We start from the raw sequence: 57,671 nt of genomic DNA, 5'->3' as shown, positions 1-57,671 counted from the left end.
ATCCAAAAGTTACTGGCAAATGGCAGTTTGGAGATGTTGTGGAAAGGTTCGGAGTTTGAATCATTCAGCTATGGTGAAGAACCTCCGACAGTGAGTAAAGCAGGCGAACGTTGGCTTTGGAACTTTGCTAGCAGTTCGCAAACCCGTGAGTATCGCGACACCTGCGCCCGCCCAGCGCTGGTCGCACAAACGACGACACAATTTAACTGTTTGTCAGTACCAAAACTTGAGGCAAAGTTGCTGGAGAGTGATTATTACACTGTCTACTTAACCAGTTGGCAGCGCCAGTTATTTTGGAGGGAAAGTGGTTTGTGGACAGATACTTATGACAGCAATATATCATCGTCCGTGATAAAACGCTTACAACCAGATAACTCTCGCGTTGATTTAGTACAAAAAGTTGAATTCAACGATGGACTTTTTGGAAAGCGACCACCATTTGGCGGTAATCTTGATAATTTTATTCAGACAAAATCGAATTTGTGGTTGAATATGTTTTCACGGATAACTACTCAGTATCCATTTTTGTTTAGATTTGATAAAGAAAAACAACTTTTCGAACGGGATAAAGATAAGTCTAGCTTTTACCTTTCCCACCGTTACGAAGATAATATGTATAGTTTGAGCCGTTTTCATGACATGTCTTATGATTTCCGACTTGAAAAGTTAGATTTAAATACCGGAAAACTCGCCCACATTACTGATATTGTAAACCAAGACATGATTGGATTCGTCGGTACTAAACTGGCCTTAAGAGATGCTACTGTCCCTAATTGGGTTGACGTGCCGCGTCTATTTGATTTAGAAACTGGCGAAAAGTCCGCTGCCTTAACCACCTTAAAGATAACCTCCCGCGAATTTGAAGGTGAGACACTAGAAGTTATACCTGTTGGCTTTATGCAACAGGGTGATGAGACTTGGTTGCTCAAGTTCACTGGGGGTTCCATGAACAGAAAACACATCGATGAATTGCAGGCTCAAAAAATTGATTTGCAGACCGACACTTTTTTATCAGAGCCTTTTGTTATAAATCGACGCGTGGAAGAAGGTCCTCTGCAATCGCCGACTCTCAAAAAAAATATCTTGTTGTTTGACGATGTTTTTTTAAATGGTACTACAGCAGTCTCAACATCAGGCGTTACCCTGCCAGAAGTGCACACGCCACTTTATCGTTCTGCTGCAATCTATGGTGATCAGCTGATTGCATTTAATCCACAGTTAACGGTGTATAAAAAACAAAATCAGCAATTTAAAATTCAAAGTCAGATCAAAGATTTATTGACCTATCCGGTCTATAGCATGATTGGTGACAAACTTTATTTCCTGGCGTTTGATGCCAAAGAAGGGCTGGGGATTTACCAGACGACTGTTGACAATCCTTCGCCAACAGCGCTACCTGATGCTTTCGCAACAGACGATCGCACTGCGATCACTATTGATGTCCTGAAAAATGATTCGGATGCAGGTGGGGATATTATCCGGTTGGATTCCGCATCAACTGTCGTCGGAACGGTGGTTATGGATGCTGACCAAAAACTGCGCTTCACCCCGACGCGTGGCTTTAACGGCCCTGCGGAAATAACCTATACCATCAGCGACACAGATGGTGCAAAAGTCACAACCAAAGCAACAGTGATGGTCACTGCAAAACCAAATCAGTTGCCGGTTGCAGTTGCGGATCAAGCGGCCACCGACCACTTAAGCGCGATTGTGATCGACGTGTTAGCAAATGACACGGACGCGGATCAAGACAAACTTGAATTATTTTCAGCGGCCGTCAATACCGGTACTGTCAGTATTACCACCGATCAAAAATTAAGCTTTGTACCCGCAAAAGGCTTTAATGGCGTCGCCACTATCCAATATCAAATCCGCGATCCTTATCTTGGAACTGCCAGTGGCGTTGCAGAGGTCCGCATCACCGGCCCGGTAGTTGAACCGATTAAAGAAACGCCAGCTGCAAGTAAGGGTGGGGCATTCCCACTTGGTTTCCTTGGATTATTTTTCATCGTGGCATGGCGACAAAGGTATAACGTTCACGGGAAAAACTGACCGTAAGTGAAAGAGGTTTTACTTTGTTTATGCTTGGACGCTAGCTTTTAACACAGAGTAAAACCTGAATGCAGTTTGTCGCTAAAGCCAACAAGACCAGATTCGTCTGGTCTTTTTTATGTCTGCAAAGTGAGTCCTTCAGACGATGACAATAGCGCTATGTTATCCATGGTTGTGGCTGTCAAAATAGCAGTTACCGACAATGTTGAAGTGATCAATAAAAATGGCTTATTTAATGACGACACAAAGCCTTATTCGCTACTGGTCAGCGCTGGTGTTGCTGTTATAATGCGGCCAATTGACGAAAAGTCTCATTCTACAAGGATCTAAATTTTATGGCGGACATCGAAACACGCCCAACCAATTTTATCCGGCAGATCATTGATGCCGATTTAGCTTCCGGTAAACACAGTGCCGTGCAAACCCGTTTTCCGCCAGAGCCGAACGGCTACCTGCATATCGGTCACGCCAAATCAATTTGTCTGAACTTCGGTATCGCCGTTGATTATCAAGGCAAATGTAACCTGCGTTTTGATGACACCAATCCAGAAAAAGAAAATATCGATTTTGTAAATTCTATCCAGAAAGATGTCAACTGGTTGGGTTTTGAATGGGACGGCGCTGTTCGTTATTCATCAGATTATTTTGACGCTTTATACGGTTATGCCGTTGAACTGATTAATAAAGGTCTGGCCTACGTTTGTTTCTTAAATGCCGAAGAAATGCGTCAATACCGCGGTAACTTAACCGAGCCAGGCAAAAACAGTCCATACCGTGATACCACACCAGCTGAAAACCTGGCGCTGTTTGAAAAAATGCGTGCCGGTGGTTTTAAAGAAGGTGAATGTTCACTGCGCGCCAAAATCGACATGACGTCGGCTTTTATTTGTATGCGTGATCCGGTGATTTACCGGGTGAAATTCGCGCATCACCATCAGACTGGCGATAAATGGTGCATCTACCCGATGTACGATTTCACGCATTGTATTTCTGATGCGCTGGAAGGGATTACCCATTCTTTGTGTACCCTGGAATTCCAGGATAACCGCCGGTTATATGACTGGATTTTGGATAACATCACCATCGCATGTCACCCACAGCAAATTGAGTTCTCACGCTTAAACCTGGAATACCAGGTGATGAGTAAACGCAAACTGCATACGCTGGTTGAAGGTGGCCATGTTTCAGGTTGGGACGACCCACGGATGCCAACCATTGCCGGTTTACGCCGTCGTGGTTATACCCCGGCATCGCTACGCGAATTCGCGAAGCGGATTGGTATTACCAAACAAGACAACGTGATTGAAGCCAGCGCTTTAGATTCGTGCATTCGCGAAGATTTAGACGCCCATGCGCCACGTGCTATGGCGGTGATTGACCCGCTAAAAATCACTATCAGCAACTATACCGCCGATGCGGTGGAATGGCTGGATGTGCACAATCATCCAAAAGAAGAAAGCATGGGTAGCCGTAAGGTGCCATTCGGCAGAGTCATTTATATCGACCGTGCTGACTTCCGGGAAGAAGCCAACAAAAAGTACAAGCGGATGGTGACTGGCGGTGAAGTGCGGTTACGTGGTGCTTATGTGGTGCGTGCCGATGAAGTGATTAAAGATGACGCCGGCAATATTGTGGAGCTGATTTGTAGTTACGATCCGGAAACTCTCGGCGTCAATCCGGCCGATGGCCGTAAAGTGCGGGGTGTTATTCACTGGGTCGAAGCAACCCAAGCCAAAGCTGCGGAATTCCGGGTCTACGATAAATTGTTCACGGTGCCAAACCCGGCAGCGGAAGATGATTTTATTACCGTGATCAACCCAAATTCACTCAGCATCAAACATGGTTTTGTCGAGCCAAGCCTGGCACAAGCCAAGCCTGAGCAAGCCTATCAGTTTGAGCGTGAAGGTTATTATTGCGCCGACAATCAGGATTTCACTGCCGACAAACTGGTGTTTAACCGCACTGTTGCACTACGCGATACCTTCTTCGAAGATTGATTGTTAATTCCGGGGTCAGAGTCAATTGTTAACAGATTTCTATTAACAATTGACTCTGACCCCAAAGTTATGACCCCAAAGTTAGCAAATAAAAAACGGAGCTTATCGCTCCGTTTTTTTATTGGATGTAGCCTTTTGTTAATTCAAGGCCTGCGTCATTTCAATAATGACTTTATTGGCTTTAAATAACTGCAGTTTGTTCTGGTTAATTTCAATCCGATCGGCCAGTTGTAGCTGTTTGGTGAATTGCTGTTCATAGAAGTTGGCATCGCTGCAAAACTTGCGGGTACTGACCACTGGCGCAACATTCAGTTGGTTGTCTTTTTGCTGATAACCGGCATTAAAGTTGTTACAGCCAGAAAAGCCAAACAGTTTGTTTTGGTCGAACATCATCCGGATGTTTAGTTTTTGCGGCACACCAATTTGCGACACTGTACTTAAACGCCAGACGACACCCTGAATTTTGGCCGGTTGTGCCTGACTTGGGCAAGTGGCGCCTGGCCAGAACTGGTCAAATTTATCGACAAACAACGCATCGTTATTATCCGGGCTTTTACGTGCAGTTAAGGTAGCAACCACCGATTTGCCATTAATGCCAGGGTTCGTCTGATAGCTACGCATCATCGGCATATGGTGTTGGGTCATGGCAATCAAGTGACTCTCGCCGGTCAGGCAGTCGGTGAAACTGGCTTCGTTGTCTTTGAGCTCGTACATACCAAGCAGCGGCAAGCGGCTGTCAATTCTGCTGAAGTCGCGGCGACTCAGTGTTTTGTTATCCGCGGAAACCATTGGTTTACCGGCGATATCTAATAAGGTCAGATGTTGATTACTGGCAAATTGGAAGGACGGCATCGGCTGACGCTGACTGGTAAAGTGCAAAGTGCGGTTATCCAGCATCCAGCTGCCTTTGATCAGTTCGACCACGTTGCGATCGATAAACTCGCGGCGAGCTTCAAACTTACCGTCCTGATAGACATTGATATGATATTGCACGCCCGGACATTTATCACAAGGCAGGGTGCCGGTGAAAGTCATATCGCGGTCAATGAAAATCAGGCCAAAATCGGTAGCGATAGATTCTGCATTGTCGGATTTGACCACTTCGTCCGGTACTAAATCCGGTTCGACTACCACGGGGGCGACCGGCTGCACCGGCGCTGGAACTACAGTTTTTACCGGTACTGTAGTACAGGCGGACAACAACACTAAACTGAGGGCAGAGCTCTGCACAACTTTGCGCATTAAACTGTCTTTCAAACTACGTTTCATCAATGACAAGGCCACTTCCAGACACAAAATTGGCGCCATTATAATGGAACTGGGCCATAACCGGCATGCTTTCACCGATTTATTTTAATGCTGGCTGAAACCTGTGATGACTTACTCAGGACTCGGTAAATCCCAGTGCTGCAGGAGTTGGCAGGCCGTTTGTTCCGGATGTTGTTGCATAAAACAATGACCACCAGGCACCAGTTTTGCTGTGATTGCCGGGTTTATTCGTTGCCAGCGTTTTACTGCTTTAGGCACAAAAGGATAAGTTTTATCGCCATAAAGCAGCAACGTCGGGCTGCAGGGCTTCGCCAGTTCCGTCCATAACTTTGCCGGAAATGAACTGAAAATTTCGGCCTCGCGTGACGGCTGACATTTCAGACTGATCCCGTCCGGCCGATGGTGCAGAGCGTGGTCGATATAAGCATGTAAAGCCGAAGGCGCCCAGCCTTTAAACATACCGCGATCAGTCAGATAAGCTTCTACCTCACTGCGCTGCGGCCACTGGTGTCGCCGGTTTAATGCTTTTTTGGCGTATGGGTTTTTTCGATACAGGCCAACTTTATCCAGAATTCGCATGCTATTGAGTAAATAGGGCGGAAACAATACCGGGTCCAGCAATACTACTTGCGAAAATGGGCTGTCAGCGCGGCTATTGATCAGCGCCGTTAACACGCCGCCGAAACTGTGGCCCAATGCATAAACTTTGACAGCCTTGGTCGCATTGGAAGTAGTAGGGCTTATCCTGTGTTGTTGAAACAACGGCAAGTGCGCAATAAATGCTTCTAAAGCCAAATCAGCACATTGATGCCAGCCAATAAACTTGTCGCCATGATCGCTGTCGCCATGACCCTGAGCGTCAGACAGAAACAAATCAAAATGTGCGGTCAGCAAGCTGAGCATCGGTTGATACATCAGGCTGCAAAAACCATTGCCGTGCAAAACATGTAATACCGGTTTACCGGAAGGGGTGGAGTGTTGGCCGCGTAAAGTAAAACCGTAGCGGGTGGCGTAGCTCCAGGGTTGTAATTGCACAGCGTGTTCTCAAGTATTTACTCTAATAATCAACATGCCATGCTTTGACTGTTCGTGCAAGTTGCGGATAAAAAAAGCCACCCGCAGGTGGCTATTGTATGAATAACTAAGGTATCGGCTTAGAAGTTGTAGGTCATGCGGGCGTAGTAGAAACCGCCATTAAAACCCATAACAGCTGTGGTTGGGTATTGTGCACCCAGTACATCAGCCCAAACGTTTTCATCTGGTAACTCATCAAACAGATTGGTTGCACCCAGACTAATTTCATAGTTTTCGTCGAAGGCGTAGCTGATTTCAGCATCAACTGTCATTTCGGCGCCCAGATTTAACGGTAATCCACCGTCGGCAACATTTAAGGCGCCAGAGTCAGCATGGTCTTCGAAATAACTACCATATTGATTCAACCGAACATAACCGCGCCAGGCTCCCTGGGTATGGTTAATGGTGAAACTGCCCCGGACACTTGGTAAACCATCTTCAATTACTTTGATTTTGGCTTCGTTGATGTTGGTGGAGTGCTGGTCTACTGACGTATCAGTCCAGTTCGCCGCTAACGCGAATGTAGTCCGGCCACCTAATAAATCAGCACTGTAGTTGGCAACAAAATCAAGACCTTGTGTAGTAGTATCAAAATCATTGGTGAAATATTTCACCCCTGCGAAGCTGCTGGCATCGCGCACACCTAACGCCAATAACGCTTGCACGTCAGCGGCAGTCAGCTCTTGCGATGATGATTGGCTGATCCGATCTTCCACTTCGATCCGGAAATAATCCAATGTGGCGAAGAAGTCATCCACTTCGACCACGGTACCAAAGGACAAGTTTTTCGACTCTTCCGGTGTCAATGCTTTACCGCCTTTGAGCACAGAAATCGGGTGTGTTGGTGGCAGAGTCGCGTTATCAACCAGACCTTTACCAGCAGCAAATGAAGTGCTGACGTTACGAACCATTGATTGACCAATCGTTGGTGCGCGGAAGCCGGTGCTAATGGCACCGCGTAATGCCATTTCGTCAACTAACTGGTAACGAGCACTCAGCTTGGCGTTGGTGGTGGTACCGAAATCTTCATAGTTTTCATAACGAAGGGCAAAATCAGAGCGGAAGTTGTCGCTGAACTCAGCGCCAAATTCGGTGTATGCCGCATAGTTGTAACGGTTAAATGAACCAGCATCATCAGACTTGAAGCCTGGGAAACCATTCGAACCAATACCAAAACCTTGTGAAGCCAATGGGCCGACTTCAAAAGAGTTTTTATCACCAGCATAAATTTCAAATGTATCAATACGGTATTCCAGACCACCGGCTACAGCCAATGGATAAGGCAACGCTTCAACTTCAATCAGCTTATTCATATCGAAGTTAACAGCTTGTTCCTGCTGGACGTATTTACCTGCGTTAAAATCACGTGGCGTCGATGGGCCAAGCGAGGCGTTGATGGTGTTTTTGATATAAAACTCAACTTCGCTGCGGCCATAAGTGGTACTTAAGTCGTAGTTCCAACCGTTGTCCATTTCACCTTTCACGCCACCTGCTAAAGCGGCATCAGTCACGATACCACCAAATTTTGGTGTGAAACCGCCTGGCAACATGGAGAAGAAGGTGAAGCAGTGGGCCGGTAAGGCGCTGACTTTAGTGTTGATTTGGCCGTAATTTAATCCTTTGATATCAATGTTGCTGCATGAGCCTTTGCTGGCGTCCAGATTGCCAACCAATAAGCTGTCACCACCATCATTCGAGTACACACCACCACGGTTGACTGGATTACGGAAATAGAAACCACCTTCCACATCACGCTGGGCAAAGTTACCAAAGGAATAGAATTCAGTATTTTTTGCTACTTCCAGGCCGATGTTGCCAAAAACTTTAAAGTCACGTTTGATTTCAGGCGAACCCCAGACTTGTGCTGGATCTGCAATCTGCGTGTTGCCTTGGGCAATTAAGCCAGCTGCATCACCCCGTTGTACACTGCGACTGGTTGGATCAGACTGCTTAAATTCAGTACTGAAGTTGGCGAAACCGTTATCGGTAAATGGCATACCGATGTTGGCTGAAATCTGACGTAAATCACCATCACCATCATAATGCTGACCAGAGCGGAGTTCGATAGTGCCGCCTTCGCTGGCATCTTTTAACCGGAAGTTAATCACACCGGCAATGGCATCTGAACCGTATTGTGCTGCTGCACCATCACGCAGAATTTCAACTTGCTTCAATGCAATCGACGGAATGTTAGAAATATCCGGGCCTTGCGAACCATCCGATAAGCCACCACCCAAGAAGGTGATAACGGCAGAGCGGTGACGGCGTTTGCCGTTGACTAATACCAGGGTACTATCTGGTGGCAGGCCACGTAAGTTAGCCGGACGAACCAGCGTTGACGCATCGTTGATCGGTTGGGAGTTGACGTTAAAGGATGGCACCACTGAGCTCATCAGCGTCATCATATCGGTAGGACCGGCTTTGACAAATTCGTCGGCAGAAATCACATCAACCGGAACTGCAGAATCGCCAACTGAGCGCGGCGCACCACGCGAACCGACCACAACAATTTTTTCTACATTTTCTTCAGCTTTTTGTTCTGTTGTTGCTTCTTGTGCCATGGCACTAAAACCGGTCGTAGCCAACATCAGGAACGCGCCACCGGCTAACGCGGATTGAATACCAGCGGCGAGAGGGTGTAGTTGTGTTTTATTTTTCATAGGTTTGCCTTTAAATATCCTGGAACGTTGAAAGGGCTCTTTTATATATTTATCTGAGCTCAGGAACTAACTTATGGCAAAAATGTCGTTTTGTCCAACGCGAAAAACGCCCCATTTATCTCAAAAACGTTGCAAAATGTGTGCACTCTTTTGGTGCTAAATTAGAAACTGTGGTGCAATGCTGCAGCCCGACTGAGTTGCAAGCGAGTAGTGGACTGAAAATTTTGGTGCATCGGCGGTATTCTGTTGAAAAAAATATTTTGCTGGCGTTAGATAGCCTAAATTCAAACGCTTCAGGATCTTACAATGAATTCACCCTTGCTCACCGGATTAACCTTAATTGCAACTTTAGCTGCGAGCACTGCTTCGCACGCCAGCCAGTTGCCACTGGAGCGGATATTTGCCGATCCGGTGCTTAGTGGCACGACGCCAAAATCCCTTGGTTATTCGCCTGATGGCAGCCGAATTACTTATCTCAAAGGAAAATCCTCTGATGCTAACCGTTTAGATCTATGGCAATACCAAATTAAAACGGGTAAACATTCATTGTTGGTGGATTCTGATACCTTATTCAGCGGTCCGGAACTATTGTCAGATGAAGAAAAAGCCCGCCGCGAACGCTTACGTTTATTTGCCAGCGGTATTGTCAGTTATAGCTGGTCAAAAGACGGCAAAGCATTGTTATTCCCGCTGAATGGTGATTTGTATTATTTTGATTTAGCGACAAAAAAATCTAAAAAACTGACAGAAACCAAAGAGTTTGAAACTGACGCGCAGATTTCCCCCAAAGGCCGGTTTGTGTCCTTTGTCCGCGAGCAGAATATCTATGTATTAGATTTAAAAACTGGTTCCGAAACCCAACTGACCAAAGATGGCCAGGGGCCGATTAAAAACGGTATGGCTGAATTTGTGGCTCAGGAAGAGATGGGGCGGATGACCGGTTACTGGTGGGCGCCGGACGACAGCAAGATTGCTTTTACTCAGTTTGATGACAGCGGTGTGGCCGAGGTGGTGCGCAACGAAATTTATGCCGATGAAATTAAACTGGTGAATCAGCGTTACCCTTATGCTGGTGCGGCCAACGTCAAAATTAAACTGGGAGTGGTCAGTCTGGCTGGTGCCGCGGTGAATTGGCTGGATCATGGTAAAGACCAGGACATTTATTTGCCACGGGTGGCCTGGACCCAAAACCCGAATTTATTAACCTATCAATGGCAAAGCCGTGATCAGCAGCAGCTTGAATTACGGCTGGTGGATTTGGTCAGTCAAACCGAGCGGCTGTTGTTAAAGGAGCAAAGCGCAACCTGGGTTAACTTACATAATGATCTGCATTTTTTAAAGGATCAAAAATCCTTTATCTGGGCGTCAGAACGAAGCGGTTTTAAACATCTGTATCAATATGATTTGGATGGAAAAATGCTGCGTCAGTTGACTGATGGAGACTGGATTGTCAATCAGCTGGAAACGGTTGATGAAAAAAATGGCCAGATTTATTTCAGCGGGCGCAAAGATACACCGTTAGAAGCACATTTGTACCAGCTCACGCTGGCCGACGGTGGCATCAAGCGACTGACCGAAGCGGGCAGCAGCCATGCGGTGGTTGTTGCTAAAGACGGCAGTGGCTTTTTGGATACGTTTTCCAGTGTCAGCCAGTTACCCGAAGTGCAGCTAAAAAACCGCGAAGGCAAGACCATTGAAATACTGGCCAACAACCAGCTTACCGCTGAACATCCATTAACGCCGTACTGGCCGGAACTGGTGAAACCGCGGTTTGGGACTATTCAGGCCAAAGACGGCCAAACCCTGCATTACCGGGTATTTGAACCGGCTAAGTTGGAGCCGACCGTGAAGTATCCGGTAATTGTCAGTGTTTACGGTGGTCCGGGCGCGCAGCGGGTAACCAATAGCTGGAATCATAAGGATTTGTATTTCCAATATATGGCGCAGCGTGGTTACATCGTGTTTCAGCTCGATAATCGTGGTTCGGAAAATCGCGGCAAGAAGTTTGAAGATCCGATCTATAAAAAACTCGGCGTGGTGGAAGTTGAAGATCAAATCAGCGGCGTGGAATACCTGCGGACATTGCCTTATGTCGACGCCAGCAGGATCGGCGTTTATGGGCACAGTTACGGCGGCTACATGGCGATTATGACGATGTTTAAAGCCAGCGATTATTTCGCCGCCGGGGTTTCAGGTGCGCCGGTCACTGACTGGACTTTATACGACACGCATTACACCGAACGTTATTTGGGCCATCCGGCCAGCAATGCGCAGGGTTATACCGACAGTGCGGTGTTTCCGTATGCTGATGGCTTAAAAGGTTCGTTGCTGATTTACCACGGTATGGCCGATGACAATGTGTTATTTGCCAATAGCACCAAACTGTTCTCGCAGTTGCAGCAAAGCGGCAAAGTGTTTGAAATGATGACCTATCCTGGCAGTAAACATGCGATGTTTGGCCAGCAGGTACAAACCCATTTGCACCGCACTATCACCACATTTTTTGACCGCGAACTGCGGGATAAAAAGCACTGATCGGTTACGGACTTTGAGGGATCAGGCCAGCAGATTGCTGGCCTGATGTTTTCTGGATAATCCGAGATTCAGGCAGAACACCAACGCTACAGCAACCGCGGTTGCATCTTAAACCTTATTTGGGCAAGGCTCACCACGCTCAAGCAGCAACAGATTGTCAGAAGTAATACGGCTGATTTGTTCCATCGCTTCAGCGGTAAAAAAAGCCTGGTGGCCGGTGATCAGTACATTGGGGAAGGTCAGCAGACGTTGAAAAACTTCATCGGCAATAATTTGATCGGATAAATCTTTGAAGAACAAATCGGCTTCCTGCTCATACACATCTAACCCCAAATAGCCGATTTTCGCTGATTTTAGTGCCTTAATCACGGCTTTGGTGTCCACCAATGCGCCACGGCTGGTGTTGATCAGCATCACACCATCTTTCATTTTTCCCAGACTTTGTGCATTAATCAGATGGCGGCTGTCCGGCGTTAACGGACAATACAAACTGATGATATCGGCCTGTGGATACAGCTCGTCAAGGCTGACATAGCATGCCCCCATGCTGATCAATTGTGGGTTAACTACCGGATCAACACACAGCACCCGGCAGCCAAAACCAAGTAGAATTTTTACCGCCGCTGTACCAATCCGACCGGTACCAATAATACCGACCGTTTTACCATGCAAATTAAATCCAAGCAGGCCATTGAGATCAAAGTTGTTGTCCCGGGTTCTGTTATAGGCTTTATGAAACTTCCGGTCCAGACACAACATCAGTCCGACACTGTGTTCCGCCACTGCTTGTGGTGAATAAGCAGGGACCCGCACCACGCTCAAACCTAACTGGGTGGCCGCCGCAATATCAACATTGTTGTAACCGGCACAGCGTAGCGCAATAAAACGCACCCCTAGCTCTTTTAAACGTTGCAGCACCGGAGCGTCCAGTTGATCGTTCACAAATACACAAACTGCATCTGCACCTGCTGCGCCATGGACTGATACCAGATCCAGTTTTTGACTGAGAAAAATCCAGTCAATCGACGGATCGCTCCATTGTTTAAACGCTTGTTCGTCATATTTCTGAGTACTGAATACACAAACTTTCATCGTGGTCTCCAACAAGGATTTGCCTGCGCAAAGCAGTTATCTGCCGCAAGCATAAACCACTGGCAGGAACAGAGTCTGTGCTGGATCAAACATCCGCTACTTTAATCTAGATTAAGCACCGAGTCGTTGCGATTGTTTGGCAAGTTCTTCTTCGATAGCCTGTACAAACTGGCTGGGTTTGGTGCGCGGGGCGTAACGTTTCACCACAACTCCATCTTTGTTCACCAGAAACTTGGTAAAATTCCATTTAATAGCACGGGTTTTTAATACGCCACGCGCCTGATCTTTTAAATATTCAAATAGCGGTTCGGCTTCCGGGCCATTCACCTGAATTTTCGCCATCACACCAAAAGTGACCCCAAAATTCAGCTGACAAAATTGGGAAATATCCTGATCGGTGCCCGGTTCCTGGCCGCCAAACTGGTTGCAGGGGAATGCCAGAATTTCCAGTCCTTGTGTATGATATTGCTGATGCAATTTTTCCAGTTCGTGATACTGCGGGGTAAAACCGCATTGGCTGGCGGTGTTGACAATCAACAGCACTTTGCCCTGATACTGGCTTAAATCAACTGTGTTTCCAGCTGTTGTTTTGACCTTAAAATGATGCACGTTCGCCATACATACTCCTGTTATTGCAGCCATTCACTGGCATTAAGCGCTATTTTGCTATTTGTATCATAAGTTTGTAATCTAACGATCAGTGTTTCACAGAATTAAGACAATTATATGGCAACGGATCAAGCGCGTTTAAAAGTGGCATTTATTGGCCTTGGCGTGATGGGCTACCCAATGGCCGGGCATCTGCAGCAAAAAGGTTTGCAAGTTTGTGTATATAACCGTAGCAGTGCCAAAGCATCACAATGGGTGCAGCAATATGGTGGTCTGCAGGCGGCCACCCCGGCCGCGGCCGCTGTAGATGCCGATTTGGTGATGTTGTGCGTGGGCAATGATCAAGATGTGCGTTCAGTGGTGTATGGCACTGATGGGGTGTTAAGTACGATGAAGGCGGGAGCGGTGCTGGTCGATCACACCACAGCCTCAGCCGATTTAGCCCGTGAGTTGGCGGCAGCTAGCGCTTCGCAGCAACTGGGGTTTTTAGATGCGCCGGTTTCTGGTGGTCAGGTTGGCGCTCAAAATGGCTTGTTAACTATTATGGTTGGTGGTGAGCAAACTGATTTTGAAAAAGCAGAGGCTGCGCTTGGTTGTTACGCCCGCAGCTATCAATTGCTTGGCGCTGCCGGCTCTGGTCAGTTGGCCAAAATGGTCAATCAGATTTGTATTGCTGGTGTAGTGCAGGGGCTGGCCGAGGCGTTGCATTTTGCCACTCAAGCCGGATTAGATGCCAAAGCTGTCCTCGCTGTGATTTCCAAAGGCGCTGCTCAATCATGGCAAATGGAAAATCGTGGTACAACCATGGTTGAAGGCCAGTTCAATTTTGGTTTTGCGGTGGACTGGATGCGCAAAGATTTAGGCATCACGCTCGACGAAGCCCGTCGCAATGGCGCGCAATTGCCGTTGACAGCATTGGTTGATCAGTTTTATGCCGAATTACAGGCCCAGGGTGGTGGGCGGCTTGATACTTCCAGCCTGATCAAACGTTTTCAGTCATAAAGTTATCGGCAGCTTCACGAAAGAAAGTGTGGCTGCCGACGACTGTAAATTTCTTTCCACAGTTCAGGTTAAATATCCGCAAAGCCACGACGACCAACCGTTGTTATTGAGCAATGACTCATCTCAGCGATGCCGATAATTCCATCAGTTGGCCGTTGTTTTTACATATTTATTAGCATAACTGTATGTTTAATAATCAGTTAATTTTTTATATGAATTAAATCAGTTTATTGTCATGCAGTAGTATCTGTTTATGATACAATTTTATAACTTTGTGTATTTTTCTTGTGAAGTTATGATTGCGCTTGGCATTGGTTGGCAACTTTATCTCACCTTATTTGGCCTGATGGTCTTTGTACCTGCGCTATTGGCGTTGGTATTATTGATCCTCAACCGCCAATGGTTAAAACCGGTATTATGGTCCGTGCTTAGTTGTACCGGAGCGTTTTTACTGACAGCCTGGTGGGTTAGTGATAATAAAGTGCAGTTTGTCGAGAACAACCTGCATATTCATGCCGGTTTTTATCACACCACTATCACCGATTTATCCTTACCCGAAACCAGTATCAATGTTTTTACCCAGACCGAACTAGGCCCATTCACACCAAAAGTTGCCATCAACGGCATTCACTTACCCAATTATCGGGTTGGCTGGTATCGGTTACAAAATAACGAACTGGCGTTTGTAATGTTGATTGGCGAGTATCATGAAGTCACGGTCGTTAAAACCCCAACTATGATTGCTATTGTCAGCGGTGATATTCAGCGGGATAGTCTGATGGTATTGCGTTAAGATCAAATCAGCCCGTCACAGGGGCTGATTTGATCTTGTTAAAAATCGCTTGTTTCGAACAGTGAAATCTAAAAACGCATTTCCGGAATATCGCCAGCAACAATCAATTTACCAGCAGTTTTTTGCTGAATTTCTTCCACACTGATGCCAGGTGCCCGTTCCAGTAAATGGAAGGCGCCATCTTTGACTTCCAATACCGCTAAGTCGGTGACAATTTTCTTCACACAACCAACGCCGGTCAGCGGCAGGGCGCAGCTCTCCAGCAGTTTTGAACTGCCGTATTTGTCGGCATGGGTCATCGTCACCACGATATTTTGCGCACCAGCCACTAAATCCATCGCACCGCCCATGCCTTTGACCAGTTTGCCTGGGATCATCCAGCTGGCGATATTGCCGTTTTGATCGACTTCAAAAGCGCCTAATACGGTTAAATCTACATGACCACCGCGGATCATGGCGAAACTTTCCGCCGAGCTGAAAATTGCTGCGCCTTTAATGGCGGTGACAGTTTCTTTACCGGCGTTGATCATATCGGCGTCAACTTCGGCGTCTGTCGGGTACGGGCCCATACCAAGTAAACCGTTTTCTGATTGCAGCATCACTTCGATACCGGCTGGCACATAGTTGGCAACCAGCGTTGGTATACCAATGCCTAAATTGACGTAATAACCGTCTTTCAGTTCTTGCGCCACACGCATCGCGACTTGTTCACGGGATAAGGCCATTATGCTGCTCCTTCTGTTGAATGACCGGTTTGGCGAACCATCCGACGTTCAATCCGTTTTTCAAAACTGGCTTTAATCACCCGTTGCACATAAATACCTGGAGTGTGAATTTGTGATGGTTCTAACTCACCAGGTTCGACAATTTCTTCGACTTCAGCCACGGTGATTTTACCGGCAGTGGCGACCATTGGATTGAAGTTCATGGCGGTATGACGGAACACCAGATTACCGTAACGGTCGGCTTTCCAGGCGCGGACAATCGCAAAATCGCCGGTAATGGAAGGTTCCAGCACATAATTGCGGCCATTAATTTCGCGGGTTTCTTTGCCGTCGGCCACGGGCGTGCCGTAGCCTGTTGCCGTAAAGAATGCCGGTATGCCAGCACCACCAGCGCGGATTTTTTCGGCCAGCGTGCCTTGTGGCGTCAGTTCCACTTCCAGCTCGCCGCTTAATAGTTGTTTTTCAAATAAGGCGTTTTCGCCGACGTAAGACGCTACCATCTTTTTGATTTGGCGATCTTCCAAAAGCACACCAAGACCAAAACCATCGACACCGCAGTTATTGGAGACGACGGTTAAATCGCGGGTACCCATTTTTTTAATCTGGGCAATTAAACCTTCCGGAATACCGCAAAGGCCAAAACCGCCGGCAATGACGGTCATGCCATCTTCCAGGCCCGCCATCGCTTCGTCGTAACTCTGTACGACCTTGTTAAACCCTGCCATGTGAAGTCCTCATATATACCCGTCATCCTTGAAGATGCGGGGTTGTTGTCTTCGCTCATTCCCTGGGGCGCCAGTCCGACCCAGTCACATAGACAGCTATGCTCCTGGCCGGGCTGGCGTTCCAGTGTCACTCGCTCGTCGCCTACCCGAATCTTCAATGATTTTGGGTATAATCTATTTTTTTGGTACTGAAAATGCTGCGAATACGGTGTTAATTTTGCTGACATTTGGCCTTCAGCGCCAATCCTACTTTAGAACTAGGTGCTTTACCGAGCGCCTCTGCAATGGCCCAGCCAGCGCGGGCGAGCGTATTTAACGCAACGCCGTGCTGGATGCCAAGACCATTCAGTAAATACACCACATCTTCAGTGGCAACATTGCCTGACGCACCGGCAGCGTAAGGACAGCCGCCAAGTCCGGCTACAGCGCTGTCAATCACCGCCACACCGCGGCTTAGCGCGGCGTAAATATTTGTTAACGCCTGGCCGTAAGTGTCGTGAAAATGTACTGCAATTTTGTTAACAGGAACCACGGCCAGCACGGCATCGAGCATGGCCAGTACTTTGGCCGGTGTACCAACACCGATGGTATCGCCCAGTGATATTTCGTAGCAGCCCATCTCCAGCAATGCTTTAGCCACCCGCGCAACTTCGCTCGGCGCTACATCACCCTGATAAGGGCAACCGACCACACAAGAGACATAACCACGCACCCGCAGGCCATCGGCTTTCGCTGCAGCAACGACCGGCTCAAACCGCGCTAAGCTCTCAGCAATGCTGCAGTTGATATTTTTCTGACTAAAAGCTTCTGACGCCGCACCAAAAATCGCCACTTCATCGGCACCGGCTGCTTTAGCTGCCTGATAACCTTGTAGGTTTGGCGTCAGGGCAGTATAGGTGACGCCGGCTTTGCGCGTGACACCAGCAAAAACCGCAGCGGAATCGGCCATTTGTGGCACCCACTTTGGGCTGACAAAAGATCCGGTTTCAATGGTGGTTAACCCCGAGTCGGCTAAGGCATCCACCAGCGCAATTTTAGCTGCTAAGGGCACTGCCACTTCATTTTGCAGGCCATCGCGCGGACCGACTTCAACAATGCGGACTACCGCTGGAAAGAGTGGTGGAAAGCCTTGCGGAACTAAATTTGACTGATTCATCTCAGGCCTCGGCTTTAGCAGTAGCAGTAAAATCAACCAGTTCAGCGCCGTCTTTGACTAAATCACCGGAGGCATAAAACAGTGCGTTGACGACACCAGCGGCAGGCGCCTTGATGGCATATTCCATCTTCATCGCTTCCATCACCAACAAAGTTTGACCTGCTTCAACTTGCTGCCCTGCGCTGACTAAAACCGCCACCACAGTGCCATTCATCGGCGCTTTTAAGCTACCAGCGCTTTCGTCACTTGCCGCAACTTCCACGATGGTTTTGTAGTCAAAATCAAAACGTTGTTGTTTGATAAATACCGAAACCGTATCGCCAAACTGACTGACCCGCACTTTACACTGGTGGCCGCTGATATTGGCGGTCAGCTCATCGTGGTTTAACTGCGCTTTGATGGTTAAGCTCAAGTCGTTAACTGCCACCACAAAAGCATCAGCTTGTTGAGTGATAGTGACTTGTTGGCTCTGCTCGCCCTGGCTTAGGTTAAAGCTAACACTGGCGTTTTCATTCATCCGCCAACCAATGGCTGACTGCCACGGCGAACTGGCGGTTGTGGAAGGCTGTTGCTTTAACAGCAAATACAAAGCCGCCAAAATCAGCGCCTGCGTCGGCTCATTTTGCTCTGGCGCAAAGAGTTCCGCCTGATGATGTTCGATAAAATGAGTGTCGAGTTCAGCACGGCCAAACGCCGGATGTTCAACCAAGCGGGTCAGGAAATTGAGATTGGTTTTCACACCAGCGATGCGGTAATCATCCAGTGCGCGGCGCATCCGGGCAATAGCGCGGTCGCGGCTTTCGTCCCAGACAATCAGTTTGGCGATCATCGGATCGTAAAATGGCGACACTTCATCGTTTTCTACGACACCGGTATCAATCCGCACATGGCGATTGGTGTCCGGCTGGCGTAAATAGGTCAGCTTGCCGGTGGCTGGCAGGAAGTTATTGTCCGGATCTTCGGCATACACCCGCACTTCAATCGAGTGGCCGTCCAGTGGAATTTCGTCTTGCGTCAGTGGCAGCGGCTGATTACTTGCCACCAGCAACTGCCATTTGACCAAATCTTGGCCGGTGATCATTTCCGTAACCGGATGCTCTACCTGCAGCCGGGTGTTCATTTCCATAAAATAGAACGAACCATCTTCGTCAAACAGGAATTCCACCGTACCGGCTCCGGCATAACCAATGGCCTGCGCGGCTTTGACGGCGGCTTCGCCCATCGCTTTACGTTGCAGCGGCGAGAAATTCGGCGCTGGCGCTTCTTCAATCACTTTTTGATGGCGGCGCTGAATCGAGCAATCCCGCTCATGCAAATACACCGCATTGCCAAAATTGTCGGCAAATACCTGAATTTCGACGTGGCGTGGTTTGGTCAGATAACGTTCCATCAGAATTTTATCGTTACCAAAACCGTTTAATGCTTCACGTTTAGCGCTTTGCAGCTGTTCCAGAAACTCGGAGGTTTGCCAGACCACTTTCATACCTTTACCACCGCCACCGTAAGCGGCTTTGAGCAGCAATGGGTAACCGACCTTTTCGGCTTCTGCGGCTAAAAAGGCTTCATCCTGGTTTTCACCATGGTAACCCGGTACCAGTGGTACACCAGCTTTACTCATAATTTCTTTGGCAGCGCTTTTACTGCCCATCGCCGCAATGGCGGGCACCGGTGGGCCAATAAACACCACGCCCGCTTCTGCACAAGCTTGTGCAAAACCTTCGTTTTCCGATAAAAAGCCGTAGCCTGGGTGCACTGCCTGAGCGCCGGATTTTTTGGCGATTTCCAGAATTTTATCGGCGCGTAAATACGACTCTTTGCTTGGCGCCGGGCCTAATAAATACGCTTCATCCGCCATTTGCACATGCCGTGCATTGGCATCAGCTTCGGAATACACCGCCACACAGCGAATACCCAACTGATGAGCGGTTTTAATCACGCGACAGGCAATTTCGCCGCGGTTTGCGATCAGAATTTTATCAAACATATTAAGCCTGTCCCTTGGATGGAGATACGATTGCCGGTTCACCGGTTGTCGGCGCAAGCTGCCAGGCCGGTGTACGTTTTTGCAAAAAGGCTGATAATCCTTCCTGACCTTCAGCGGATACCCGAATTGCCGCAATACGACGGCTGGTTTCGTCAATCAGCGCTTGAGTCGTCGGCTGATTGGCGACGGTGAAGATCAGATCTTTAGCTGCTTTGACTGCGGCAGGGCTATTGGCGAGTAAAGTTTGCACCATCGCGTCTGACACACCATGCAGTTCATCGTCGCTGACGATCTTATGCAGCAAACCTAAATGCAGCGCTTCTGCCGCGAAAAAACGCTCAGCGGTGAGGAAATAACGACGACTGGCGCGTTCGCCGATTGCCCGCACTACATAAGGACTAATCACCGCTGGCATCAAACCAATTTTTACTTCACTTAAGCAGAAGCTGGCTTTATCAGAGGCAATGGCAATGTCGCAACAAGCCACTAAACCAACAGCGCCACCAAAAGCTGCGCCTTGCACTAAAGCGATGGTTGGGGCAGGGAAGTTGTCGAGTTTTTGCATCAGCTTTGCCAATTCACCAGCGTCCAGCAAATTGTCATCGTAATTCTTTTCGGCCATTGAGCGCATCCAGCCTAAGTCGGCGCCAGCGCTGAAGTTTTTGCCGTTTGACCGCAGCAGTAAAACCCGCACTTGATCATTGGCAGCAAAGCTATCTAGCGCCTGAATAAGCTCGCCAATCATGATGTCATCAAAGGCGTTATGCACTTCAGGGCGATTGAGCACCAGCTGCGCGACACCACGCTGGTCGATGGATGTGGTGATGTATTGGTAAGTCTTCATTGCGATTTCCATAGCAGCTCCATTACATCCGGAACACGCCAAAGCGTGTCTCTTCAATTGGCGCATTCAAAGACGCGGCCAAAGCCAAGCCCACCACCATCCGGGTTTGCGCCGGGTCAATAATGCCATCGTCCCACAACCGGCCTGACGCATAATAAGGATGACCTTGTTGCTCGTACTGCTCGATAATTGGTTTTTTCAGCGCAGCTTCCGCGTCCGCCGATAAAGTTTCGCCTTTACGCGCCAAACCATCTTTGGTGACTTGCGCCATCACGCCAGCCGCTTGTTCGCCGCCCATCACTGATATACGGGCATTTGGCCACATCCACATCATGGTTGGGTCGTAAGCGCGACCACACATACCGTAGTTGCCAGCACCATAAGAGCCGCCAATCAGCACGGTGAATTTTGGCACTTTGGCGCAAGACACCGCAGTCACCATTTTCGCGCCATGTTTGGCAATGCCTTCGGCTTCATATTTCTGACCGACCATAAAACCGGTGATATTTTGCAGGAACAACAATGGAATTTTGCGCTGGCAACACAGCTCAATAAAGTGCGCGCCTTTTTGAGCCGATTCTGAGAATAAAATCCCATTATTGGCGACGATACCCACCGGATTGCCAAAGATACGCGCAAAACCACAAACTAAAGTCGCGCCATACAGCTGTTTAAATTCATCAAAATCGGAGCCGTCCACAATCCGTGCGATGACTTCACGCACATCAAATGGCTTTTTCAAATCGGTGCCGACAATGCCGTATAGCTCTTTCGCGTCAAATAACGGCTCTTGCGAAGCTTTCACATCACGCAGCACAGGCGACACGCGATTGAGACGAGAAATACTGTTGCGCGCCAGTTGCAACGCATGTTCATCATTTTGTGCATAGTGATCGGCCACCCCGGAAATACGGCAATGCACATCAGCGCCGCCTAAATCTTCGGCTGACACTTCTTCACCAGTGGCTGCTTTCACCAGCGGTGGACCCGCCAGGAAAATAGTGCCTTGTTCTTTGACGATAATCGACTCATCCGCCATCGCCGGCACATAAGCACCACCAGCGGTACAAAGGCCCATCACCACGGCAATTTGCGGAATACCTTTGGCGGACATATTCGCCTGATTAAAGAAAATCCGCCCAAAATGCAGTTTGTCCGGGAATACATCGTCCTGGCGCGGTAAATTCGCACCACCAGAATCGACCAGATAAATACAAGGCAACTGGCAACGTTCAGCAATTTCCTGCGCCCGTAAGTGCTTTTTCACCGTCAGCGGATAATAAGTACCACCTTTGACCGTTGCATCATTACCGACAATCATGCACTCAACACCACTGACCCGGCCAATACCAGCAACAACACCCGCCGCCGGCACATAATCGTCATAACATTGCCAGGCAGCAAATTGCGCGATTTCTAAAAAAGGCGAGCCAGGATCCAGCAACTTCTGAATACGATCGCGCACAAACAATTTGCCACGCGAAGTATGCCGGGCAATTAGCGCTTCACCGCCACCAAGTTTAATCTGCTGCACCTTGGCATTCAGATCATCCACCATCGCCTGCATCGCAGCTGCGTTTTGCAAAAATTCAGCACTTCTGGGATTTATCTTGCTAGAGAGTCTGGTCACTTATGTCACCTATAAAAAATTGGAAGTAGCGCTTTGCCTGTAACTGCGCTCTTTGCTCTTACCGCGACGAAAGCAGGGGCGCAGCCCCCGGGTCGAATGATGGTGTTACTTATTTCGACAATATCGGCAGGGGATGTCGTCTACAAATAAGCCGACCGTTGAGCAGCATGGATGCTGCGAATCGAGCCCCCCAGGGATGGGTTTATGGGCGTGTCGGCGTTTTGTAGGCGGCAATCCCCTTTACACAAAATTGCCGGGCAATATCAATTCGACTCGTTAAACAGTTCCCGGCCGATTAACATGCGACGGATCTCGGACGTGCCGGCACCAATCTCATACAACTTGGCATCACGTAATAACCGCCCGGTTGGGTATTCATTGATATAACCATTGCCACCCAGCAACTGAATCGCATCCAGCGCCATTTTGGTCGCCAGTTCAGCCGTGTACAAAATCACCGCCGCCGCATCTTTACGCGTAGTCTCTTTGCGATCACAAGCCTTGGCCACCGTATAGGTATAAGCCTTGGCCGCATTCATTTGGGTATACATGTCGGCCAGTTTGCCCTGGACTAACTGGAACTCACCAATCGCCTGACCAAACTGCTTGCGGTCGTGCACATAAGGAACAACGATATCCATACAAGCCTGCATAATGCCGAGTGGGCCACCGGCCAGCACCAGACGCTCGTAATCCAGACCCGACATCAACACCCGCGCGCCAGAGCCAACAGTGCCAAGCACGTTTTCTTCCGGCACTTCACAATCTTCAAACACCAGCTCACAAGTGTTGGAACCGCGCATGCCGAGTTTGTCCAGTTTTTGCGCCTGCGAAAAACCCTTAGAACCACGTTCGACGATAAAAGCGGTGATGCCTTTAGAACCGGCGTTAATGTCGGTTTTGGCATAAATCACATAAGTGTGCGCATCCGGACCATTGGTGATCCACATTTTATTGCCGTTCAGGATATAACGGTCGCCTTGTTTTTCGGCGCGCAGTTTCATCGAAACCACATCCGAACCGGCATTCGGTTCTGACATCGCCAGCGCACCAATATGTTCACCAGAACACAGTTTTGGCAGGTATTTCATTTTTTGCGCTTCGTTGCCGTTGCGGAAAATTTGATTCACACACAGGTTCGAATGAGCGCCATAAGACAGAGCTACTGAGGCTGAAGCGCGGCTGATTTCTTCCATCGCCACCACATGTTCCAGATAGCCTAAACCAGAGCCACCGTATTTCTCATCGACGGTGACGCCCAGCAGGCCTAAGTCACCGAATTTGCGCCATAAATCGTTCGGGAATTCATTGTCGTGGTCAATTTGCGCCGCGCGCGGGGCAATTTCTTCACGGGCGAAACTGTTTACTTGTTCGCGGATCATGTCGACGGTTTCGCCGAGATCAAAGTTAAGCGATTTATAGCTGCTAATCATGAAAGTTCCCCGTTTGCGGATAAGGTGTTTGATTTAGATTCTGATGTTTTGGCTTCGACTAAGGTCTCGCGACAACGTTTTTCAACGGTGACCAATTCCATCAGTACCACTTTGATATCGTCCATTTGCTGGTGCAGTTCGAGTTTTTTCTGTTCGATCAGCTTCAGCATAATAGTCAGTTGGGTGACGCTCGACTTATCGGCGTCGTAGAGTTCAAACAGCTGACCGGTCTCTGACAGACTGAATCCTAAGCGTTTGCCGCGTAAAATCAGTTTCAGCCGGACCCGGTCTCTTTTGCTGTAAATGCGGGTTTGACCCTGGCGTAATGGCGTCAGCAACCCCTGATCTTCGTAAAAACGAATGCTACGGGTGGTGATATCGAACTCTTTAGCAAGTTCGCTGATGCTGTATGTTTTATCGTCTTTTTCTATCACTTTATCTATCACGATGTGGCCACTTTTATGTCTGTCAGGCGAAGGTCAAAATCGTTTGCAACTATAAGTGAAGTTTACGTAAAGGTAAAGCTGTGGGCTGGCAGTGGTTGACATATGCAGAGCATGAATGTCGGAATTACAGGAGCTTGGAGCCAATACTGCAGCGCTAAGCGATTGTTTCAATTTAAACATTTTAAGTTCAGATAATTCAGAGAATTCAATTAGCTATCGCTTAACTTGCGGTTGTTTGCCGAGCTGTGACTGTCTGAATTTGGCGCCAGCTTAAATGGATTGTAAAGATTAGATGCCACCGACTGTGTGCCCGCGTAGACAGCCGGTCCACGGTACTTTGCACTGAACAGCAACCTGCTGGTCGGTTGACGTTGGCGTAAACGTAAATTTGGTGTAGGCTCTTGCTCAATCTGATCCAAAGCGATCGTTTTTTCTTATTACAGCAGTTAAAACTCCGGAGTATCTGACACCATGGCTGAACAAACTCAAATCGTAATCGTCGCCGCCAAACGCACCGCAATGGGCGGTTTTATCGGCGGTCTGGCCGATGTGAGCGCTACCGATTTAGGCGCAACGGCGATCAGCGCGGCTTTAGCGCAGTCTGGTTTAGCCGCAGATAAAGTCAGCGAAGTGATTATGGGTTGTGTATTACCAGCAGGTTTAGGTCAGGCGCCAGCCCGTCAGGCAGTTTTAAAAGCCGGTCTACCATTATCAGCCGGTGCCACCACCATCAATAAAGTATGCGGATCAGGCTTAAAAGCGGTGATGCTGGCTTCCGATTTATTAAAAGCGGGGAGCGCCGATGTCGTCGTTGCTGGTGGTATGGAATCAATGTCCAACGCACCTTATTTGCTACCAAAAGCGCGCTCCGGCATGCGGATGGGCCACGGCGAAGTCAAAGATCACATGATGTTAGACGGTCTGGAAAATGCTTACGATGGCAAAGCAATGGGCTGTTTCGCCCAGGTCACCGCCAACGAACAAGATTTCAGCCGCGAAGCGATGGATCGTTTTGCAGTGCAATCATTGACCCGCGCTCAGGCAGCTATTAACAGCGGTGCTTTTGTCGCAGAAATTGCTCCGGTTACCATTCAAAGCCGCAAAGGTGATGTGGTATTTGCCACTGATGAACAGCCGGGCAATGCCAAAGTTGATAAAATTCCGACGCTGCGTCCAGCTTTTGCCAAAGACGGCACTATTACTGCCGCTAACTCCAGTTCAATTTCTGATGGCGCTGCCGCGCTGGTGCTGATGCGTGAAGCTGATGCTATTGAACAAGGCGCTATGCCTTTAGCACGCGTCGTTGGTTATGCTACGCATTCGATGGAACCCGCACTGTTCACCGTCGCTCCGGTAGGCGCGATGACCAAATTACTGGCTAAATTAGGCTGGGATAAAAACGATGTTGATCTGTGGGAAATCAACGAAGCTTTTGCCATGGTCACTATGTTGGCGGTGAAAGAAATGGGCCTGGATGAGGCCAAAGTCAACGTCAACGGCGGCGCTTGTGCACTGGGCCATCCAATCGGCGCTTCAGGTGCCCGTCTTCTGGTGACCATAATTCATGCGTTAAAAGCCCGCGGTTTAAAACGCGGAATTGCATCTTTATGTATCGGTGGCGGTGAAGCGGTGGCATTAGCAGTGGAAGTGGTTTAACGGTCAGTTAAAGTTTTTTAAGTCATAACAAATACGTAGCAGGACTGAAGTGACTGTTGATAAGCAGACCGTTGCGCGCCAGGGATGGCGCGCATCGAGCCCCTCAGGGATGAGTTTATGGGCGTGTCTGCGTTCGACAGTTGCTTCGGTCCAAAAGCCGACTGTGGCGTTGCTGCGGAATTAATATCAAGAACTTTCATCAACAGGTTTCACAAATAATCAGTACCAACGCTCAGAAGGTGGCGGTACCAAACGGGGAATAAGATATGACTACTCAGGTTCAGCTGTTTATCAACGGCGAATTTGTCCACTCAAAAAGTGAAAAATTCATCCCGGTGACTAACCCTGCCACGCAGGAAGTGATCGCTCAGGTGCCATGCACCACCATCGACGAAATGGAACATGCGATTAGTTCCGCCAAAGAAGCGTTTTTAAGCTGGAAAGAAACACCAGTATCAGAACGCGCCCGGTTAATGATGCGCTTTGCGGCACTTTTGAAAGAACATCAGGCCGATATCGCCGACATTATTTGCAGAGAACTCGGCAAAACGGTGGAAGATGCCAAAGGTGACGTTTGGCGTGGCATTGAAGTGGTTGAACAGGCCGCCAATATTCCTTCATTAATGATGGGCGAGACGGTCGAAAATGTGGCGCGTAGCATTGATACCTATAGTTATATTCAGCCTCTTGGCGTTTGTGCCGGTATCACCCCATTTAACTTCCCGGCGATGATCCCATTGTGGATGTTCCCGATGGCGATCGCTTGCGGTAATACCTTCGTATTAAAACCGTCGGAACAAGATCCGATGACCGTCAACCGCATTGCCGAGCTGTTTGCACAAGCCGGTGCGCCAAAAGGCGTATTACAGGTGGTACACGGCAATAAAGAACAAGTTGATGTATTGCTGCATCACAAAGAAATTAAAGCCATTTCTTTTGTTGGCTCGGTGAATGTGGGTCAGTACATTTACAAAACCGGTACCGACAATTTAAAACGCGTGCAGGCTTTTGCTGGCGCGAAAAACCATATGGTCATTATGCCGGATGCCAATAAAAATCAGGTGGTGAATGCCCTGGTTGGTGCATCGGTTGGTGCTGCAGGTCAACGCTGTATGGCGATTTCAGTTGCAGTGTTTGTGGGTTCTGCTGCTGAGTGGATCCCGGATGTGGCTGCCGCCATTGGCAAAGTACGTCCTGGCGTTTATACCGATCCAAATGCTGCTTATGGCCCACAAATCAGCCCACAAGCCCGTGCCCGGGTGTTGTCGTTGATTGAACAGGGTAAAAAAGAAGGCGCAACTTGTCTGCTGGATGGTTCTGGTGTTGTGGTTGAAGGTTATCCAAATGGTAACTGGGTTGGCCCAACGGTATTCTCGAACGTCACTACCGACATGGCGATTTATAAAGAAGAAATCTTTGGCCCGGTGCTGAATACCATGACGGTAAATTCACTGGATGAAGCTATTGCGCTTGTTAACGCCAGTCCATTTGGTAACGGTACCGCCATTTTCACCGCCAGCGGCCACGCCGCCCGTAAATATCAGCATGAAGTGGAAGTCGGTCAGGTTGGTATTAACATTCCAATTCCGGTGCCTCTGCCATTTTTTTCGTTCACCGGTTGGAAAGGTTCGTTCTATGGCGACCAGCATGCCTACGGCAAACAAGCAGTGCGTTTCTACACTGAAACTAAAACCATTACTGCACGCTGGTTTGAAGATGATATGGCGGCCAGCGGGCCGAATATGTCGATTAACTTGCGTTAATGTTGCACTGGGTGTCAAAGCCATGTTGTTGGCTCTGACACGCGGACCCGCCGCGCGCTCCCCGCGCGGCTTTTGATTGTCCGCTTAGCCAGATCCAATAACATGGCTGCTTAGAAAATTACGTCAGCATTTATGTGTGCATGAAAAAGGTAACCCAATGAATTTCAATTTAACCGAAGATCAAAAAGCTTTTGCCGATACCGCCCGTCAGTTTGCTGAAACTGAATTAGCGCCTTTTGCTGCTGAGTGGGATCGCACCCACCATTTCCCGAAAGACGTGCTGCAAAAAGCCGGTGAGTTAGGTTTTTGCTCGTTATACACGCCGGAAGATGCCGGTGGTTTAGGTCTGTCTCGCTTAGATTCTTCGATTATTTTCGAACAGTTAGCAATGGGTTGTACTGCGACCACGGCCATGTTGACCATTCATAATATGGCAACCTGGATGATTGCCACCTGGGGCACCGCAGTTGCTAAAGACGAATGGTGTCCAACGTTGGTCACCGGTGAAAAGCTGGCGTCTTACTGCTTAACTGAGCCAGGTTCAGGTTCTGATGCTGCGTCGTTGCGCACCAGCGCGAAAAAAGATGGCGATAGCTACGTTATTAACGGCTCAAAAATGTTTATCTCGGGGGCCGGTGCTACTGAAGTATTGGTGGTAATGGCGCGGACCGGTGAAGCTGGACCAAAAGGCATTTCTGCTTTTATTGTGCCAGCTGATGCAGCAGGGGTGATTTACGGCAAAGCCGAAGAAAAAATGGGCTGGAACGCGCAGCCGACCCGCTTAGTCACTTTTGATAACGTGCGAATTCCAGCGCATTATCTGCTCGGCAATGAAGGTGAAGGTTTTACTTTCGCGATGAAAGGCCTTGATGGCGGCCGCATTAATATCGCAACTTGTTCCATCGGTACGGCGCAGCAGGCGCTCAATACCGCCCGCAACTATATGCTGGAACGTGAACAATTTGGTAAACCGCTGGCGGCGTTTCAGGCATTGCAATTTAAGCTTGCTGATATGGCAACCGAGTTAGTGGCAGCCAGACAGTTAGTACGCTTGGCTGCCTTTAAACTGGACAGTGATGACGCTGAGAAAACTGCTTATTGCGCCATGGCAAAACGTTTTGCCACCGATATCGGGTTTCAGGTCTGCGATCAGGCGCTGCAAATTCATGGCGGTTATGGTTACATTAAAGAATATCCACTGGAGCGGCATTTCCGCGATGTGCGGGTGCACCAGATTTTGGAAGGTACCAACGAAATTATGCGCTTGATCATCGGCCGTCGTTTACTGGACAGTGCTGCCAGCGATATTTTATAAAGCGTATCTGATTTGGTGACATTTTCTCAGGGTAAAATGAACGGGGCAAGGGTGAAAATTGTCTGACACGCATCAATGCCCCGTTGTTATCTGGCTGCGACTTACCGGTCTTTGCATCAGACCCCGGCATGCGGACTGTGATAACAAACATAACATCAAGGAATTATCATGTCTCAATTGAAGCTGGAAAAGCGTGGCCATACCGCGCTCATTACCATCAGCAATCCACCAGCCAATACCTGGACCCGTGAAACTCTGACCCAACTGCGGGATGCGGTGAAATCGCTGGAGCAGGATAAAAATATCTATGCGTTGGTGATCACCGGTGAAGGCCAGAAATTTTTCTCAGCCGGTGCCGATTTAAATTTGTTTGCCAGTGGCGATAAAACAGTGGCTTCAGATATGTCGCGCATTTTTGGCGAAGCATTTGAAACGCTGGCGGCCTTTCGTGGTGTATCGATTGCTGCCATCAATGGTTACGCCATGGGCGGTGGTTTGGAAGTGGCATTGGCTTGTGATATCCGCATCGCGGAAGAGCAGGCGCAGCTGGCGTTACCTGAAGCCAAAGTTGGTTTATTGCCTTGTGCTGGTGGCACTCAGAATTTGGCGTGGCTGGTCGGTGAAGGCTGGGCAAAACGAATGATTTTATGTGGCGAGCGGATTGGCGCGGCCAAAGCATTGCAAATTGGCTTGGTCGAAGAAGTCGTCGCCAGCGGTCTGGCTCTGGAAACGGCGTTATTGCTGGCCGATAAAGTCGCCGAGCAAAGCCCGCCAGCAGTTAGCGCCTGTAAAAAGTTAATTCAACAAGGCCGTAGCGGCACGATTTCCACCGCGTTACCGCTGGAGCGTGAGTTATTTGTCGGGTTATTCGATACTCAGGATCAGGTGGAAGGTGTTTCGGCTTTCCTGCAAAAACGCAAAGCAAACTGGGTGAATGGCTGATGACAGAACAGGCTCAAAGGTTAATTTCGGAAGTGGTGCTCTTTGCGACCATCGCTGCCGACAACGGCAAATTGATTGGCGTCGCGACACTGAACAGTGAAAAATCACTGAATGCACTCAGCCTACCGATGGTCGAGCTATTGTTGCCGCAACTGCAGCTGTGGAAAGACGATCCACAGGTAGCAATGGTGCTGTTGCAAGGTGCGGGCGACAAAGCTTTTTGTGCAGGCGGCGATATTCGCGACCTGTATCACACCATGCGCGAAAATCCGGCGACTTATCAGCATTATGTTGAAGATTTTTTCACTAAAGAATACAGCCTCGATTATCTGATCCACACCTTCGACAAGCCTGTGCTGGTGTGGGGCAACGGTATCGTGATGGGCGGTGGCCTTGGCTTAATGGCAGGCGCGTCCCACCGGGTGGTGACAGGCACTTCGCGTATTGCAATGCCGGAAATGGCAATTGGCCTGTATCCGGATGTCGGCGGCAGCTGGTTCTTAAATCGGATGCCGCCAGGCTGTGGCTTGTTTTTGGGTCTCACCGGTGCCTCGATTAATGCCGCCGACGCCAAACTGATTGATTTAGCCGACCATTTTATTCCACACGACAAAAAGTCTTTGGTGCTGGAAAAACTTAAAGCCATCCGCTGGGGCAATACCATTACGCTGAATCATCAGAAACTGTCTGATGAACTGCTGAATTTAGAAGAAATGTCGCGTAATCAACAGCCAGCCAGCCAAATTCGCTTACATCAAACCGCTATAGCTAAACTTGGTGAAAATCTGGACTTAGCGACGGCGATGCAGGCGATTCTCGACATGCCAAATGATGACAGTTGGCTAAGCAAAGCCAAAGTTTCGTTGCAATATGGCAGCCCCATTACCGCCCATATTGTCTATCGGTTATTGCAATTAGGTCAGTCGAAAATTCTGGCGGATAGTTTCCGGCTGGAACTGGGTTTAAGTGTCCAGTGCGGCAAACTGGGTGAATTTACCGAAGGTGTGCGGGCGCTACTGATTGATAAAGACCAAAAACCACAATGGTTATACCCGGATGTTGCTGCAGTTCCGGCCAGCGTGATTGACGAATTGTTCCGTTCGCCATGGCCTGCAGATCAGCATCCGTTACAAGAATTAGGCCGGGTGCATTAAGCAGCCGCCACCGGTTTGGCAGATTTGCCACACCACTGAACCCTATTTTGGAGAAAAGATATGGCAACAGTTGCCTTTATTGGTTTAGGAAATATGGGTGGCCCGATGGCCATCAATCTGCTAAAAGCCGGTCATCAGGTGCAAGCCTTTGATTTATCGCTGGCTGCCTTAGCCCAGGTTGAAGCTGAAGGCGCTGTGGTGGCAGCTTCGGCTCGCGCCGCGGTGCAAGGCGCTGAGTTTGTTATTTCAATGCTGCCCGCAGGCAAGCATGTTGCCGCCTTATATTTAGGTGAGCAAGGTGTGGCCGATGATATTGCGCCATCTGCATTAGTGCTGGATTGCTCGACTATTGATGCCGCCACCGCGCGTCAGGTCGGTGCGGGTCTGGCAGCACAGGGCATTGCCTTTATTGATGCACCGGTGTCTGGCGGCGTCGGAGGTGCCAAAGCCGGTACTTTGACCTTTATTGTGGGTGGCTCAGCTGCCAACTTTGAACGCGCCAAAATTGTGCTGGAAGCGATGGGCAAAAACCTGTTTCATGCCGGTGATGTTGGCGCGGGGCAGGTGGCAAAAATCTGTAATAACATGCTGTTATCGATTTTAATGGCGGGTACCAGTGAAGCGCTGCAACTGGGGATTGATAACGGTTTGGATCCAAAAGTGCTGTCGGACATTATGCTGAAAAGCTCTGGCCGTAACTGGACCTTGGAACTATATAACCCGTGCCCGGATGTGCTGCCAAATGTGCCATCGAGCAACGATTATCAGGGCGGCTTTATGGTCGACTTAATGGCCAAAGATTTAGGGCTGGCGGCCGAGTGCGCCCAGCTGAGCCAGTCGGCCACCCCAATGGGTTCGCAGGCCCGTAATTTATACGTGACGCATCAGCGCCAGGGCAATGGCAAACTGGATTTCTCCAGTATTTTCCGGTTTTTTGCGAAAAAATAACCTCGATAATGAGTGAGTCAGAACATGAATTTACAAGCTAAAAATATCGTCATCACCGGTGGTGCCCAAGGTTTAGGCCTGGAAATGGCGCGGATGTGCGCTGCTGCCGGCGCGCATTTAGCGCTGATTGATATGAATGAAGCGCAGCTGGCTGCGGCGAAAACTGAACTCGCAGCAACAGGTGTCACAGTCCGAACTTATATCGCCAATGTCGCCAACGAAACCGAAGTTGAAAGCACTTTTGCCGCTATTGATAGTGATTTTGACGGCATCGACGGCCTGATCAACAACGCCGGCATTTTACGTGATGGATTATTGCTGAAATTTAAAGACGGTGAGCTGCAAAGCAAAATGTCGCTGCAGCAGTTCCAGTCGGTGATTGATGTCAATTTAACCGGCGTGTTTTTATGTGGCCGCGAAGCTGCCGCTTCGATGGTCAAACGTGGTCGCAAAGGTGTGATTATTAATATGTCGAGCGTGGCGCGAGGTGGCAATATGGGCCAGACCAACTATGCGGCTTCTAAAGCCGGTGTGGTCGCTATGACCGTGACCTGGGCGCGCGAGTTAGGCCGTTACGGTATTCGGGTGGGCGCCATTGCCCCAGGGGTTATTCGCACAGCCATGACCGATGCGATGAAACCTGAAGCCCGTGACCGGTTAGAAAAAATGAAACCGGTTGGCCGATTAGGCGAAGCGAACGAAATCGCCCATACCGCCCGTTATATTTTCGAAAACGATTTTTTCACCGGTCGGGTGGTGGAAATTGATGGTGGTATTTCGATGTAAGGTGGCAGTGACCTGGCGTGTTACCTTTGAAGGTCGATCAGCATGGGTCATATCTAAAGTGCTAAAAGCCCGCAAGTACTGCGGGCTTTTTCATTTTCACACTGCAAATTTAAGTTTCAGCGCGGCTTAAATTTCAGCGCGGCTCAGAGCCAGTTTAACGCCAAGCGTAATAAATAAACCGCCGATCATCCGGTTCAGCCACAGTTTTACCCGCGCGCTTGCCTGGACTTTTTGGCTGGCGACGGCCGAACTCCAGGCCAGAAACAAACACCACAGCATGCCGTTAAAATTAAAAATGGCGCCTAAAAACAAAAAGGCTTCGGCTTTGCTTGGTGCATCCGGCGCTACAAATTGCGGCAGGAACGCCAGGAAAAACAACGCAACTTTTGGATTTAACACGTTGGTTAATAAGCCTTGGCGAAAGATTTTACCAAATGGTTCTTTGGTAGCGTTATTGATACTGGTCTCAGCCATGTTGGTACTTGCAGGGCGTGACCGCAGCATTTGTACACCGATATACAGCAAATAGCCTGCACCCAGTAATTTGATCAATAAAAATGCTTCTGCCGACGTCGCAAGAACAGCCGACAGCCCAATCGCCGCAGCCAGAATATGCACGCAGGTACCGGTACAAATGCCAAATACTGCCGCAGCACCTGCTTTAAACCCTTGACTGGCACTTCTTGCCATAATCAGCAACGAATCAGGTCCTGGCGCAATGTTCAGCAATAAACCTGAAACTACAAATAACCATAAATCCTGGGTGCCAAACATAAGATATCCTTTCTCAAAGTTTAAAAAAGAAAGGGGAGCATTGCTCCCCCGGTACTCGCTTTAGGCTAAATCAATTAACCCGTAGTTCTGTTTCAGCACTTCAATAATTTCTGCCTTGGGGTTTGCCGACAATGCAATTTTCCCACCAATCACTTTTTCAGCAATGCCTAAATAAGTGCGGGAAATATCCATCATCACATCAGTTGGCAGGGCATTATCACGGGCGAGTGCCGCGCGCTCTGGCATGCGGTCTTTATTCAGCAGAATATCCGGATCCGGGAAGTTGCTGAGCAGCCACTGGCGGAAACCTTCTTTCGATTGTTCGACAATGTTGCCATCACGCCAGGCGGCGCCGTCCCAAATTCGTGAACTGTCCGGCGTGCCGACTTCGTCCATATAAATCAGCTTGTCGGCGCCATCGGCGCCTTTGACATAACCAAATTCAAATTTGGTATCAACGAACATCTGATCCAGCGCGGCCAGAGCATCGCTAATCACGCCGAAGCCTTGTTTCAGTAGTTTTTCATAGAGGTCAATATCCGAAACCTGCTCAAAACCAAAGGCTTTGCTATGACGTTCGATATCACTGCGCGAAATATTCACATCATCAGCTTCGGGTACACCAGCCAGGCCGGTCAAAATCCCTTTGGTCGATGGGGTGATGAGAATTTCTGGTAATTTTTGGTCTTTTTGTAGGCCTTCTGGCAGTGTAATGCCACAGAATTCGCGTTCGCCTTTGCTATAAGCACGCCACATAGAGCCGGTGATGTACTGGCGGGCAATGGCTTCGATTTTTACCGGACGGGCTTTTTGTACTATCCACACCAACGGGTGCGGGATATCCAGAATATGACTGTCGGCTAACCCATGTTGTTTAAATAAGGCAAACCAGTGATTAGAAATGGCATTCAGTGCAGCGCCTTTGCCCGGGACGCCATTGAGGCCGTTTTCGCCGTGCCAGATACAATCAAAAGCAGAAATACGGTCACTGATCACCATAATGGCCAGCGGTGTATCAGCAGCAACCGGGTAGTTTTTTTCGCGGATTAAACGGGCGCTGTCAACGTCAGTCAGCCAATACACGCTGCGGACTTTGCCGGAGTGAACAGGTAAATGGGTACGGATCGGCAGATCATCATTAACCGCCAGAACTTGAGTAGCAAGAGTCATTATCAGGTCTTCTGTCGCTGGAAAAGGCGGGGCTCAGTCTACCAGAAAGCATTGCGCAAAAAAATCTGAGCACAACAAAATCTGGCGGTTAAGATAAAGTGCCTCTGCTATGATGCTGGTTTCCTCTCGCATTCTATATTCTGCCTGTAATAGGCCTGTTCAGGAAATTGTTTGTCATGTCCTTTGTTGCCGATGTTAGCTGTTGCCCGTTATGCCAAAGCGTAGATTGTTTTATTTATAGTTCGGATAAGCGCCGGCAATATTGGCGCTGCCAGCAATGTCAGTTAATTTATGCTGATCCGGCTGCCTTGTTGGATGCCGCCGCTGAAATCAGTATTTATCAGCAACATCAGAACGATCCAACGGATCAGCGATACCGCGCTTTTTTAAACAAATTGGCCGCGCCGCTGCAACAACGCTTAGCAAAAACCGGCTTACAGGGCCTGGATTTTGGTTGTGGTCCAGGGCCAACTTTATCTTTGATGCTGGCCGAATCAGGACAGCAGATGTCAATCTACGATCCATATTTTGCTGACAACCCTCAAGTGCTGACCCAGCCCTATGATTTTATTTGCGCCACTGAAGTGATTGAGCATTTTTATCAACCTGCGCGCGAATGGCAGTTATGGCTTCAGTTGTTAAAGCCTGGTGGTTGGTTGGGTTTGATGACCAAAATCACCGACCAAGTGACCGATTTTGCGAACTGGCACTACAAAAACGATCCAACCCATGTCAGTTTTTTTAGCAGCAAAACCTTTGCCTATCTGGCAAAACGGGATGGGTTTACATTAGAAATCATTGAGCCTGATGTTATTTTAATGCAGAAAATAGCCGGTAACGTAGTCAGTAACGTAGCCGGTTAGTTGCAGTCTTGCGAATGTTGATCCAACCAAAACAACGACAAGCAGTTGTCTTTTCAGGTGTTGTCAGGCCATACTCAGGACTCAGAACATGGCCAAAAGGGATCCACAATGCCGGTGCTACTGAAAAAAATTCTGGCATTAGTCATTGGACTAGTGGTTTGTGTAGCAACTGTGGCTGTGCTGGAGCAGGTTAATCACAGTTTATTTATACCGACCAGCGCCAGTACCGCCGATGCACATGATCCATCCGTTGCGACGGCTTTTATGAAAAATCTGCCGGTCGCGGCATATTTAATGGTGCTATTCGCCTGGCTGGCCGGGACAGCTTTTGGAATTACTGCAGCCAGTTTGCTGATCAAAAGGGTCAGCCGGTTATTTGTCCCGATCATTACCGGCGTGATGTTATTGTCGACCATCGCCAACTTTTATTTATTACCTCATCCAACCTGGCTGATGATCGCTGCGGTATTACTGATCCCATGTACCGGGTTGGGCACCGGCTGGTTGCTTGCCAGGCGGTTCAAAGTAACGGAAACACCTATTCAATAACGTAGATTTTTGTCATGCAGTTGCCATGACAAAGCTCAATACTCATACCAACACATATTGCTAACCCTTTTAGGAGTCGTTATGTCTGATTTACATATTCTGGCCATTTGCGGCAGTTTGCGTGCCCAATCCCGTAATCTGACGTTATTAAAATACGCGCAAGCAAATGCGCCTCAAGGTGTGCAGATTGAAATTGCTGATTTGTCCCAAGTACCGTTTTACAGCGCCGACATCACCGAAAAACCGGCCGCAGTGCAGCAGCTGCTGGCGCAATGTGAAAAAGCTGATGCGCTGTTATTTGGCTGCCCTGAATACAATTATTCAATTGCGCCTGCACTTAAAAATGCGCTCGACTGGGCATCTCGTGAACCAGACAACAAGTTACTGGCAGGTAAAGCTGCGGCTATCATGGGTGCCGGAGGTGGCATGGGGACTTCCAGAGCGCAATATCATCTGCGTCAGGTAGGGGTGTTTTTAGATCTGCATTTTGTTAATAAACCAGAAGTGTTCGCCAATGCTTTTAGTCCTAGCTTTGATGCCAACGGCCAGCTGGTTGACGAGAAATTACAGGCGTTAATCCTGCAGCAACTGCAGGCATTACAACATTTATCGGTAAAATTACGCGGTTAATCAGGAGTTCCGGTGAAGTCTGTTTCAATAAAAACACTGCTAGCGTTATCACTGTTGACGGTACTTTCGGTACCACTAATGGCCGCAACAGTTGCCAATCCGTATAAAGTATTAACGGAAACTGAGCTTGAAGCACAGCAGGTGCAAATTGAGTTGTTCTGGCAAAAACAAGTCAGTCAAGGCAGTTTTGCTGGGGTTGGTAATGTGCCGCTACATTACGCTTATGTCATACCTGCCAATGCCAAAGCCACGATTGTGCTCCTGAACGGTCGGACCGAATCTGTGCTGAAGTACCAGGAGATGTACTTTGAGCTGGCGCGGCAGGGTTATGCAGTGTTTAGTTACGACCATCGGGGTCAGGGGTTATCGGCACGATTAAATGAAGACCCACACCTCGGCCACGTGGAGGAGTTTCAGCATTATGTGCAGGACGTTGCGTTGTTTATGGCAAAATTCTCCAAACAGATGCCAGGGCCGAAACTATTGATGGCGCATTCAATGGGCGGTGCGATCGGCAGCGCTTATCTGGCCAAGGCACCGACTGAATTTGTGGCTGCTGCAATGTCGGCGCCGATGCATGCCCCCAATGTCGAAGTGTTGTTTAGTGCTAAAGATGGTTGTTATCTGGCGGCTGCGGTGCGCTGGAGCTGCAGCGATTGTTATGCTGGTTTTGCCTCACAGCCTTATAATCCAGGACCTTTTGTTGGCAATATCTACACTCACTCAGAAATTCGTTATCGTCGTTTTCGGGAGCAATATCAGCAACAACCGAAAATTCAGTTAGGCGGGCCAAGTTGGCAATGGTTATCGCAAGCCTGTGCTATTGCCGATGAGATGCCCCAGATCGCTGCGAACATTAAGACACCGGTGCTCATTTTACAGGCCGGTGACGATTCGGCAGTCGCGCCAGCACCACAAGACGAGTTTTGTCAGGCGATTGGTCGTTATTGTGTGGGTGGTAAAGTTCTGCATGTTGCGGGTGCCCGCCATGAGTTTTTTATCGAAGCGGATCAATACCGGTTGCCGGCCATGACGGCAGTGCTGGATTTTTATCAGCAGCAGTTGGCATTGCTGCAAACTGAACAGGCAAATCCTTCCCTTTAGAGTCACTGCAATAGGCTGTTTAATGCCATTGCGCCCAATAAAAAGCCAGATTTATCATCTGGCTTTTTTAATGACTGCAGCCGAAACTGCAGATTATTTAAAGACTAATCTTACTCGTCAACAGACTTTGGCTTGGTCATTGGAGCGGTGCTGATCTGACGGTTTGCATTGGCAGCGCGTGAGCTCGACACAACCACCGGACGATCAGCAGCTGCCATCGCGACCGGCACTTCAACTGTTTCGTCAGAGCTTGCTGCAGCTACTGGTTTGGTCATATCTGAAGTCACCATATTGCCATAGCGGTTGCCACGGGCAGCTGGTTTTGCTTTAGCTGGCGCCGCTAAAGGCGCTTGAGCTACAACTACTTCGGCAACCACAGTTTCAACTACAGGAGTTGGAACTGCAGCTTCGGCAACAGCAGCTTCTGCAACTGGTGCAGGAACCACAGGAACCACAACTTCAGCAACAACAGGTGCAACAGCTTCTGCAGTTACTTCTACCGGAGCTGCGACTTCAGCCGGTGTTTCAGTAATAACAGCAGACTGCGCTGTTACATCTGTTTCTGGGCTTTGTGCTTTAGCTGTCGTTGCTTTAGCACGGCTGCGGCTGCGTGGTTTAGCAGTTGCTTCCGTGGTTTCGGTGGCTTCAGTTGTTTCAACTGGCGCGACTTCTGCTTTGACTGGTGTAACGATAGCAACTTCTACAGCAACGGTTTCAGCTTCAGCGACCACTGGCGTGGTTTCTGCAGGTACAACAGTTTCAACTGTTGTTTCACTGATGGCAGCAGCTATAGGTAAATCCAGCTGTTGCTCGGTGACGTCAGTGTTTTCTTCCAGTGGGTAACGCGCTTCAACTGCGTCGTCGGCTTCACCGGCAGTTTGTTCTTTTTTGCGTTTTTGACCCGCGGCACGTAAGTGGCGTGGTGAACGACGTGAACGACTGCGGTTTTCACCTTCGTCTTTATCGGCATCTGCTACCGGCTGCAAGTCTTGCAGTTCAGTTGCTTCAACAGTTGTTACTACAGGCGCAACGGCGTTGACGTTTGCATCGATAGCCGTTGTTACATCAAGGGCAGCAACTTCGACGATGTCAGTATTCACTTCAGTAGTGACGGCTTTTTCCAACCGGACTGATTTACGCATGTTGCGACGCTGACGACGCTCTACCACTTTACTGGAGCTGACTAACTCTTCTTCAGCTTCAACCTGCACTTTAGCTGGTTTTTCCGCCTGTGGTTTTTTCTCGTTACGATCTAAACGTTCAGTACGTTCCGGGCGCTCAGTACGTTCCTGACGTTCGGCTTTCTCCGGACGTTCAGTGCGGGCTGGACGTTCGGTACGTTCGTTCCGATCGTTACGGTCTGGGCGGTCAGTCCGTTCAGTGCGGGCTGGACGATCACTATTGCGTGCCGGTTTGGCGTCATCACGAACCTGCGTTTTATCATCACCTTCATGACGACGTGGCTGGTTGTTATTGCGACCATTACGACGGTTTTTATTGTCGCGATTGTTGACGCGGCGCTGCGGTTGTTCGGCAACTTCTTCAACCACAACTGGCGCCGGGCCAAACAGTGATTTAAAGAAACCGCTGACTTTAGCAATAATGCTGGTTTCAACTTGTGGTGCAGCAACTGGTTTCGCAACAACTGGAGCGGCAACAGGCGCAGTTTCCTGCATGGCAATCGCAGCAATCGCCGGCTTTTCTTTCACCGCATCAGAGACCGGGTGGTACAGAGTGTTTTGCACCGCTGGTACTTTCACCATGTTGTAGCTCGATTCTTCGATTTCTTCATCGATACGAATACGGGTTACTTCATAATGTGGTGTTTCCATATGCTCATTTGGAATGATGTAAATACGAATACCTAACCGGCTTTCGATGCGGCGGATAGATTCACGTTTTTCATTCATCAGGTAGGTCGCAACCGATACCGGTACCTGAGCATGGATTTGACTGGTGTTGTCTTTAATCGCTTCTTCTTCGATTAACCGTAAAATCGATAAGGCTGATGATTCAGTGCTGCGAATGGTCCCGCGGCCATGACAACGTGGACAAACGTGCGTGGCTGATTCACCCAATGACGGACGCAGACGCTGACGCGACATTTCCAACAAACCAAAGCGCGAGATCCGGCCGATTTGCACGCGGGCACGGTCTTGTTTCACAGCTTCTTTTAAGCGGTTTTCTACTTCACGTTGATGACGCACTGGCGTCATATCGATGAAGTCGATGACAATCAAACCACCTAAGTCACGCAGACGTAATTGACGGGCAATTTCATCAGCGGCTTCTAAGTTGGTATTAAAGGCTGTTTCTTCGATATCACCGCCTTTAGTCGCTTTTGATGAGTTGATATCAATCGCGGTTAAAGCTTCGGTGGAGTCGATCACGATTGAACCGCCAGAAGGTAAACGTACTTCACGGCGGAAGGCGGTTTCAATCTGGGTTTCAATCTGGAAATGCATAAACAGCGGCACTTCACCCTGATACATTTTCACCCGGTGGGCGAAATCAGGACGGAACTGCTGGATATAAAGTTTGGCTTCTTCAAAAATACGCGGATTGTCGATGAGGATTTCACCAACGTCACGACGCAGATAATCACGGATCGCGCGGAATACCACGTTGCTTTCCTGATGGATCAGAAACGGAGCTGGGCGGTTTTGCGCTTCAGTGGTGATGGCTGACCAATGTTTCATCAGCGCTTTTAAGTCGTAATCCAGCTCTTCGTATGATTTGCCAACACCAGCGGTGCGGACAATCAAACCCATGCCATCCGGCATTTCCAGCTGACCTAAAGAGTCTTTTAATTCCTGCCGCTCATCACCTTCAATGCGACGGGAAATACCACCAGCACGTGGGTTGTTCGGCATTAACACCAGATATGAACCGGCCAGACTGATAAAAGTGGTCAGCGCAGCGCCTTTTTGGCCACGTTCTTCTTTATCAATCTGAATGATGACTTCCTGACCTTCACGCACGACTTCTTTGATATTCGGGCGGCCGTCAAAGGAATAACCTTGTGGGAAATATTCGCGGGAGATTTCTTTTAGCGGTAAAAAACCGTGGCGCTCTGCACCATAGTCAACAAATGCAGCTTCGAGGCTGGGTTCTACGCGGGTAATGCGGCCTTTATAAATGTTGGCCTTTTTTTGTTCATGGCCTGGGCTTTCAATATCCAGGTCGTACAGTTTCTGGCCATCGACCAGAGCTACGCGGATTTCTTCTTCCTGCGTGGCGTTTATGAGCATTCTTTTCATTGTGTCTGACTCGTCCATTCAGCCACAACGACAGCGCACATTTCGTTTGCGTGTCAGATGTTGTCAAACATATTCAGGTGCAGTCTCCCGACTGGAATGCTTGAATAATCAATTATCTATAAATTGTTATTATCAATATTGTTTATCCGGCCGGATTGTAACCCCAGCCGTATTACAAATTTGCTCTGATCCACATCGCTTACGAGCGCTGCGTTATAGCTTTCTACTTTTAATTTTTTTGCTCAGGGACCGGAAGCGGTGTTGTGCTGGTGTTGGTAACAAATTACGCAGCATTACCTCAAGCATCTGGCGTTATTCTCGTTCGGGGCAGATAAAGTCGTTGGTTTTCACCACGAATTAGGTATGATCTGTCTCCCGACCGGTGCCTCACAGCTTCTCTTACGTCTTGATGAGCGCCCTAATGGCCGTAGTTTTTAGTAACTACCGACGCAATTAGCGGGCTGATTATCACACCAATCAGCGACCAATAGCAACTTAATTGTCGTGAAATCAATAAGCGGCAGAGCAGCAAATACGCATGACTGATGAAATTAAAACTCCCATCCAATATATTGATGTGGATGAAGAATATGCTGGCCAGCGGCTGGACAATTTTTTACTGGCCCGGCTGAAAGGTGTGCCCAAAAGCGTGATCTATCGCGTGGTCCGTAAAGGCGAAGTCAGAGTCAATAAAGGCCGGATCAAACCTGAGTATAAACTGCAGGTCGGCGACCAGGTGCGGGTGCCACCTTTAGTAGTTGCAGCGGAAAAAGATCAGGTTTCGACCAAATTATCGCTGGTGAAAAATCTGGAAAGCCATATCTTATTCGAAGATAACGACTTGATTGTTCTTAATAAACCAACGGGTATGGCCGTGCATGGTGGCAGTGGTTTACAGTTTGGCGTCATTGAAGCACTAAGGGCGCTGCGGCCAACGGCCAAGTTTCTGGAACTGGTGCACCGGCTGGACCGAGATACCTCAGGTTGTTTATTGATCGCGAAAAAACGTTCGGTGCTGACCCATATCCACGAACAATTACGCTTAAAAACCGTCGAGAAAAAATACTGGGCTTTAGTGGCCGGACAGTGGGACGCACGCAATAAGAAGGTGACTGAGCCGCTGAAGAAAAACACTCTGCAATCCGGTGAACGGGTGGTGCGGGTGGATGAACGAGAAGGCAAGCCTTCAGAAACGAGGTTTAAAATTCTACAACGCTATGTGGAAGGTACATTGGTTGAAGCCTTTCCGGTGACTGGCCGCACGCACCAAATTCGCGTCCACACCGCTTGTGTTGGTCATCCGATCGCTTGTGATGATAAATATGGTGATAATGAATTCACCGGTCAGATGAATAGTCTTGGCCTGAAGCGTTTGTACCTGCACGCCAAAACTCTGGCTTTTACCCATCCGAATACCGGACTGGTAATGAAGTGCGAAGCGCCGCTTGATACCGAGCTTGAAAAGATTTTAACCAGGCTTAATAAAAAATAGATGTATTGATCAAGCAATAATCGATGGCGCAGTTATGCGTCAGCGGTTGGTTGCTATAAGTAGTGGTGATTAATTATGTCAGCAGTAAAACTGGTCATTTTTGACTGGGACGGCACCGTGATGGATTCGGTCGGTAAAATTGTTACCTGTGTGCAAGGGGCTGCGGCGCGACTTCAGGTGACAGTACCAACTTTTGATGAAGCAAAGCAGATTATCGGATTAAGTTTGGATCCGGCATTTGCCAGATTGTTTCCTTTGGCAGACGCACCAACACGATTGGCGCTGTGTGAAGCTTATAAAGAGATTTATTTGCACCACGACCAAACGGCAACACCTTTGTTTGCCGGTGCCCGCGAATTGTTTACCGACTTGCAGCAGCAAGGTTATTTGTTGGCGGTGGCAACTGGTAAAATGCGGCGCGGTTTAAACCGGATATTTGACGAGACGCAGACCGGCCATTTTTTTCACACCAGCCGTTGTGCCGATGAAGCACAATCAAAGCCCCATCCACAAATGCTGGAACAAATTCTGGTAGAGCTTAAGCTAAAACCAGAACAAGCGGTGATGGTGGGCGATACTGTGCATGACCTGGCAATGGCGCATGCCATTCAGATGCCACGGATCGGCATTACCCATGGCGTACATAAAGCGGTTGATTTTGTGCCCTTTTCGCCAAAAGCGGTGATTGATTCATTACCAGAACTGACTGCCCACTGTTAATAGTGTTTTGTGGGCAGTTGATAACGGCTTCAGCCTGAATTTATGGCTGAAGCAAAACATCACGTCCTTGCTGCTTTAATAGCTGATGCAATTTAATCAATGGCAAACCAATCAGGCTATTCGGGTCGTCACCTTCCAGTTTTTCAAACAAGGTGATACCAAGACCTTCACTTTTGAAACTTCCGGCACAGTTGAGCGGTTGTTCACGGCTGATATAAGTGTGGATATCTTGATCCGTCAGTTGCCTAAAATGCACATAAAATGTGTCGACACAGTGGACCACGGCGCCAGTTCTGGCGTTGACCACAGCCAGCCCGGTCAGAAATGTCACTTTGTGTCCGCTAAATCGTTTTAATTGGGCAAAAGCATTTTCAGCAGTATGTGGTTTGCCCAGGATGTCATTGTCGAATAAGGCGACCTGATCCGAACCAATCACTAAACCATCGTCCAGATTTGCCGCCACGGCCTGGGCTTTGGCAATCGCCAGCCGCTCGACCAGTTGCATGGCGGTTTCGCCGGGCAGGGCAGTTTCATCGACTTGCGGTTTCGCCATTTCAAAGTTAGGCGTCAGCTTTTCTAACAAGGCTTTACGGTAAACAGAGGTTGAAGCTAACCAAAGATTTGCAGGCATAAAGAACTCCAGCGCTGGCTATATATAGTAATGCGTAAATAATCTGGCGCCACTATACTGATTTTTTTGTTGCTTCGCGCGCGGAAAATTAACAAAATGGCGATCAACCCTTTGACAGTACAAGCCTTGATCTATATGATGCGCGCCTTATGCAAAAGCTAAAAATCCCAATCACTATAGATCCAGTCCGTACTGCGCAAAAAAGGCTCAGTTTCGAAGGGGTCATTCCAATGAACACGCTGACCCGGTTTACCGAGTTGTTGCTGGTCAAGGAAGGTGATGTTGATGCAGTCATAGATTGCGGAACTGACGAGCAAGGCTTAGTCTTTATATCTGGCGAAGCTCACTGTACTGTCAGTCTGACCTGCGAAAGGTGCGGTGACGAAATGTCACTGGCGATTGACAGCAGTTTTGCATATACCCCTGTTAAAGGGGATGATTCGGCTCACGATGAAATTCCGGAACGCTACGACGTGATCGAGAAAGACGAACACGGCGAAGTTAACTTGAGGCAATTGGTTGAGGACGAATTAATTCTGGCTTTACCGTTGTTCCCGATGCATGATGTTGATCAATGCGATCCAGCAAAGTTGCAGACGAGCTTCGGACATATAGAGCCGGAACCAGAAAAACCGAACCCATTTGCAATATTGCAAGAATTGAAGAAAAAGTGACTTTAGGAGAATAGCAATGGCTGTACAACAGAACAAAAAATCTCGCGCCCGGCGTGACATGCGTCGTTCACACGACGCTCTGACTGGCCCAACGCTGTCAGTCGACGCTACTACCGGTGAAACCCATCGTCGTCACCACATCACCGCCGACGGTTTCTACAAAGGTCGTAAAGTTAAATAAGTCGCGGTGCACTCGTTGCAACCAGAACGGCTTAAAATAGCTTTAGATATGATGGGGGGCGACCATGGCCCCCTATCTACTATTCCCGCGGCACTTGCCGCAGTGGAAGAATTCCCCCTTCTTGATTTAGTCCTGTGCGGTGATACCGATTTACTGCAACCTTATCTCGCTGATGCCGGTCTTGCAGACCATCCGCAAATTAGTTTTAAACACGCCTCCCAACAAGTTTTAATGACCGACCGACCGTCCGTTGCGCTTCGCAATAAACGCGATTCTTCGATGCGCGTAGCTTTGGATTTGGTCGATAAACAGCAAGTGCAGGCTTGTGTCAGTGCCGGTAATACCGGTGCGCTGATTGCGATGGCACATTTTGTGTTAAAAATGCTTGGCGGTGTGGAGCGTCCGGCGTTGATTAGCGCATTACCTACCACGGTCGGCAGTCCGGTGTTTATGCTGGATCTTGGCGCGACCGTTAACTGTGATTCAGATACCTTGTTTCAGTTTGCGGTGATGGGCGCGGTGATGGCGGAAGAAGTGGAAGGTATTCACCGGCCGAAAGTTGCTTTGCTCAATATGGGCGAAGAAGAAATCAAAGGCTCGGATCAAATAAAACGTACCTCGTTATTGTTGTCCGAATGTTCCGATATCAACTATATCGGTTATATCGAAGGCAACGATATCTTCTCTGGCAAAGCCGACGTCATTGTTTGTGATGGTTTTGTTGGCAATGTGGCGCTGAAAACCTGCGAAGGTGTCGCCAAACTCATCATGAAGCGTTTTGAACAGGCATTGAAAAACAGTATGTCTGCGCATTTATTCGGCTGGATGATCAAACCTTTACTAAAAAGTATCGGATCTGGTGTGAACCCCGACCACTATAACGGTGCGAGTCTGATAGGATTGCGCGGAATTGTAGTGAAAAGCCACGGAAATGCTACGAAAGAAGCATTTCTAAGTGCCATCCGGCAGGCGGTGCGCGAGGTTGAACGCCAGGTGCCCGCAAAAATAAAAGACCGGTTGGAACACGTATTAATCGATAAAGCGTAGGTCCCCATGTATTCACGCATTATAGGCACCGGCAGTTATTTCCCGGCGCAAGTCCGCACCAATGCCGATTTAGAGAGCATGGTCGAAACCACCGACGAATGGATTATTGAACGCACCGGTATACGCGAGCGCCGCATCATTGGCGAGCACGAAACCGTTGCGACTATGAGTACCCAGGCTGCGCTTCAGGCGATTGAAGCTGCCGGTATTGATAAAAACACCATCGATATGATAGTGCTGGCCACCACCAGTGGTTCCCGGGCTTTACCCAGCTCAGCTTGCGAAGTGCAACGTGAACTGGATATTCCAAATATTCCTGCCTTTGATATTTCTGCCGCTTGTGCCGGTTTTTGCTACGCTTTAAGTGTTGCCGATCAATATGTGAAAGGCGGTATGGCAAAACGGGTGCTGGTGATCGGTGCCGATTGCCTGTCGCAGCTGATTAGCCCTGAAGATCGCAGTATGGTGATTTTATTTGGTGATGCGGCTGGTGCGGTGATTATCGAAGCTTCTGCAGAGCCTGGCATTTTATCGACACACATCCATTCTGATGGCAAATATTCAGAGCTGTTGTATGTGAACAATCCGCGTCGTGGTAATGAACAATCTATCCACAACAGCTGGGGCGTGATGAAAGGCAACGACGTATTTAAAGTTGCTGTCACTAAATTATCAGAAGTGGTTGAACAAACCTTAGCGGCCAACAATTTGCAAAAATCGCAAATCGACTGGCTGGTGCCGCACCAGGCCAACCTGCGAATTATTTCTGCGGTAGCACGAAAGCTTGATATGTCGATGGATCAGGTGGTGATTAACCTGGACCGTTACGGCAACACATCAGCTGCCACAGTGCCGACGGCACTGGATGAAGCAATTCGCGATGGCCGGATCAAACGCGGTCAAACCCTATTATTAGAAGCATTTGGCGGTGGTTTTGCCTGGGCATCAGCCCTGGTGAAGTACTAAGCAAAAAGTACTAAGCAAAGCGCACAAAGCATAGATGACAAAGTGGACAAAAAAATGACTAAACTTGCATTGGTTTTTCCAGGACAAGGCTCGCAAACCGTTGGTATGTTAAGCGAACTTCACAGCGAATTCGCCACGGTGCGCGACACCTTCGACGAAGCGTCCAAAGCGCTGGGTTATGACTTATGGGCCTTAGTTGCCAACGGCCCGGACACTGATTTAAACGAAACTCATCGCACGCAACCTGCATTGTTAACAGCTTCAGTCGCCATTTGGCGGTTGTGGCAACAACAGGGCGGTGCAACACCTGCTTATATGGCCGGGCATTCCTTAGGCGAATATTCAGCTTTGGTTTGTAGTGGCGCTTTGAGTTTAGGCGATGCGGTGAAGCTGGTCGAAAAACGTGGTCAATACATGCAAACTGCCGTACCCGCCGGTACTGGTGCGATGCAGGCGATTATTGGTCTGGATGATGCGTTGATTATCAAAGCCTGCGAAGAAGCAGCGCAAGGTGAAGTGGTGTCACCGGTGAATTTTAACTCACCAGGTCAGGTGGTTATTGCCGGCAATAAAGCCGCGGTTGAACGTGCCGGTGAACTTTGCAAAGAATATGGCGCCAAACGGGCATTACCTTTACCAGTGAGCGTGCCATCGCATTGTGCCTTGATGAAACCGGCTGCCGAGAAGTTAGCCGCAGATCTGGCCGGATTGGATTTTCATCCAACTGTCATACCAGTGTTGAATAATGTCGATGTGGCGATAGCGACTGAACAAAACGACATTAAAGATGCGCTGGTACGGCAATTATTCAGCCCGGTACGCTGGACTGAATCCATCGAATGGCTGGCGGCACAAGGCGTGACTGACGTCGTTGAAATTGGTGCCGGTAAAGTGTTGGCTGGCCTGATTAAACGGATTGATAAAAGTCTCAATACCAATTCAGTCAATGATTTAACGTCTTTGAATAACGCTTTAAATCCAACCACCTAATTTTTAAGCAAGGGTTTTTATGACAGCTTTTATTTCTCTGGATGGCCAGGTTGCATTAGTGACCGGCGCCAGTCGTGGCATCGGCCGCGCCATCGCTGAACAACTGGCGGCATTAGGTGCCAAAGTGATTGGCACTGCGACTACCGAAAAAGGGGCGGCAGCTATTTCTGAGTTTCTGGGCGCTGGGCAGGGCCTGGTGCTGGATGTGGCCAACGCCGAATCGATAGAACAATGCCTGGAAACCATCAAAGCTAACTTTGGTGAAATTGATATTCTGGTCAATAACGCTGGTATTACCCGCGACAATTTATTAATGCGGATGAAGGACGAAGAGTGGTTTGACATCATGCAAACTAACTTAACCTCAGTCTTCCGGATGAGTAAAGCGGTGCTTCGCAGCATGATGAAAAAACGCTGTGGACGCATCATCACCATCGGTTCTGTTGTGGGATCAATGGGTAACGCTGGTCAAACTAACTACGCGGCGGCAAAAGCCGGTGTGCTTGGTTTTACAAAATCTCTTGCGAAAGAAGTGGCGTCTCGTGGTATAACTGTCAACGCAATTGCTCCTGGTTTTATTGATACTGATATGACCAAAGATCTTTCAGATGAGCAAAAGCAAGCAATCTTTAGTCAGGTACCGGCGAATCGTCTGGGGTTACCTGAAGAAATTGCGGCAACAGTCGCCTTTCTGGCATCCCGCCAGGCGGCTTACATCACCGGTGAAACGATTCATGTTAACGGTGGCATGTATATGGTTTAAGCGAATCAGGTTCGACCAGCAGGAAATGACTTGTGCATTGCTTGCAACGAACTGCGCTTGCCACTAAACTAGCCGCCACACAAAATTGCACGAATTGTTGCGATTTATATGAGAAAAAGGAAGAAAAGATGAGCAACATCGAAGAACGCGTTAAGAAAATTATCATTGAACAGTTAGGCGTTAAAGAAGAAGACGTAAAGCACGAAGCTTCTTTTGTTGATGACTTAGGCGCTGACTCTTTAGACACAGTTGAACTGGTCATGGCGCTGGAAGAAGAATTCGATACTGAAATTCCTGATGAAGAAGCAGAAAAAATCACTACGGTGCAATCTGCTATCGATTACATCAAAGCGCACGCTGAATAAGCAATGCGCAATGCAGACGGGTAGCTAAGCTACCCGTTTTCATTTCTGGCATAGTCAAACCTTTGATCTATCCTTGGTTTGAAGCAGTAAAGCAGAGAAAGTAAATTTCCTTGCGGAGGACAATGTGACGAAACGTCGAGTCGTGGTAACTGGATTGGGCATGCTAACGCCGTTAGGGAATGACGTCACGTCAACCTGGCAGGGCTTGCAACAAGCAAAAAGCGGTATTGGTCTGATCACTCATTTTAATACTGAAGCCTACAGTACCAAGTTTGCCGGTTTAATTAAGGATTTTGATGTCGAATCATTTTTCCCGGCCAAAGAAGCCCGGAAGATGGACTTGTTTATCCAGTATGGCGTTGCCGCAGGTATTCAGGCGTTCCGCGATTCTGGCATTGAAGTGACAGAAGAAAACGCTGGCCGGATTGGTGCTGCCATCGGATCTGGTATTGGTGGTCTTGGTTTAATCGAAGAGAACCACGAAAAACTGCTCGCCAGCGGTCCACGCAAACTCTCTCCATTTTTTGTGCCTTCAACCATTATCAATATGATTGCAGGTCATTTGTCGATCATGCTTGGTCTGCAAGGCCCAAATATCAGCATCGTTACTGCTTGTACCACCGGTGTGCACAATATTGGTCACGCGGCGCGGATGATTGTGTACGGTGACGCCGATGCAATGTTAGCTGGTGGTGCAGAAAAAGCATCGACCACTTTAGGCATGGGCGGGTTTGGCGCGGCGCGGGCTTTATCAACCCGTAACGATGCCCCGCAACAAGCCAGTCGCCCTTGGGATAAAGACCGTGACGGTTTTGTATTGGGTGACGGCGCCGGTGTGGTGATGCTGGAAGAATACGAACATGCGAAAGCCCGTGGCGCGAAAATTTACGCTGAACTGGTTGGTTTTGGCATGAGCGGCGATGCTTATCATATGACCTCGCCGCCAGAAGATGGTCGTGGTGGCGCTAATGCCATGGCGAACGCGCTACGTGATGCCGGTGTATCTGCTGATCAGGTCAGCTACATCAATGCCCACGGCACTTCGACGCCGGCCGGTGATATCGCTGAAACGCAGGCAATTAAAAAGGTTTTTGCCGGTTCCACCGATAAATTAATGGTCAGTTCCAGCAAATCGATGATCGGGCATTTGTTAGGTGCTGCGGGTTCGGTTGAATCAATCATCACCATTTTATCGTTACAGGATCAGGTAGTGACTCCCACTATCAACCTGGATAACCCGGACGAAGGTTGTGATTTAGACTACGTACCGCACGAAACCCGTCAGGTCTCGATGGAGTATGCACTGTGCAACTCATTCGGTTTTGGTGGCACCAACGGTTCAGTGTTGTTCCGTAAGGTTTAACTTTGCAAGAACTGCGTCGCTGCAGATAATACTAAATAGTGTTACAGCGAGGCGTTTGACCATCATAGAAAAAAACGCCGCTTTGCATTGCAAAGCGGCGTTGTCATTTCTAGCTTGGCAATTTTCAGCGCCGGAATTTTCAGGCATACTGCATTTTTTGAAAAAAACAAGGCGTGCTGGTGCTTCAACCTACTGTTTCTGACCGCAGTTTTCAGTACGGCGATGGGATCTTTACCACCATTTTGGTAGATAACTCACAGCTGGTACTGTGGGATTTACATTGGCAGCGTTTGGCGCAGTCGTTAAAGCGATTGCAGATGCCGGCACTTAACGAGCAAGTGGTGAAACGACAAGCCGAACAAGTTATTACCGCGCCGTCGCAGGTGGTTAAACTGCTGGTAAGCCGTGGTCAGGGCGGACGGGGGTATAGTCCCGCCGGATTTAACGAGCCGCTGGTTTATGTGACAAACAGCCCGTTACCCGATTATCACGTGCAACGTCAGCAGGGTATCCGCCTTGGAGTCGCTAGTCTGCAATTGTCCACACAGCCGTTATTAGCAGGGATGAAACATACCAGCCGGCTGGAAACTGTGTTACTCAAAGCTGAAGCTGAACAAAGTGCATTTGATGACCTGATTGTTTGCGATCAGCAAGGCCGCGTGACCGAACTTTGTGCTGCCAATGTATTTTTTAAAATCAATGGTCAGTGGTGTACACCAAAACTTGATCAGGCTGGTGTTGAAGGTGTGATGCGGCAGTGGTTACTGCAACAGATGAATGTACAACAAGGTTATTATCCACTGACGGTACTTGACCAAGCATCGACGATGTTTGCCAGCAATGCGCTGATGGGCGTGGTGCCGGTACTGCAATTTATGCAACGTTCGTTCAATCTGGATGAAGTCAGACCCATTCAGCAATTAGTGCCATTTCTGGCAGGAAAGATTTCATGTTAAAGAAGTTATTTGTGCTGTTATTCGTGCTCGCCGTGGTGGCTTTTGGTTTGCTGAATCAACTGCAGCAATTCCGGCAAACCAGGCTGGCATTAACCGGCCCTTATTATGATTTACCCGCAGGCAGTTCCTTATCCGGATTGTGCCGCCAGTGGCAACAACAGCAATTGCTGAGCAAAAGTCAGTGTCTGCAATTAAAGTTACTCAGCGTGTTACAACCAGAACTGCGTTCGGTAAAGGCCGGGGTCTATCGGGTACAACCAGATTTGTTAGTAAATCAGTTAGCTTTATTTCGAAGTGGCAAAGTTGCGCAGTTCAGTTTTATGCTGCGCGAAGGTGAAACGTTAAAACAAAGTTTGTTAGCCTTAGCCAATGCGCCTTACCTGCAAAATGATTTGTCAGATGAACAGGCCTTACAACAGCTGATCAATTGGCCAGCTGAGTGGGGCGCATCACCACCAAATCTTGAGGCACTGTTTTTTCCGGAAACTTATTTTTATACCGCACATAGTAAAGCATCTGATATTTATCGCCGGGCACACCATTCTTTAATACAGCAGTTAGAACAGGCGTGGACGCAGCGCGATACCACATTGCCGTTTAGTACGCCTTATCAATTGTTGACGCTGGCGTCGATCATTGAAAAAGAAACCGGCGTCATTTCAGAAAAACCGCTGATTGCTTCCGTCTTTATTAACCGGCTGGCGCAGCGGATGAAGTTACAAACTGATCCAACGGTAATTTATGGCCTCGGCGATCGTTATCAGGGCGACATTACCCGCGCGCATTTAAAAGATCCCCATGTCTATAATACCTATGTTCATTTCGGCTTGCCGCCAGGTCCGATTGCATTAGTTAGCGCGACGTCGCTGCAGGCCGCTGCCAAACCGCTGGTCAGTGATAAACTTTATTTTGTAGCGAAAGGCGATGGCAGCCACCAGTTTTCAGCGTCATTGCCGGAGCATAATCGCGCCGTGCAACAGTATATTTTCGGGAAAAAACCATGATATCAGCGCGTTTTATTGTGATTGAAGGGCTGGAAGGCGCGGGGAAAACAACGGCGATCAGCACAGTACGGCAGTGGCTGGAAGCGCGTGGCCATTCTGTGGTGCAAACCCGCGAGCCAGGTGGTACACCGCTGGCAGAACAAATCCGTACTTTAGTCAAATCGGTGCAATCTGAACAAGTTGCGCCGGAAACCGAATTGTTGTTGATGTATGCAGCCAGGGTGCAGCTGCTCAGTCAGGTGATCCGTCCGGCATTGTTGCGCGGCGACTGGGTACTGGCCGACCGGCATGATATGTCGTCGCGGGCTTATCAGGGCGGCGGCCGGATGATTGATTCCCAATTGATTGACAGTATTCGTCAGGCTGTGCTCGGTCAGACCAAGCCAGACTTTACCTTGTACTTGGATATTGATCCGGTGATTGGCCTGGAGCGGGCACGGGTTCGTGGCGAGCTGGATCGGATTGAACAGGAACAACTGGCTTTTTTCCAGCGCACCCGCAGTCGTTATCTGGAAATTGCCAATAGTGAACCTCATATCGCTATTATTGATGCCAGCCGGACAGTGGCTGAAGTGCAGCAACAAATTATTGCCGCATTAGAGGCTGCCGGGCTGTGAATTTAGAGACGGGGAATTTAAATCCCGGGAGTTTACAAGCTACAACTTTACCCTGGCTCGTGCCAATGCAACTGCATTTGGGCCAATTGGCACAAAGCGGCCAGCTGCATCATGCCTTGCTGTTTACCGGGCCAAACGGTGTGGGTAAACATTTAGTTGCGCAGCATTTGGCCAAGCAGCTGCTGTGTTTGCAGCCATTCCCGGATGCAGCTTGCGGTTATTGTAAAAGTTGTTTATTGGTGAATGCAGGTCATCATCCTGATTTAATGCAGTTAGCAAGCGACAGCAGTATCGGCGTCGATGCGGTGCGTGAACTCAGTCAGTTTATGCAAGGTACGCCACAACAAGGTGGGGCGCGGGTGGTGTTATTGCCGCAGGCGCACAAGATGACCGAAGCTGCCGCCAATGCCTTGCTCAAAACGCTGGAAGAGCCGGGCAGCGATAGTTTTCTGCTACTGCAAACTGCTTATGAACAACAACTACTGCCGACTATATTAAGCCGTTGTCAGCGTTGGCTGATTGCGCCGGTGAATGACCAGGCGGCGCAGCTGTGGCTGGCAGAGCAGAGCGACCAACCGGTGCCTCCTTATTTACTGGCTTATTGTGCTGGTGCGCCGCTTCGGGCATTGGAATTACTTGCCTCCGGTCAAAGCGAGCAAATTGATCAGTTGCTGCAACTGTTACCACGTTTTATTGCCGGTGAATACCCGCTGTCCGACATGGTAAAAACGCTGGAAGCACAAACCGAAACCACCACTATCCTGTTTTGGTTTGTCAGGCAGCTATGGCCAACTGTCGACGAAAATCGCAACTGTCAGCAGCTGTTTCAACGGCTGGCACAATGGTGCCGTGACGAACAGCAAATTTTGGGGCAGAATAGAACTTTAGCGCTTACTGCTTTATTATTGGATGTACAGCGTTTACTGCGCTAACGGAGGCATCGTTGGAAGAAATACCTTTGGATTTCCTTGATATCAAAGAATTAAACCGCGCTTTTATGCCTTTCCTGAAACAAGGAGGTTTGTTTGTGCGGACCGCCCGCCAGTATAAAATTGGTCAGTCGCTGGCGTTATCGGTGACGCTGCCTGACGCGCTGGAAACTGTATCTGTGACTGGCAAAGTGGCCTGGATCACGCCACATGGCGCGCAGAATAATAGCCCGGCCGGTATTGGTGTGGCTTTTATCGATGACAAATCGCAGTTACGCGATAAAATCGAAAAGTTAATCAGCGGTTTGCAAAATTCACCTGAAGCCACTTATACCCTGTAATACGACTGCAAATAGTGCGGAATATGTGGTCAGCGCTATCCTGATTTGAGCATCTGCCGTCACAACTATTTCTGCTGATGCGCAGCATATTTATTTAAATAATCGTTTTTAAAACATACTGTTGTAGAACACCGGAGTACTGGTTGTGTTTGTAGATTCCCATTGTCACCTTGATCGGCTGGAACTGGATAAACTGGCGATGGATTTGCCTGCAGTGCTGGCAAATGCCAAAAATGAGCAGATTGAACATCTGCTTTGTGTGTCAGTTAGTCTAGCTGAATATCCTTCGATGGCCGCTTTGGTCGCACCTTATCCACAGGTGTCGGTGTCCTGCGGCGAACATCCGCTGCATCAACAAGACGTACTGGACGCCGATTTATTATTAGCGCTGGCGGCTGATTCAAAAGTAGTGGCGGTTGGCGAAACTGGTCTTGATTACTTCTATAGTCCTGATACTAAACAACTGCAACAACAAGCCTTTATCAGCCATATTGAAGTGGCGAACCAGTTGCAAAAACCACTGATCATCCATACCCGCGATGCCAAAGCCGATACCTTGGCATTAATGCGTCAGTATCAGGCGGACCGTTGTGGTGGCGTTTTGCACTGCTTCACCGAAGATTGGGACACTGCTAAAGCTGCGTTAGATTTAGGTTTTTATATTTCTTTTTCCGGCATTATGACTTTTCGCAACGCCGACGCGCTGCGGGACGTGGTGCGTCAGGTACCGCTTGACCGGTTACTGATAGAAACCGACTCGCCTTATTTATCGCCAGTACCATTTCGTGGCAAAACCAATCAGCCGGCTTATGTCAGTGCGGTAGCGGCGGCTGTGGCGCAGGTGCGTTCAGAAGATTTAACGACGATTGCCAGCCATAGTACTGCGAATTTTTATCGATTGTTTCCACTGGCTAAACGAGCCTGAAACTGACCCATAACCAGTATAATTGGTTGCCTTGCCAGAACCAGGCAGTTCAATTGAAAATGAGTTTCATTGAACGGTGGTTTACTGAAAAGAAAAGTTAAATCAAGCAGATAAAAGTAGCCCAGAACCAATCCGCATTGTTCTGGGCTTAGGGGAATGGCTCAGAAACTGAGCCGTGCGCTACCGGTGAAGCATTGCGACACTACAGCAATGCGACATGAATTCAGTGTAGCCAAGTGCGTAAAAATTGCTCAAATCACCTAACGTCGACAGTTCGTTGAAAAAGTTAAATATTTGTATAATTAGCCCCAGCTTGTACCCAAGTTATCCAATGGTTATCCCCAGCTTATCCAGCGAAAATGCCAGCATGCTTTGATTGCACTGGTGTTGCAGGCTGTTGCGCCAAAAATCTGTTTATAGCCAAAACATTATCAATTGCTAATTTATAGTCATAAACAATCTTAAAATATTTTTATCAGAAAAATATTCCCGGAATTTGGAAGTTATTTGTTACAGCAACGGCTGGCCGGTCGGCTACTGAGAAAATGCTTGATTAGTATTTTGTGTCGACAATAAAATTGACAAATCATCATTTAAAGGCTAAAAATGGCGCATTCCAGTTAAATTGTCGACAATGTGATGCAGAGCCCAACCTGGAAAGATCCTATTACTGCCGCTGACCGGGTGTTGTTGGAAATTCAACGCGCTATCGTTGAAGGTCAAATTGCGCCAGGCAGCAAAATTTCTGAGCCGGAACTGGCAAAACGTTTTGATTTAAGCCGGGCGCCGCTGCGCGAAGCGCTCGCCAGATTAGAGCGTTGTCATCTGATTGAACGTATTCCCAACGCCGGTGCGCGGGTGGTGAAGTTATCGGTTGCTGGATTGGTGTCGTTGTATCAGCTGCGTGAAACGCTGGAAGGGCTGGCCTGTCGCTTGGCCGCTGAACATATGACGGATGCGGAAATTGCCCAGGTGCAGCAATTGCTGGATCAGCATTTGTCGACCCAACGCGTGCGTGAAGGCGAAAGTTATTATCAGGAAGCCGGCGATGTTGATTTTCATTACCGCGTCATTTTAGGCAGCAAAAATCCATATCTGATCAATTTGTTATGCGACGAATTGTATTTCATAGTCCGGATGTACCGGGTGCAGCTCGGTATGAACGGCCCGCGGGTATCACGGGCATTTGACGAACATAAAGCTATTATCAATGCCATTGCCAATCGTGATGGTGAATTGGCCGATTTACTGATGCGCCGGCATATCGGGGCGTCTCGACGTAATATCGAAACTCATTTTAAGCAACCTCATTTTAAGCAATAAGGGAACTCACATGGCAACTCATAGCGCCGGTCTGAAATTACGTCAGGCTATTGCAGCAAACAACCCATTGCAGCTGGTCGGTACCATCAATGCCTATACTGCGATGATGGCGGAGCGGGTCGGGCATCAGGCCTTGTATCTGTCAGGTGCTGGCGTGGCCAATGCCTCTTTTGGTTTGCCGGATTTAGGTATGACCTCTTTAAACGACGTCTGTGAAGACATTCGCCGCATCACCGGCGCGACTTCAGTGCCGCTGTTAGTCGATGCCGATACCGGCTGGGGTGGCGCTTTTAATATTGCCCGCACCGTCAAAGACATGACCCGCGCTGGCGCGGCCGGTTTTCATATTGAAGATCAGGTGATGCAAAAACGTTGCGGTCACCGTCCGAACAAAGAAATTGTTTCGTTGGCGGAAATGGTGGATCGGGTGAAAGCTTCGGTTGATGCCAGAACCGACGAGAATTTTTTCATTATGGCGCGCACCGATGCGCTGCAGCAACAAGGTCTGCAAGCGGCGATTGAACGGGCACAAGCCTGTGTTGAAGCCGGCGCCGATGCTATTTTCGCCGAAGCTGTGTATACGCTGGAACAGTACAAAGCTTTTACCGATGTAATCAAAGTGCCGGTTTTAGCCAATATCACTGAATTTGGTCAGACGCCGCTGTTTAACAAAAAAGAACTGGCAGATGTTGGCGTGCAGATGGTGTTGTACCCACTGAGTGCCTTCCGGGCGATGAATAAAGCGGCGTTGAACGTGTATCAGCATTTGCTGGATGACGGCGACCAAAAAGCGGTGATCGACAGCATGCAGACCCGGATGGAACTTTATGATTTCCTGAATTATCACAGCTATGAACAAAAGCTGGATGCGTTGTTTGCGGAAAATAAAAACAAATAAGCAAACTGCATCAATGAATACCGCTGGCAGGTACTACAGCAACCTCTGTCCCTGCCATTGCGAATAATTTTTCAATTTAAATCTTCGCTGGAGAACACCATGGCAAACGCAAAACAATTAACAGGCGCTGGTTTACGCGGTCAGATCGCCGGTAAAACTGCTTTATCCACAGTCGGAAAAACCGGTTCAGGCCTGACTTACCGCGGTTATGACGTCAAAGACTTAGCGGCTAAATGTGAATTTGAAGAAGTCGCATATTTAATTTTGAAAGGCGAATTACCAACGTCTGCTGAGCTTGTTGCTTACAAAGCCAAACTTAAAGCGATGCGCAGCCTGCCAAGCGCACTAAAAGAAGTGCTGGAACGTATTCCGGCTTCTGCCCATCCGATGGACGTGATGCGGACCGGCTGCTCGATGCTGGGTAACTTAGAAACTGAATTGAGTTTCAACGACCAACAAGATGCCACCGACCGCATGCTGGCGATTTTCCCGGGCTTAATTAACTACTGGTACAATTTCAGCCACCACGGCAAACGGATCAGCGTT

The 57,671-nt window shown here is 48.7% G+C and carries 52 protein-coding genes (2 of these 52 running past the window's edge); 35 read left to right on the top strand and 17 right to left on the bottom strand.

Annotated elements, in window-relative coordinates; translation table 11 throughout:
- Positions 1-2,052: the 3' portion of a cadherin-like domain-containing protein gene (locus A5320_RS08310; protein ID WP_068063417.1), read on the top strand. The gene continues 954 nt to the left of window position 1, outside the view; only the last 2,052 of its 3,006 coding nucleotides appear in the window; its start codon lies off the left edge, out of view; it ends in the stop codon at positions 2,050-2,052.
- 335 nt (positions 2,053-2,387) lie between these two features.
- The gene (gene glnS / locus A5320_RS08305; protein WP_068063416.1) at positions 2,388-4,049 is read left to right on the top strand and encodes a glutamine--tRNA ligase; all 1,662 of its coding nucleotides are present in this window, start codon (positions 2,388-2,390) and stop codon (positions 4,047-4,049) included.
- A gap of 138 nt (positions 4,050-4,187) precedes the next feature.
- On the opposite strand, the gene A5320_RS08300 is transcribed toward glnS, so the two are convergent.
- From A5320_RS08300 to A5320_RS08290, 3 genes are all read right to left on the bottom strand, one after another.
- Positions 4,188-5,357 (bottom strand): META domain-containing protein, encoded by a 1,170-nt coding sequence (locus A5320_RS08300; protein ID WP_231916682.1) that lies wholly within the window; start codon positions 5,355-5,357, stop codon positions 4,188-4,190.
- Between the two features lie 72 nt (positions 5,358-5,429).
- Positions 5,430-6,353 carry an alpha/beta fold hydrolase gene (locus tag A5320_RS08295; protein ID WP_068063415.1) on the bottom strand — a complete coding sequence of 308 codons (924 nt, stop codon included), beginning with the start codon at positions 6,351-6,353 and terminating at the stop codon, positions 5,430-5,432.
- A 119-nt stretch (positions 6,354-6,472) separates the two neighbouring features.
- Complete coding sequence (locus tag A5320_RS08290; protein ID WP_068063414.1) at positions 6,473-9,052, bottom strand: TonB-dependent receptor plug domain-containing protein; 2,580 nt, start codon at positions 9,050-9,052, stop codon at positions 6,473-6,475.
- Between the two features lie 306 nt (positions 9,053-9,358).
- On the opposite strand from A5320_RS08290, the gene A5320_RS08285 reads away from it, so the two are divergent.
- Positions 9,359-11,587: a S9 family peptidase gene (locus A5320_RS08285; protein WP_068063412.1), complete on the top strand. Its 2,229-nt coding sequence runs from the start codon at positions 9,359-9,361 to the stop codon at positions 11,585-11,587.
- Between the two features lie 108 nt (positions 11,588-11,695).
- Here A5320_RS08285 and A5320_RS08280 read toward each other — a convergent pair whose 3' ends face one another.
- Both A5320_RS08280 and A5320_RS08275 read right to left on the bottom strand, forming a co-directional pair.
- A complete protein-coding gene (locus A5320_RS08280; protein WP_068063409.1) occupies positions 11,696-12,679 on the bottom strand; it encodes a 2-hydroxyacid dehydrogenase in 984 nt (327 codons plus the stop codon).
- A 111-nt stretch (positions 12,680-12,790) separates the two neighbouring features.
- Positions 12,791-13,297 carry a glutathione peroxidase gene (locus A5320_RS08275; protein WP_068063407.1) on the bottom strand — a complete coding sequence of 169 codons (507 nt, stop codon included), beginning with the start codon at positions 13,295-13,297 and terminating at the stop codon, positions 12,791-12,793.
- 108 nt (positions 13,298-13,405) lie between these two features.
- Here A5320_RS08275 and A5320_RS08270 point away from each other — a divergent pair, with 108 nt between their 5' ends.
- Positions 13,406-14,290, top strand: a complete 885-nt coding sequence (locus tag A5320_RS08270) for an NAD(P)-dependent oxidoreductase (RefSeq protein ID WP_068063405.1) — start codon at positions 13,406-13,408, stop codon at positions 14,288-14,290.
- 253 nt (positions 14,291-14,543) lie between these two features.
- A complete protein-coding gene (locus A5320_RS08265; protein WP_068063403.1) occupies positions 14,544-15,083 on the top strand; it encodes a hypothetical protein in 540 nt (179 codons plus the stop codon).
- Between the two features lie 68 nt (positions 15,084-15,151).
- On the opposite strand, the gene A5320_RS08260 is transcribed toward A5320_RS08265, so the two are convergent.
- From A5320_RS08260 to A5320_RS08225, 8 genes are all read right to left on the bottom strand, one after another.
- Positions 15,152-15,808, bottom strand: a complete 657-nt coding sequence (locus A5320_RS08260; RefSeq protein WP_068063401.1) for a CoA transferase subunit B — start codon at positions 15,806-15,808, stop codon at positions 15,152-15,154.
- Positions 15,808-16,533, bottom strand: coding sequence for a CoA transferase subunit A (locus A5320_RS08255; protein ID WP_068063399.1), 726 nt, complete (start codon positions 16,531-16,533; stop codon positions 15,808-15,810). Before A5320_RS08255 ends, A5320_RS08260 begins: the two co-directional genes overlap by 1 nt.
- A 211-nt stretch (positions 16,534-16,744) precedes the next feature.
- Positions 16,745-17,689, bottom strand: a complete 945-nt coding sequence (locus A5320_RS08250; protein WP_068063396.1) for a hydroxymethylglutaryl-CoA lyase — start codon at positions 17,687-17,689, stop codon at positions 16,745-16,747.
- Between the two features lies 1 nt (position 17,690).
- Complete coding sequence (locus A5320_RS08245) at positions 17,691-19,673, bottom strand: acetyl-CoA carboxylase biotin carboxylase subunit (RefSeq protein WP_068063394.1); 1,983 nt, start codon at positions 19,671-19,673, stop codon at positions 17,691-17,693.
- 1 nt (position 19,674) lies between these two features.
- Positions 19,675-20,529, bottom strand: coding sequence for an enoyl-CoA hydratase-related protein (locus A5320_RS08240; RefSeq protein ID WP_231916681.1), 855 nt, complete (start codon positions 20,527-20,529; stop codon positions 19,675-19,677).
- A gap of 10 nt (positions 20,530-20,539) precedes the next feature.
- Positions 20,540-22,147 carry a carboxyl transferase domain-containing protein gene (locus A5320_RS08235; RefSeq protein WP_068063392.1) on the bottom strand — a complete coding sequence of 536 codons (1,608 nt, stop codon included), beginning with the start codon at positions 22,145-22,147 and terminating at the stop codon, positions 20,540-20,542.
- Positions 22,148-22,410: 263 nt separating this feature from the next.
- On the bottom strand, positions 22,411-23,580 hold the full coding sequence (locus tag A5320_RS08230; protein ID WP_068063390.1) for an isovaleryl-CoA dehydrogenase: 1,170 nt from the start codon (positions 23,578-23,580) through the stop codon (positions 22,411-22,413).
- Positions 23,577-24,026 (bottom strand): MerR family transcriptional regulator, encoded by a 450-nt coding sequence (locus tag A5320_RS08225; RefSeq protein WP_269454633.1) that lies wholly within the window; start codon positions 24,024-24,026, stop codon positions 23,577-23,579. The genes A5320_RS08230 and A5320_RS08225 overlap by 4 nt, the downstream gene beginning before the upstream one ends.
- Before the next feature lie 471 nt (positions 24,027-24,497).
- Between A5320_RS08225 and A5320_RS08215 the strand changes: the two genes are divergently transcribed.
- From A5320_RS08215 to A5320_RS08185, 7 genes are all read left to right on the top strand, one after another.
- Complete coding sequence (locus A5320_RS08215) at positions 24,498-25,682, top strand: acetyl-CoA C-acyltransferase (RefSeq protein ID WP_068063388.1); 1,185 nt, start codon at positions 24,498-24,500, stop codon at positions 25,680-25,682.
- 266 nt (positions 25,683-25,948) lie between these two features.
- Positions 25,949-27,445 carry a CoA-acylating methylmalonate-semialdehyde dehydrogenase gene (locus A5320_RS08210; RefSeq protein WP_068063387.1) on the top strand — a complete coding sequence of 499 codons (1,497 nt, stop codon included), beginning with the start codon at positions 25,949-25,951 and terminating at the stop codon, positions 27,443-27,445.
- A gap of 157 nt (positions 27,446-27,602) precedes the next feature.
- Complete coding sequence (locus A5320_RS08205; protein ID WP_068063385.1) at positions 27,603-28,760, top strand: acyl-CoA dehydrogenase family protein; 1,158 nt, start codon at positions 27,603-27,605, stop codon at positions 28,758-28,760.
- 168 nt (positions 28,761-28,928) lie between these two features.
- Positions 28,929-29,702, top strand: coding sequence for an enoyl-CoA hydratase (locus A5320_RS08200; RefSeq protein ID WP_068063383.1), 774 nt, complete (start codon positions 28,929-28,931; stop codon positions 29,700-29,702).
- Positions 29,702-30,856 (top strand): enoyl-CoA hydratase/isomerase family protein, encoded by a 1,155-nt coding sequence (locus tag A5320_RS08195; protein WP_068063382.1) that lies wholly within the window; start codon positions 29,702-29,704, stop codon positions 30,854-30,856. The genes A5320_RS08200 and A5320_RS08195 overlap by 1 nt, the downstream gene beginning before the upstream one ends.
- 60 nt (positions 30,857-30,916) lie before the next feature.
- Positions 30,917-31,804 (top strand): 3-hydroxyisobutyrate dehydrogenase, encoded by an 888-nt coding sequence (mmsB, locus tag A5320_RS08190; RefSeq protein WP_068063380.1) that lies wholly within the window; start codon positions 30,917-30,919, stop codon positions 31,802-31,804.
- Between the two features lie 24 nt (positions 31,805-31,828).
- Positions 31,829-32,590, top strand: a complete 762-nt coding sequence (locus A5320_RS08185) for an SDR family oxidoreductase (RefSeq protein ID WP_068063379.1) — start codon at positions 31,829-31,831, stop codon at positions 32,588-32,590.
- A 126-nt stretch (positions 32,591-32,716) separates the two neighbouring features.
- On the opposite strand, the gene A5320_RS08180 is transcribed toward A5320_RS08185, so the two are convergent.
- Together A5320_RS08180 and A5320_RS08175 are read right to left on the bottom strand one after the other, a co-directional pair.
- Entirely contained in the window at positions 32,717-33,364 is a 648-nt protein-coding gene (locus A5320_RS08180) for a LysE family translocator (protein ID WP_068063378.1), read from the bottom strand.
- Positions 33,365-33,424: 60 nt separating this feature from the next.
- Positions 33,425-34,534, bottom strand: coding sequence for a phosphoribosylaminoimidazolesuccinocarboxamide synthase (locus A5320_RS08175; RefSeq protein ID WP_068063377.1), 1,110 nt, complete (start codon positions 34,532-34,534; stop codon positions 33,425-33,427).
- A 176-nt stretch (positions 34,535-34,710) separates the two neighbouring features.
- Here A5320_RS08175 and A5320_RS08170 point away from each other — a divergent pair, with 176 nt between their 5' ends.
- The 4 genes from A5320_RS08170 (at position 34,711) to A5320_RS08155 (ending at position 37,680) form a co-directional block, all read left to right on the top strand.
- On the top strand, positions 34,711-35,397 hold the full coding sequence (locus A5320_RS08170) for a class I SAM-dependent methyltransferase (protein ID WP_068063375.1): 687 nt from the start codon (positions 34,711-34,713) through the stop codon (positions 35,395-35,397).
- 108 nt (positions 35,398-35,505) lie between these two features.
- Positions 35,506-35,946, top strand: a complete 441-nt coding sequence (locus A5320_RS08165; RefSeq protein WP_068063373.1) for a hypothetical protein — start codon at positions 35,506-35,508, stop codon at positions 35,944-35,946.
- Between the two features lie 81 nt (positions 35,947-36,027).
- A complete protein-coding gene (locus A5320_RS08160; RefSeq protein WP_068063371.1) occupies positions 36,028-36,576 on the top strand; it encodes an NADPH-dependent FMN reductase in 549 nt (182 codons plus the stop codon).
- Positions 36,577-36,588: 12 nt separating this feature from the next.
- Complete coding sequence (locus A5320_RS08155) at positions 36,589-37,680, top strand: alpha/beta fold hydrolase (protein ID WP_157605741.1); 1,092 nt, start codon at positions 36,589-36,591, stop codon at positions 37,678-37,680.
- Between the two features lie 110 nt (positions 37,681-37,790).
- Here the strand turns inward: A5320_RS08155 and rne are convergent, their stop codons facing one another.
- On the bottom strand, positions 37,791-40,940 hold the full coding sequence (gene rne, locus A5320_RS08150; RefSeq protein ID WP_197490041.1) for a ribonuclease E: 3,150 nt from the start codon (positions 40,938-40,940) through the stop codon (positions 37,791-37,793).
- Positions 40,941-41,478: 538 nt separating this feature from the next.
- Here rne and rluC point away from each other — a divergent pair.
- Together rluC and A5320_RS08140 are read left to right on the top strand one after the other, a co-directional pair.
- The gene (rluC, locus tag A5320_RS08145; RefSeq protein WP_068063366.1) at positions 41,479-42,432 is read left to right on the top strand and encodes a 23S rRNA pseudouridine(955/2504/2580) synthase RluC; all 954 of its coding nucleotides are present in this window, start codon (positions 41,479-41,481) and stop codon (positions 42,430-42,432) included.
- A 75-nt stretch (positions 42,433-42,507) separates the two neighbouring features.
- Positions 42,508-43,152 carry an HAD-IA family hydrolase gene (locus A5320_RS08140; protein ID WP_068063365.1) on the top strand — a complete coding sequence of 215 codons (645 nt, stop codon included), beginning with the start codon at positions 42,508-42,510 and terminating at the stop codon, positions 43,150-43,152.
- A 40-nt stretch (positions 43,153-43,192) separates the two neighbouring features.
- On the opposite strand, the gene A5320_RS08135 is transcribed toward A5320_RS08140, so the two are convergent.
- Positions 43,193-43,783 carry a Maf family protein gene (locus tag A5320_RS08135; RefSeq protein ID WP_068063363.1) on the bottom strand — a complete coding sequence of 197 codons (591 nt, stop codon included), beginning with the start codon at positions 43,781-43,783 and terminating at the stop codon, positions 43,193-43,195.
- Positions 43,784-43,932: 149 nt separating this feature from the next.
- Here A5320_RS08135 and yceD point away from each other — a divergent pair, with 149 nt between their 5' ends.
- The 17 genes from yceD to prpC all read left to right on the top strand — a co-directional run.
- The gene (gene yceD / locus A5320_RS08130; protein WP_068063362.1) at positions 43,933-44,457 is read left to right on the top strand and encodes a 23S rRNA accumulation protein YceD; all 525 of its coding nucleotides are present in this window, start codon (positions 43,933-43,935) and stop codon (positions 44,455-44,457) included.
- Between the two features lie 16 nt (positions 44,458-44,473).
- Entirely contained in the window at positions 44,474-44,638 is a 165-nt protein-coding gene (gene rpmF / locus A5320_RS08125; RefSeq protein ID WP_031564938.1) for a 50S ribosomal protein L32, read from the top strand.
- A gap of 6 nt (positions 44,639-44,644) precedes the next feature.
- Positions 44,645-45,685: a phosphate acyltransferase PlsX gene (gene plsX, locus A5320_RS08120; protein ID WP_197490040.1), complete on the top strand. Its 1,041-nt coding sequence runs from the start codon at positions 44,645-44,647 to the stop codon at positions 45,683-45,685.
- A gap of 6 nt (positions 45,686-45,691) precedes the next feature.
- A complete protein-coding gene (locus A5320_RS08115) occupies positions 45,692-46,651 on the top strand; it encodes a beta-ketoacyl-ACP synthase III (RefSeq protein WP_068063360.1) in 960 nt (319 codons plus the stop codon).
- Positions 46,652-46,705: 54 nt separating this feature from the next.
- Positions 46,706-47,641, top strand: a complete 936-nt coding sequence (fabD, locus tag A5320_RS08110; RefSeq protein WP_068064751.1) for an ACP S-malonyltransferase — start codon at positions 46,706-46,708, stop codon at positions 47,639-47,641.
- Between the two features lie 19 nt (positions 47,642-47,660).
- On the top strand, positions 47,661-48,404 hold the full coding sequence (gene fabG / locus A5320_RS08105) for a 3-oxoacyl-ACP reductase FabG (protein WP_068063358.1): 744 nt from the start codon (positions 47,661-47,663) through the stop codon (positions 48,402-48,404).
- Positions 48,405-48,532: 128 nt separating this feature from the next.
- Positions 48,533-48,769, top strand: a complete 237-nt coding sequence (acpP, locus tag A5320_RS08100) for an acyl carrier protein (protein WP_031564929.1) — start codon at positions 48,533-48,535, stop codon at positions 48,767-48,769.
- A gap of 124 nt (positions 48,770-48,893) precedes the next feature.
- Positions 48,894-50,132 carry a beta-ketoacyl-ACP synthase II gene (gene fabF / locus A5320_RS08095; RefSeq protein WP_068063357.1) on the top strand — a complete coding sequence of 413 codons (1,239 nt, stop codon included), beginning with the start codon at positions 48,894-48,896 and terminating at the stop codon, positions 50,130-50,132.
- Between the two features lie 179 nt (positions 50,133-50,311).
- Positions 50,312-51,088, top strand: a complete 777-nt coding sequence (pabC, locus tag A5320_RS08090) for an aminodeoxychorismate lyase (RefSeq protein WP_197490039.1) — start codon at positions 50,312-50,314, stop codon at positions 51,086-51,088.
- On the top strand, positions 51,082-52,092 hold the full coding sequence (mltG, locus tag A5320_RS08085) for an endolytic transglycosylase MltG (RefSeq protein ID WP_068063356.1): 1,011 nt from the start codon (positions 51,082-51,084) through the stop codon (positions 52,090-52,092). The genes pabC and mltG overlap by 7 nt, the downstream gene beginning before the upstream one ends.
- Positions 52,089-52,709 (top strand): dTMP kinase, encoded by a 621-nt coding sequence (gene tmk / locus A5320_RS08080; RefSeq protein ID WP_068063353.1) that lies wholly within the window; start codon positions 52,089-52,091, stop codon positions 52,707-52,709. The genes mltG and tmk overlap by 4 nt, the downstream gene beginning before the upstream one ends.
- A gap of 65 nt (positions 52,710-52,774) precedes the next feature.
- Positions 52,775-53,641, top strand: a complete 867-nt coding sequence (holB, locus tag A5320_RS08075; RefSeq protein WP_068063351.1) for a DNA polymerase III subunit delta' — start codon at positions 52,775-52,777, stop codon at positions 53,639-53,641.
- 11 nt (positions 53,642-53,652) lie between these two features.
- Entirely contained in the window at positions 53,653-53,979 is a 327-nt protein-coding gene (locus A5320_RS08070) for a PilZ domain-containing protein (protein ID WP_068063350.1), read from the top strand.
- Positions 53,980-54,124: 145 nt separating this feature from the next.
- Positions 54,125-54,904: a TatD family hydrolase gene (locus A5320_RS08065; RefSeq protein WP_068063348.1), complete on the top strand. Its 780-nt coding sequence runs from the start codon at positions 54,125-54,127 to the stop codon at positions 54,902-54,904.
- A 639-nt stretch (positions 54,905-55,543) separates the two neighbouring features.
- Positions 55,544-56,227, top strand: a complete 684-nt coding sequence (locus tag A5320_RS08060) for a GntR family transcriptional regulator (RefSeq protein WP_068063346.1) — start codon at positions 55,544-55,546, stop codon at positions 56,225-56,227.
- Between the two features lie 10 nt (positions 56,228-56,237).
- Positions 56,238-57,125 carry a methylisocitrate lyase gene (gene prpB / locus A5320_RS08055; RefSeq protein WP_068063344.1) on the top strand — a complete coding sequence of 296 codons (888 nt, stop codon included), beginning with the start codon at positions 56,238-56,240 and terminating at the stop codon, positions 57,123-57,125.
- Between the two features lie 99 nt (positions 57,126-57,224).
- Positions 57,225-57,671, top strand: partial view of a bifunctional 2-methylcitrate synthase/citrate synthase gene (gene prpC / locus A5320_RS08050; protein WP_068063343.1) — the 5' end (the start) only. Its footprint extends 684 nt past the window's final position; 447 of the gene's 1,131 nt are visible here — the first part of the coding sequence; the start codon lies at positions 57,225-57,227; its stop codon lies beyond the right edge, outside the window.

Origin of the sequence: Rheinheimera sp. SA_1 (genome assembly GCF_001669775.1) — a bacterium.
GTDB lineage: Bacteria > Pseudomonadota > Gammaproteobacteria > Enterobacterales > Alteromonadaceae > Pararheinheimera.
The sequence above is the reverse complement of the archived record's forward strand: the minus strand, read 5'-3'. Positions and strand labels throughout refer to the sequence as shown.

What these genes read in the sequence shown, in the direction of transcription:
- A5320_RS08245 (WP_068063394.1), bottom strand. Translation starts at nt 19,673, where the DNA reads ATGTTTGATAAAATTCTGATCGCAAACCGCGGCGAAATTGCCTGTCGC.
- A5320_RS08285 (WP_068063412.1), top strand. Translation starts at nt 9,359, where the DNA reads ATGAATTCACCCTTGCTCACCGGATTAACCTTAATTGCAACTTTAGCT.
- A5320_RS08205 (WP_068063385.1), top strand. Translation starts at nt 27,603, where the DNA reads ATGAATTTCAATTTAACCGAAGATCAAAAAGCTTTTGCCGATACCGCC.
- holB (WP_068063351.1), top strand. Translation starts at nt 52,775, where the DNA reads ATGCAACTGCATTTGGGCCAATTGGCACAAAGCGGCCAGCTGCATCAT.
- A5320_RS08260 (WP_068063401.1), bottom strand. Translation starts at nt 15,808, where the DNA reads ATGGCCTTATCCCGTGAACAAGTCGCGATGCGTGTGGCGCAAGAACTG.
- acpP (WP_031564929.1), top strand. Translation starts at nt 48,533, where the DNA reads ATGAGCAACATCGAAGAACGCGTTAAGAAAATTATCATTGAACAGTTA.
- A5320_RS08275 (WP_068063407.1), bottom strand. Translation starts at nt 13,297, where the DNA reads ATGGCGAACGTGCATCATTTTAAGGTCAAAACAACAGCTGGAAACACA.
- A5320_RS08140 (WP_068063365.1), top strand. Translation starts at nt 42,508, where the DNA reads ATGTCAGCAGTAAAACTGGTCATTTTTGACTGGGACGGCACCGTGATG.
- fabG (WP_068063358.1), top strand. Translation starts at nt 47,661, where the DNA reads ATGACAGCTTTTATTTCTCTGGATGGCCAGGTTGCATTAGTGACCGGC.
- mmsB (WP_068063380.1), top strand. Translation starts at nt 30,917, where the DNA reads ATGGCAACAGTTGCCTTTATTGGTTTAGGAAATATGGGTGGCCCGATG.
- A5320_RS08240 (WP_231916681.1), bottom strand. Translation starts at nt 20,529, where the DNA reads ATGGAAATCGCAATGAAGACTTACCAATACATCACCACATCCATCGAC.
- A5320_RS08175 (WP_068063377.1), bottom strand. Translation starts at nt 34,534, where the DNA reads ATGACTCTTGCTACTCAAGTTCTGGCGGTTAATGATGATCTGCCGATC.
- yceD (WP_068063362.1), top strand. Translation starts at nt 43,933, where the DNA reads ATGCAAAAGCTAAAAATCCCAATCACTATAGATCCAGTCCGTACTGCG.
- A5320_RS08230 (WP_068063390.1), bottom strand. Translation starts at nt 23,580, where the DNA reads ATGATTAGCAGCTATAAATCGCTTAACTTTGATCTCGGCGAAACCGTC.
- A5320_RS08270 (WP_068063405.1), top strand. Translation starts at nt 13,406, where the DNA reads ATGGCAACGGATCAAGCGCGTTTAAAAGTGGCATTTATTGGCCTTGGC.
- A5320_RS08280 (WP_068063409.1), bottom strand. Translation starts at nt 12,679, where the DNA reads ATGAAAGTTTGTGTATTCAGTACTCAGAAATATGACGAACAAGCGTTT.
- A5320_RS08250 (WP_068063396.1), bottom strand. Translation starts at nt 17,689, where the DNA reads ATGAATCAGTCAAATTTAGTTCCGCAAGGCTTTCCACCACTCTTTCCA.
- A5320_RS08060 (WP_068063346.1), top strand. Translation starts at nt 55,544, where the DNA reads ATGCAGAGCCCAACCTGGAAAGATCCTATTACTGCCGCTGACCGGGTG.
- A5320_RS08200 (WP_068063383.1), top strand. Translation starts at nt 28,929, where the DNA reads ATGTCTCAATTGAAGCTGGAAAAGCGTGGCCATACCGCGCTCATTACC.
- mltG (WP_068063356.1), top strand. Translation starts at nt 51,082, where the DNA reads ATGTTAAAGAAGTTATTTGTGCTGTTATTCGTGCTCGCCGTGGTGGCT.
- A5320_RS08115 (WP_068063360.1), top strand. Translation starts at nt 45,692, where the DNA reads ATGTATTCACGCATTATAGGCACCGGCAGTTATTTCCCGGCGCAAGTC.
- rpmF (WP_031564938.1), top strand. Translation starts at nt 44,474, where the DNA reads ATGGCTGTACAACAGAACAAAAAATCTCGCGCCCGGCGTGACATGCGT.
- fabD (WP_068064751.1), top strand. Translation starts at nt 46,706, where the DNA reads ATGACTAAACTTGCATTGGTTTTTCCAGGACAAGGCTCGCAAACCGTT.
- A5320_RS08195 (WP_068063382.1), top strand. Translation starts at nt 29,702, where the DNA reads ATGACAGAACAGGCTCAAAGGTTAATTTCGGAAGTGGTGCTCTTTGCG.
- rluC (WP_068063366.1), top strand. Translation starts at nt 41,479, where the DNA reads ATGACTGATGAAATTAAAACTCCCATCCAATATATTGATGTGGATGAA.
- tmk (WP_068063353.1), top strand. Translation starts at nt 52,089, where the DNA reads ATGATATCAGCGCGTTTTATTGTGATTGAAGGGCTGGAAGGCGCGGGG.
- A5320_RS08265 (WP_068063403.1), top strand. Translation starts at nt 14,544, where the DNA reads ATGATACAATTTTATAACTTTGTGTATTTTTCTTGTGAAGTTATGATT.
- A5320_RS08210 (WP_068063387.1), top strand. Translation starts at nt 25,949, where the DNA reads ATGACTACTCAGGTTCAGCTGTTTATCAACGGCGAATTTGTCCACTCA.
- A5320_RS08255 (WP_068063399.1), bottom strand. Translation starts at nt 16,533, where the DNA reads ATGGCAGGGTTTAACAAGGTCGTACAGAGTTACGACGAAGCGATGGCG.
- A5320_RS08160 (WP_068063371.1), top strand. Translation starts at nt 36,028, where the DNA reads ATGTCTGATTTACATATTCTGGCCATTTGCGGCAGTTTGCGTGCCCAA.
- A5320_RS08135 (WP_068063363.1), bottom strand. Translation starts at nt 43,783, where the DNA reads ATGCCTGCAAATCTTTGGTTAGCTTCAACCTCTGTTTACCGTAAAGCC.
- glnS (WP_068063416.1), top strand. Translation starts at nt 2,388, where the DNA reads ATGGCGGACATCGAAACACGCCCAACCAATTTTATCCGGCAGATCATT.
- A5320_RS08215 (WP_068063388.1), top strand. Translation starts at nt 24,498, where the DNA reads ATGGCTGAACAAACTCAAATCGTAATCGTCGCCGCCAAACGCACCGCA.
- A5320_RS08180 (WP_068063378.1), bottom strand. Translation starts at nt 33,364, where the DNA reads ATGTTTGGCACCCAGGATTTATGGTTATTTGTAGTTTCAGGTTTATTG.
- A5320_RS08290 (WP_068063414.1), bottom strand. Translation starts at nt 9,052, where the DNA reads ATGAAAAATAAAACACAACTACACCCTCTCGCCGCTGGTATTCAATCC.
- A5320_RS08170 (WP_068063375.1), top strand. Translation starts at nt 34,711, where the DNA reads ATGTCCTTTGTTGCCGATGTTAGCTGTTGCCCGTTATGCCAAAGCGTA.
- A5320_RS08300 (WP_231916682.1), bottom strand. Translation starts at nt 5,357, where the DNA reads ATGGCGCCAATTTTGTGTCTGGAAGTGGCCTTGTCATTGATGAAACGT.
- prpB (WP_068063344.1), top strand. Translation starts at nt 56,238, where the DNA reads ATGGCAACTCATAGCGCCGGTCTGAAATTACGTCAGGCTATTGCAGCA.
- rne (WP_197490041.1), bottom strand. Translation starts at nt 40,940, where the DNA reads ATGAAAAGAATGCTCATAAACGCCACGCAGGAAGAAGAAATCCGCGTA.
- A5320_RS08185 (WP_068063379.1), top strand. Translation starts at nt 31,829, where the DNA reads ATGAATTTACAAGCTAAAAATATCGTCATCACCGGTGGTGCCCAAGGT.
- A5320_RS08165 (WP_068063373.1), top strand. Translation starts at nt 35,506, where the DNA reads ATGCCGGTGCTACTGAAAAAAATTCTGGCATTAGTCATTGGACTAGTG.